The organism is Winogradskyella maritima (assembly GCF_042650215.1).
Lineage (GTDB): Bacteria > Bacteroidota > Bacteroidia > Flavobacteriales > Flavobacteriaceae > Winogradskyella > Winogradskyella maritima.
In genome coordinates, this window is sequence record NZ_JBHSAT010000004.1 from 1,845,268 (window position 1) to 1,902,938 (window position 57,671).

At 38.3% G+C, this 57,671-nt stretch carries 46 protein-coding genes (2 of these 46 only partly in view); 30 read left to right on the top strand and 16 right to left on the bottom strand.

All coding sequences use genetic code 11. The annotated features are described in order from the left end of the window. Positions 1 to 763, top strand: partial view of a cytochrome-c peroxidase gene (locus tag ACFOSX_RS09500; RefSeq protein WP_386099808.1) — the 3' portion only. It extends 419 nt beyond the left edge of the window; 763 of the gene's 1,182 nt are visible here — the last part of the coding sequence; the start codon falls outside the window, past its left edge; the stop codon is at positions 761 to 763. 161 nt (positions 764 to 924) lie between these two features. On the opposite strand, the gene ACFOSX_RS09505 is transcribed toward ACFOSX_RS09500, so the two are convergent. Together ACFOSX_RS09505 and ACFOSX_RS09510 are read right to left on the bottom strand one after the other, a co-directional pair. Then, on the bottom strand, positions 925 to 1,662 hold the full coding sequence (locus ACFOSX_RS09505) for a LytR/AlgR family response regulator transcription factor (RefSeq protein WP_386099811.1): 738 nt from the start codon (positions 1,660 to 1,662) through the stop codon (positions 925 to 927). Next, positions 1,655 to 2,725 (bottom strand): sensor histidine kinase, encoded by a 1,071-nt coding sequence (locus tag ACFOSX_RS09510; protein ID WP_386099814.1) that lies wholly within the window; start codon positions 2,723 to 2,725, stop codon positions 1,655 to 1,657. Before ACFOSX_RS09510 ends, ACFOSX_RS09505 begins: the two co-directional genes overlap by 8 nt. A 189-nt stretch (positions 2,726 to 2,914) precedes the next feature. Here ACFOSX_RS09510 and ACFOSX_RS09515 point away from each other — a divergent pair, with 189 nt between their 5' ends. From ACFOSX_RS09515 to ACFOSX_RS09525, 3 genes are all read left to right on the top strand, one after another. Beyond that, on the top strand, positions 2,915 to 3,313 hold the full coding sequence (locus tag ACFOSX_RS09515) for a MotA/TolQ/ExbB proton channel family protein (RefSeq protein ID WP_386099817.1): 399 nt from the start codon (positions 2,915 to 2,917) through the stop codon (positions 3,311 to 3,313). Positions 3,314 to 3,342: 29 nt separating this feature from the next. After that, positions 3,343 to 3,975, top strand: coding sequence for a hypothetical protein (locus tag ACFOSX_RS09520; RefSeq protein WP_386099820.1), 633 nt, complete (start codon positions 3,343 to 3,345; stop codon positions 3,973 to 3,975). A gap of 153 nt (positions 3,976 to 4,128) precedes the next feature. Then, complete coding sequence (locus tag ACFOSX_RS09525; protein WP_386099823.1) at positions 4,129 to 5,451, top strand: serine hydrolase domain-containing protein; 1,323 nt, start codon at positions 4,129 to 4,131, stop codon at positions 5,449 to 5,451. Between the two features lie 164 nt (positions 5,452 to 5,615). Here the strand turns inward: ACFOSX_RS09525 and ACFOSX_RS09530 are convergent, their stop codons facing one another. Next, a complete protein-coding gene (locus ACFOSX_RS09530) occupies positions 5,616 to 6,974 on the bottom strand; it encodes a DEAD/DEAH box helicase (RefSeq protein ID WP_386099826.1) in 1,359 nt (452 codons plus the stop codon). A gap of 4 nt (positions 6,975 to 6,978) precedes the next feature. Next, on the bottom strand, positions 6,979 to 10,485 hold the full coding sequence (locus ACFOSX_RS09535; RefSeq protein ID WP_386099829.1) for a TraB/GumN family protein: 3,507 nt from the start codon (positions 10,483 to 10,485) through the stop codon (positions 6,979 to 6,981). Between the two features lie 135 nt (positions 10,486 to 10,620). Here ACFOSX_RS09535 and pabB point away from each other — a divergent pair, with 135 nt between their 5' ends. From pabB to ACFOSX_RS09560, 5 genes are all read left to right on the top strand, one after another. After that, positions 10,621 to 11,913 (top strand): aminodeoxychorismate synthase component I, encoded by a 1,293-nt coding sequence (gene pabB / locus ACFOSX_RS09540; protein WP_386099832.1) that lies wholly within the window; start codon positions 10,621 to 10,623, stop codon positions 11,911 to 11,913. Between the two features lie 3 nt (positions 11,914 to 11,916). Next, positions 11,917 to 12,741, top strand: a complete 825-nt coding sequence (locus tag ACFOSX_RS09545) for an alpha/beta hydrolase (RefSeq protein ID WP_386099835.1) — start codon at positions 11,917 to 11,919, stop codon at positions 12,739 to 12,741. Between the two features lie 18 nt (positions 12,742 to 12,759). Next, positions 12,760 to 14,166 carry a tRNA lysidine(34) synthetase TilS gene (tilS, locus tag ACFOSX_RS09550; RefSeq protein WP_386099838.1) on the top strand — a complete coding sequence of 469 codons (1,407 nt, stop codon included), beginning with the start codon at positions 12,760 to 12,762 and terminating at the stop codon, positions 14,164 to 14,166. A gap of 203 nt (positions 14,167 to 14,369) precedes the next feature. Further along, positions 14,370 to 15,992 carry an adenine deaminase gene (gene ade, locus ACFOSX_RS09555; protein ID WP_386099841.1) on the top strand — a complete coding sequence of 541 codons (1,623 nt, stop codon included), beginning with the start codon at positions 14,370 to 14,372 and terminating at the stop codon, positions 15,990 to 15,992. A 2-nt stretch (positions 15,993 to 15,994) separates the two neighbouring features. Further along, positions 15,995 to 16,963 carry a YheT family hydrolase gene (locus ACFOSX_RS09560; protein ID WP_386099844.1) on the top strand — a complete coding sequence of 323 codons (969 nt, stop codon included), beginning with the start codon at positions 15,995 to 15,997 and terminating at the stop codon, positions 16,961 to 16,963. A 7-nt stretch (positions 16,964 to 16,970) separates the two neighbouring features. On the opposite strand, the gene ACFOSX_RS09565 is transcribed toward ACFOSX_RS09560, so the two are convergent. The 6 genes from ACFOSX_RS09565 to ACFOSX_RS09590 form a co-directional block, all read right to left on the bottom strand. Beyond that, positions 16,971 to 17,171, bottom strand: coding sequence for a hypothetical protein (locus ACFOSX_RS09565; RefSeq protein ID WP_386099847.1), 201 nt, complete (start codon positions 17,169 to 17,171; stop codon positions 16,971 to 16,973). 81 nt (positions 17,172 to 17,252) lie between these two features. After that, positions 17,253 to 18,386 (bottom strand): cytochrome-c peroxidase, encoded by a 1,134-nt coding sequence (locus tag ACFOSX_RS09570; RefSeq protein ID WP_386099850.1) that lies wholly within the window; start codon positions 18,384 to 18,386, stop codon positions 17,253 to 17,255. A 2-nt stretch (positions 18,387 to 18,388) separates the two neighbouring features. Then, positions 18,389 to 19,867 (bottom strand): hypothetical protein, encoded by a 1,479-nt coding sequence (locus tag ACFOSX_RS09575; RefSeq protein WP_386099853.1) that lies wholly within the window; start codon positions 19,865 to 19,867, stop codon positions 18,389 to 18,391. Further along, positions 19,854 to 21,296, bottom strand: coding sequence for a RagB/SusD family nutrient uptake outer membrane protein (locus tag ACFOSX_RS09580; protein ID WP_386099856.1), 1,443 nt, complete (start codon positions 21,294 to 21,296; stop codon positions 19,854 to 19,856). The genes ACFOSX_RS09575 and ACFOSX_RS09580 overlap by 14 nt, the downstream gene beginning before the upstream one ends. Before the next feature lie 3 nt (positions 21,297 to 21,299). Next, positions 21,300 to 24,344 (bottom strand): SusC/RagA family TonB-linked outer membrane protein, encoded by a 3,045-nt coding sequence (locus tag ACFOSX_RS09585; RefSeq protein WP_386099859.1) that lies wholly within the window; start codon positions 24,342 to 24,344, stop codon positions 21,300 to 21,302. 56 nt (positions 24,345 to 24,400) lie between these two features. Beyond that, positions 24,401 to 25,822 (bottom strand): T9SS type A sorting domain-containing protein, encoded by a 1,422-nt coding sequence (locus ACFOSX_RS09590; protein WP_386099862.1) that lies wholly within the window; start codon positions 25,820 to 25,822, stop codon positions 24,401 to 24,403. 160 nt (positions 25,823 to 25,982) lie between these two features. Between ACFOSX_RS09590 and ACFOSX_RS09595 the strand changes: the two genes are divergently transcribed. The 8 genes from ACFOSX_RS09595 to ACFOSX_RS09630 all read left to right on the top strand — a co-directional run bounded on the left by ACFOSX_RS09595 (position 25,983) and on the right by ACFOSX_RS09630 (position 34,103). After that, positions 25,983 to 27,521, top strand: a complete 1,539-nt coding sequence (locus ACFOSX_RS09595; protein ID WP_386099865.1) for a YifB family Mg chelatase-like AAA ATPase — start codon at positions 25,983 to 25,985, stop codon at positions 27,519 to 27,521. 15 nt (positions 27,522 to 27,536) lie between these two features. After that, positions 27,537 to 28,763, top strand: coding sequence for an Nramp family divalent metal transporter (locus tag ACFOSX_RS09600; protein WP_386099868.1), 1,227 nt, complete (start codon positions 27,537 to 27,539; stop codon positions 28,761 to 28,763). A 9-nt stretch (positions 28,764 to 28,772) separates the two neighbouring features. After that, a complete protein-coding gene (pxpA, locus tag ACFOSX_RS09605; protein WP_386099871.1) occupies positions 28,773 to 29,516 on the top strand; it encodes a 5-oxoprolinase subunit PxpA in 744 nt (247 codons plus the stop codon). Positions 29,517 to 29,518: 2 nt separating this feature from the next. Continuing rightward, positions 29,519 to 30,253, top strand: coding sequence for a 5-oxoprolinase subunit PxpB (gene pxpB, locus ACFOSX_RS09610; RefSeq protein ID WP_386099874.1), 735 nt, complete (start codon positions 29,519 to 29,521; stop codon positions 30,251 to 30,253). Continuing rightward, complete coding sequence (locus ACFOSX_RS09615; RefSeq protein WP_386099877.1) at positions 30,246 to 31,094, top strand: 5-oxoprolinase subunit C family protein; 849 nt, start codon at positions 30,246 to 30,248, stop codon at positions 31,092 to 31,094. The genes pxpB and ACFOSX_RS09615 overlap by 8 nt, the downstream gene beginning before the upstream one ends. An 86-nt stretch (positions 31,095 to 31,180) precedes the next feature. Next, positions 31,181 to 31,717: a hypothetical protein gene (locus ACFOSX_RS09620; protein WP_386099880.1), complete on the top strand. Its 537-nt coding sequence runs from the start codon at positions 31,181 to 31,183 to the stop codon at positions 31,715 to 31,717. Between the two features lie 834 nt (positions 31,718 to 32,551). Then, a complete protein-coding gene (locus ACFOSX_RS09625) occupies positions 32,552 to 33,271 on the top strand; it encodes a hypothetical protein (RefSeq protein WP_386099883.1) in 720 nt (239 codons plus the stop codon). Continuing rightward, the gene (locus ACFOSX_RS09630) at positions 33,261 to 34,103 is read left to right on the top strand and encodes a sensor histidine kinase (RefSeq protein WP_386099886.1); all 843 of its coding nucleotides are present in this window, start codon (positions 33,261 to 33,263) and stop codon (positions 34,101 to 34,103) included. The genes ACFOSX_RS09625 and ACFOSX_RS09630 overlap by 11 nt, the downstream gene beginning before the upstream one ends. A gap of 242 nt (positions 34,104 to 34,345) precedes the next feature. On the opposite strand, the gene ACFOSX_RS09635 is transcribed toward ACFOSX_RS09630, so the two are convergent. Then, the gene (locus ACFOSX_RS09635) at positions 34,346 to 35,044 is read right to left on the bottom strand and encodes an RluA family pseudouridine synthase (protein WP_386099889.1); all 699 of its coding nucleotides are present in this window, start codon (positions 35,042 to 35,044) and stop codon (positions 34,346 to 34,348) included. 142 nt (positions 35,045 to 35,186) lie between these two features. Then, on the bottom strand, positions 35,187 to 36,005 hold the full coding sequence (gene panB / locus ACFOSX_RS09640; RefSeq protein ID WP_386099892.1) for a 3-methyl-2-oxobutanoate hydroxymethyltransferase: 819 nt from the start codon (positions 36,003 to 36,005) through the stop codon (positions 35,187 to 35,189). A 53-nt stretch (positions 36,006 to 36,058) separates the two neighbouring features. Here panB and ACFOSX_RS09645 point away from each other — a divergent pair, with 53 nt between their 5' ends. After that, positions 36,059 to 36,574, top strand: coding sequence for a nuclear transport factor 2 family protein (locus tag ACFOSX_RS09645; RefSeq protein WP_386099895.1), 516 nt, complete (start codon positions 36,059 to 36,061; stop codon positions 36,572 to 36,574). 83 nt (positions 36,575 to 36,657) lie between these two features. Here ACFOSX_RS09645 and ACFOSX_RS09650 read toward each other — a convergent pair whose 3' ends face one another. Then, positions 36,658 to 38,082, bottom strand: a complete 1,425-nt coding sequence (locus ACFOSX_RS09650; protein ID WP_386099898.1) for an L-serine ammonia-lyase — start codon at positions 38,080 to 38,082, stop codon at positions 36,658 to 36,660. A gap of 537 nt (positions 38,083 to 38,619) precedes the next feature. Next, the gene (locus ACFOSX_RS09655) at positions 38,620 to 39,099 is read right to left on the bottom strand and encodes a dihydrolipoamide dehydrogenase (RefSeq protein WP_386099901.1); all 480 of its coding nucleotides are present in this window, start codon (positions 39,097 to 39,099) and stop codon (positions 38,620 to 38,622) included. Positions 39,100 to 39,297: 198 nt separating this feature from the next. On the opposite strand from ACFOSX_RS09655, the gene dnaK reads away from it, so the two are divergent. From dnaK to ACFOSX_RS09700, 9 genes are all read left to right on the top strand, one after another. Continuing rightward, complete coding sequence (gene dnaK / locus ACFOSX_RS09660; protein ID WP_386099904.1) at positions 39,298 to 41,202, top strand: molecular chaperone DnaK; 1,905 nt, start codon at positions 39,298 to 39,300, stop codon at positions 41,200 to 41,202. 214 nt (positions 41,203 to 41,416) lie between these two features. Continuing rightward, a complete protein-coding gene (ahr, locus tag ACFOSX_RS09665) occupies positions 41,417 to 42,421 on the top strand; it encodes an NADPH-dependent aldehyde reductase Ahr (protein ID WP_386099907.1) in 1,005 nt (334 codons plus the stop codon). Between the two features lie 148 nt (positions 42,422 to 42,569). After that, positions 42,570 to 45,452, top strand: coding sequence for a sensor histidine kinase (locus tag ACFOSX_RS09670; protein WP_386099910.1), 2,883 nt, complete (start codon positions 42,570 to 42,572; stop codon positions 45,450 to 45,452). Further along, positions 45,449 to 46,189, top strand: a complete 741-nt coding sequence (locus tag ACFOSX_RS09675) for a LytR/AlgR family response regulator transcription factor (protein ID WP_386099913.1) — start codon at positions 45,449 to 45,451, stop codon at positions 46,187 to 46,189. Before ACFOSX_RS09670 ends, ACFOSX_RS09675 begins: the two co-directional genes overlap by 4 nt. A gap of 96 nt (positions 46,190 to 46,285) precedes the next feature. Beyond that, positions 46,286 to 48,580, top strand: a complete 2,295-nt coding sequence (locus ACFOSX_RS09680; RefSeq protein WP_386099916.1) for a T9SS type A sorting domain-containing protein — start codon at positions 46,286 to 46,288, stop codon at positions 48,578 to 48,580. A gap of 188 nt (positions 48,581 to 48,768) precedes the next feature. Then, positions 48,769 to 49,998 carry a class I SAM-dependent rRNA methyltransferase gene (locus ACFOSX_RS09685; protein WP_386099919.1) on the top strand — a complete coding sequence of 410 codons (1,230 nt, stop codon included), beginning with the start codon at positions 48,769 to 48,771 and terminating at the stop codon, positions 49,996 to 49,998. Positions 49,999 to 50,317: 319 nt separating this feature from the next. Continuing rightward, on the top strand, positions 50,318 to 51,265 hold the full coding sequence (locus ACFOSX_RS09690; protein WP_386099922.1) for an NAD(P)H-dependent flavin oxidoreductase: 948 nt from the start codon (positions 50,318 to 50,320) through the stop codon (positions 51,263 to 51,265). Between the two features lie 139 nt (positions 51,266 to 51,404). After that, positions 51,405 to 52,685 (top strand): hypothetical protein, encoded by a 1,281-nt coding sequence (locus ACFOSX_RS09695; RefSeq protein WP_386099925.1) that lies wholly within the window; start codon positions 51,405 to 51,407, stop codon positions 52,683 to 52,685. An 86-nt stretch (positions 52,686 to 52,771) separates the two neighbouring features. Next, positions 52,772 to 53,095, top strand: a complete 324-nt coding sequence (locus tag ACFOSX_RS09700) for a YtxH domain-containing protein (protein ID WP_386099928.1) — start codon at positions 52,772 to 52,774, stop codon at positions 53,093 to 53,095. On the opposite strand, the gene ACFOSX_RS09705 is transcribed toward ACFOSX_RS09700, so the two are convergent. Continuing rightward, positions 53,092 to 53,670 (bottom strand): GNAT family N-acetyltransferase, encoded by a 579-nt coding sequence (locus ACFOSX_RS09705; RefSeq protein ID WP_386099931.1) that lies wholly within the window; start codon positions 53,668 to 53,670, stop codon positions 53,092 to 53,094. The two genes, ACFOSX_RS09700 and ACFOSX_RS09705, sit on opposite strands and share 4 nt — an antisense overlap. Next, the gene (locus ACFOSX_RS09710) at positions 53,667 to 54,305 is read right to left on the bottom strand and encodes an alpha/beta hydrolase (protein WP_386099934.1); all 639 of its coding nucleotides are present in this window, start codon (positions 54,303 to 54,305) and stop codon (positions 53,667 to 53,669) included. Before ACFOSX_RS09710 ends, ACFOSX_RS09705 begins: the two co-directional genes overlap by 4 nt. A 50-nt stretch (positions 54,306 to 54,355) precedes the next feature. Here ACFOSX_RS09710 and ACFOSX_RS09715 point away from each other — a divergent pair, with 50 nt between their 5' ends. The 3 genes from ACFOSX_RS09715 to menD form a co-directional block, all read left to right on the top strand. Next, positions 54,356 to 54,781 carry a PaaI family thioesterase gene (locus ACFOSX_RS09715; protein ID WP_386099937.1) on the top strand — a complete coding sequence of 142 codons (426 nt, stop codon included), beginning with the start codon at positions 54,356 to 54,358 and terminating at the stop codon, positions 54,779 to 54,781. Positions 54,782 to 54,783: 2 nt separating this feature from the next. Beyond that, positions 54,784 to 55,899, top strand: a complete 1,116-nt coding sequence (locus ACFOSX_RS09720) for a chorismate-binding protein (protein ID WP_386099940.1) — start codon at positions 54,784 to 54,786, stop codon at positions 55,897 to 55,899. Positions 55,900 to 55,981: 82 nt separating this feature from the next. Further along, positions 55,982 to 57,671 carry the 5' portion of a 2-succinyl-5-enolpyruvyl-6-hydroxy-3-cyclohexene-1-carboxylic-acid synthase gene (menD, locus tag ACFOSX_RS09725; RefSeq protein ID WP_386099943.1) on the top strand. 71 nt of this gene lie beyond the right edge of the window, so 1,690 of the gene's 1,761 nt are visible here — the first part of the coding sequence; its start codon is at positions 55,982 to 55,984; its stop codon lies off the right edge, out of view.

Genomic DNA, 57,671 nt, shown 5'->3' on the forward strand with positions numbered 1-57,671 from the left:
ATATTACCAGCGCGGTCGTTTCTTTTGGGATGAAAGAGCAAGTACTTTAGAAGAGCAGGTGCTGATGCCATTTCAAGACCCCGTGGAAATGGGTATGACGCTAGAGCAAGTGGTAAGCACGGTTCAAAATCAAGAGTATTATCAGCCATTGTTTGAAGAGGCCTTTGGTACAGCTGATATAGACAGTGATAAAATCTCAAAAGCCTTGGCCCAATTTGTACGAAGCATTGTAAGCTATAGTAGCAAATATGACGAAGGCAGGGCGAGTGCGCCGTCTCCAGGTGCCAATTTCGCTAATTTTACGGCAGAGGAGAATTTGGGTAAGAATTTGTTTTTTCAAACCATTCCCAATGGTGGTGGTGCCTGTTTTGGGTGCCATACTACGGAAGCCTTTGTAAGTGCTAATCCTGGGCCACAGAATAACGGATTGGATGTTGCCTCCGATACAGACCAGGGTGCCGGGTCAGTATTTACGAATCCAATTTTTGTAGGCCGATTTAAAACAACGAGCTTAAGAAACATTGAATTAACCGGTCCCTACATGCACGATGGCCGTTTTACTTCTTTAGAAGAGGTAGTGGAGCATTACAATAGCGGTATCCAGGCGCACCCTACATTGTCGCCAGCATTAACCGATGAAAACGGAAATCCTGTTCGGTTGAATTTTACTGAAGCCGAAAAAAACGCTTTGGTCGCCTTTCTTAAAACCATGACGGACAACAGTGTAAGTGCTGAAGAGAAATGGAGCGACCCATTTAATTAGAGCGTAAATTATTGACCGATTCCAACGAGGTAAGTTAATCTGAAAGGCGAAAGTTTCGTTTTTTGTCATTTCGAACGCAGAGAGAAATCACACATCAAACAGAATAATGAGATTCCTAATCGTTTAGATAGCCATCGGAACTCTATCGGAATGACACAGTTCTAAAAATCTTCTAACCGTTCCAAAACCCCAACCTTATAACTCCGACTAATCGTTAATTCAACATCACCCAAAGTCACAGACTCATTGGTAAAGGAACTGATATGCGACAAGGCTACAATATATGAGCGGTGGATGCGTAAAAACTGCTGTTTGGGGAGTTTAGCTTCAATGGCACTAATGGTTTCTCGGGTAACTATGGTTTCACTTGTCACACTGAGCGCAGTCGAAGTGCTTTTTAAATGAAGTTTCACATAATCGCTATAACTTTCCACGTAACGAATGTCTTCAAAATTCGCTTTTACCATACGTCGGTCAGAACGCACGAAAATAAAATCGTTATATTCTGAAGATGTTTCGGTCTTTAGTTCTGGAGTCGTATGAATCTCAATATACCGATTGACGGCTTTAGACAAGCGTTCAAACGAAATAGGTTTCATGAGATAGTCCACGGCTTGCAAATCAAATCCCTCAACGGCATAATCGCGATAAGCGGTTGTAAAAATGATTTTAATATCGGAGTTGATGGACCTGGCAAAAGCAATCCCAGAGACTTCGGGCATGTTGATGTCCAAAAAGACAAGGTCAATGGCTTGGTTTCGGATGAAGTTGAAAGCTTCAAATGCATTTTTGCATTGACCAACCACCGTGATGCCTTCCATCTTAGACAAGTGCGTTTCAATGATGTCGCGCGCTATAGATTCATCGTCGACAATTAAGCAGTTGATGGATTTAGGCATCGGTTAATTTCGGTTTAAGTTGAAGGCTTAAATTAACGCAAAATTCTGATGCGGTTTCAGAAATAACCAACTCATGCTGATTCTTATACAACAGATTTAAACGCTTTTTGATATTCTCAAGACCGATACCTGATGTTGTATTTTCAGACGGAGCGTGCGAATTAACGATGCTAAAATTGATGTGATTTTCCGTGCATTCAAACTGAATATGAATCATCAATGTCCCGTTAACAATTGTACCGTGTTTAAAACTGTTTTCTACAAATGGGAGAAAGAGCATCGGCGCCACATATAAGGATTTTGAGCAGTTTGATTTTTTCAAATTCACTTTAAGCGTGTCCGAAAAACGCATCTGTTCTAAACTTACGTAATCTTCAATATGGTTGATTTCTTCAGACAAATCTACCGTTGGTTTATCGACTTGATACAGGAGATAATCCAGAAGATTGGAGAGTTTTAAAATCATGTTTGGCGTGTCTTCAGACTGCTTCAACGCTGAACCATATAAAGTGTTTAGCGTATTGAATAAAAAATGCGGATGTATCTGCATTTTCAGGTATTTCAATTCCTGGTCTTTCAGTTTAAGTTGGGCCTCTAGGATTTTTGCTTCGAGTTCAGCGTTGTATTTAGACTGTTTTAGATTCAATTTTAAGAGCTTAAAGGCGCTTATGATAATAGCCACTAAATAGATGCATGCCATAATAAATATGGCGTTTCTTGAAATCCCAAGAATTTTGGTAAACCGAAAATCAGTTAGGTAGGCAATGGCGAAAAATACAGAAATTACCACGCCAAACGTTGATATGATGACCGTATAAACGCTGTAAAGACTGAATAAAAAGTAGCGTTTTGTGATAAGGTAATCTGGTATTAGTTTGTAAATGCAAACATAGGTCGTCCCAATGGTAACGGGCATTAGAAAGAGCGAAAAATAAAAGACATCGCTGTCCACGGTATTATCTGCGTCAAAAACCAATACAAAAAAAGCGAGCACACTTAGCCAAAGCAAAAGGTGCAGACCAATGCGTTTCAAGTGTTTTATATTGAATTGAAATTGTGCCAAACGTGTAAATTAGACTACAATAATAGTTTATTTATTATTGCGTTGGGCGCTTTAGAGACGAACGACGGAATTAAGACCCGATTCAACATTTTGGTTAAATCGCGCTTAAAATCGGTCATTGGTCGCATTATAAAACTTCACTTGGTTTTTGATATTATGTTTGTGCTTTAACTAACAAAATTCATTGATATGACACTATTTACAATTGCTACCAACGAAATTGCCAAGCGCATGAGCGAAGGTGGCCCTTTTATGTACATCATTCTTATCTTTTTACTATTATCCATCTTCTTTGCAGTCATGGCCTTTGTTAAACGTGGCAAAGACGAAACAGCCTCCAAAAAGATGATTGGTTTGGCTGGGGACACCTGCTTATTGGCTTTGGTATTGGGTTGTTTGGGTTCAGTTGTTGGGATTATTGTACTGTTTGATATGGTAGAGGCAGTAGGTGAGCCAAATCCGGCTTTATTTTCTGGTGGTTTGAAGGTATCAATGTTGACCATCGTTTTTGGTATTTTTGCTTTTACAATCGGGCGCCTTTTCATATTAGCTTACAAATGGAGTGCGCCTTCTGAAACAGCATCCTAAGTTTTTAAATCATTCAATAACTATTCAGTATGAAATATCCATTTTACCGTCTAACATTTCTTGTTCTAATCGTATTATATATCTCTTGTGGGCAGAATTCCAAATCTCAAAATTCGTCCGAAAGCGAACTCATAAACCGTGTGAACGCCGTACAAGAGCAAATTATGGTTCAAGGCAATATGTCTGAAGAAGAGGAACAAGCCTTGTTAAGTCTGTGTAACATTATATCAAAAGATGACGGTTTATCAAATGTCAGTACTGAAAACCAGATGGTATTGAGAGATGTGGAAACTGCACCTATTTATGAGGGCTGTGAAGAGCTGACCAACGAAGAAACCGAGGAATGCTTTAAGACTAAAGTAGCATCATTCGTAAAGAGAGAGTTTAATTTGAATTTATTAAGAGATTTAAACCTATCTGAACCAAAGCAGGTAGATGCATTTTTTGTCATTGATCAAAGCGGTAACGTTGCGGGTTTTAAAGTAAGGGAGTCGGAAGTAACCATTCAGGGAGAAATCTTGAGAGTACTCAGAAAATTACCTGTAATGAAACCAGCCATTCACAATGGGAAACCTGTTTCTGTATTATGCTCAATAATCGTAACCTATGGAGATGATATAGACATTGAAGTTGTTTATGTTCCGGAAAGGCTAGATGATTAGACGTTGTAATCAATTGATGTAAATCAAATAAAGCGGTTGTTGTCTTGACCTGCTTTACCTGACACCATTCAAAAAATCATCAATCTAAACACAGTTTGTCAGCATTTAAGTTGATGAACAGGAAATAAACACGCTAATCTTAAAAATTAAAACATGAAAAAAATACTATTAAGTTGCTTAATGCTTTTTGCCGTAAGTACAATCAAAGCACAAGATTTTAGTCAGCTAGATGACCTTTTACATCTTTTGGAAGACAACAATAAACTCATGGCAACCATGACTATTACACAAGGTGGAAATGAGGTTTATGCCAAAGCTGTAGGCTTCGCTGATGTTGAAAACAAGGTGGCCAATACGCAAGACACTAAATTTAGAATTGGTTCCATAACCAAAGCATTTACGGCAGTAATGATTTTTCAATTGATAGATGAAGGTCGGCTGACTCTAGATACTACACTGTCTAAGTTCTATCCTGATGTGCCAGGTGCTTCAAATATAACTATCGCCCAAATGTTAAGTCATAAAAGTGGCTTATTCAATATTACCAATGACCCTAAGTTTGGGGAATGGATGTTGAAAAAATCCACAAAAGTTCAGATGCTTAAACGCATAAAACCCTATGATTTAGATTTTCAACCTGGTGAAAAAACAGAATACAGCAATACCAATTATATTTTGTTAGGATATATCGCTGAAGACTTGGATAAGAAAAACTATTCAGATATTCTGAAAGCTAGAATTACTGATAAAATAGGATTGAAAAACACCTATTACGGCGGGAAAATTGATGTCACTTCCAACGAAAGTCAATCCTACGCCATTGCTCTTGAGTATTGGGCAAAGCAACTAGAAACGGACATGTCTAACCCAGGCGGTGCAGGTGCTATTGTGTCAACATCCAAAGACTTAACGCTGTTTATGAACGCTTTATTTTCAGGGAAATTAATATCTGCTTCTAGTTTAGAGGCCATGAAGAAAACGGACAACAATGATGTCTGTCATGGTTTGTTTTACGCCAATCTCAATGGTATGGATATTTACGCCAGTGAAGGTGGTATCGATGGGTTTCAGTCGGTTTTGGTTCACGTTCCAGCCATGCAAACCACCATTGCTTTGGTGGCCAACGGTTTGGACTATCGCAAAATAGATATTATGATGTCTGCCTTTATGGTATCAGCAGGACAGCCGATTAAGCTTCCAACATTTACAAGTATTCAATTAACCGAAGCTCAAGTGAAACAGTACGAAGGCGAATACGCCTGCGACGCCGTACCATATAAACTTATTTTTAAGGCCGATGGCACCATATTAATGGGCGCTCCTGAGCAGAGTAATCTTAAAGAACTCACACCAACTAAAGCGCATCAATTTACGTTTGACACTTTGGGTATCGTCGTTGATTTTAATCCAGAGGACCAAACCTTGGTGTTTACTAGAGGAGAGGAAGCACCTTTAAAATTCAAGCGCTTAGAGTAAGCAAGTTCTAAGAAAAAGGACAATCCGTCCAAAATCAGTTCATAGTGACTAGTTGGTTAGGCGAACCGTTTTAAGTTAATTCTTTGCGGTTCGCTTTTTTCCATTTAGAACATCAAGATCCATTTTGAAGTTCTTTAGCTTTGAATGTTTAAAAAAAAAAAGCCTTAACGCTTCTTATTCTTATTGCGACGGTTGTAGTTTTTATCGCCTCGGGTCTTCGGCTTTTTGTATTTCTTGGCGATTTCCCTTCTGTAAGACCCTCCTAAATTTTCCTTTTTGTTTTTGTCTTTCTTTTCATGGAAGGCGGGGCCAGGGGCATCTTCATCGCCGTGCTTCAAAGGATTATAATGCTCTTTTATTTTTGGCTGTTCTTCGGGCAGAAGTTCTTTTGAAATCTCAACGTCTTCGGGAATATCTGCTACTTCAATACTCATGTTCATCAACCTTTCAAGACCTTCTTTAGCCTCTTGTTCGGCCTCAGTGGAAAATAGAATGGCGTTCCCTTTTTGCTCTGCACGCCCAGTTCTACCGATACGGTGCATGTAGTTTTCGGGATAATCTGGTGTGTCAAAATTTATGACATGGGACACGTTTTCAATATCTAATCCACGCGCCATAACATCCGTGGCTATGAGTAAGCGTTTTTCACCAGCCCTAAAATCCTCAATGCTTCGCAGTCTGTAATTCTGCGTTTTGTTGGAATGGATGACACAACTCTCATCATTAAAACGCTCTTCTAAAGCATAGAATAAACGGTCAGCCATCTTCTTATAAGCGACAAAAATCAGGACTTTATGAAATGTCTCTTTATCTTTTAAAAGGTGCGTGAGTAGGTTGAGTTTGCTATAGTAATTGGGAATATTATAGCTAAGCTGAGAAATATTTTCAAGTGGTGTCCCCGAAACGGCAATGGAAATTTTTTCGGGATTCCTAAAGAAGTCGGTAATTAATTCATCAACATCTTTTGTCATAGTGGCCGAAAACATGATGTTTTGTCGACGTTCGGGCAGGATATCGAAAATATTCAAAAGCTGATGTCTAAAGCCAAGGTCGAGCATAATATCCACCTCGTCAATAACTAATTTCTGAAGACTCTTCAATTGTAATACACGGCTAACAGCCAAATCGTAAAGTCGACCAGGGGTTGCTACAATAATATCCTGACCTTGAGCCACGGCTTGTTTTTGTGTGTTGATATTCGTTCCGCCATAAACGCCTAAAACACGGTTGTTAATGTATTTTGAAAGCTTTTCAATCTCAGAAACCACTTGAACGACTAATTCACGAGTAGGTACCAAAATCAGAACTCGTGGATTCTCTTGTTGTGAATACTTTAAATTCTTCAAAATAGGTAACATGTAGGCGAAGGTTTTTCCCGTACCCGTTTGTGCAATCCCCACCACATCACGACCCGATGCCACAACATTAAACGCCTCGGCCTGTATGGGCGTCGGCGCCACAAAGCCCAAGTCGTCTATTGCGTTGTAAAGCGGTGTGTTAAGATTAAGGTCGTGAAAAGTCATTCTTCTAATTATATTTTAAGTAACTCTTGATGTAAGTTTTGGCTTGTGATTTCCAATCCTCTTCAATTAAATCCCAATCGCTATAACAGTCGAACTGTGCAAATTCACCTTCATTGAGTTTTATGTCACTGATTTCAACGATTCCTATGTAATCTTCATCGCCTTCGTCCGTACTATACGTGATTTTTATGGAGGCAAAGTTACGGTCTCCGTCTTTGATAGTCCCTAAATGTGTTAAGTTTTTTGGTTCGCCATATTCATTAACACCGTAATTGAACATGGAAAGCATGCTGAATTCTTTTGTTTTGTAATACGATTTAGGTACTTTATTAAACGCGTCGGTCTTTAATATAGCTTCCATAAATTCAAATCGTGTATAATAATCATCAATGTAGCGCTTAAACGTTTTGTCATCAATCTTAAGATCTGCATTGAGTCTTGCAAGCAGTGTTCGCAAACGTAGCCAGCTATCACTATCGCTATCTAAAATGTTTTGTGTAATTGTATCGATTTGGTTCGAGTCGTAGCTATGACTGTTTAAAATATTCAAATAAGCGTGCATCAAATCACTCTTGGCATTTGCAAGGGAATCTGAGGATGAGTAGACCTTCCAATCTTCAGAAAAATGAGTCATAGCGACTTCAGTTACTATTCTTTTATCTGCTGGAGTTAATTTATCGCTCTGTACCATATCGTCAATGATATTTAAGACAGATGGTCTAAGTGATTCATCATTAAGTGTATTTTTTAGTCTGTTAAACTCACGAAATGCAAAGGGAATAGAATCTTTAAACGTCCGTAACATGCCATATTTATAGCTCTTTGCCTCGGTTGGTAAACCTTGATCCATAAGTTTAATAAAGCTGGCGGTACGTTTATCATCTTCAATATCTGGGAGTGTCGCCAAAATCAACGCTCTGGTTTCGTCAGTAGTCTCTGTATTAGCATAGGCTTCTTCCAATACACCTAGGGTATTTTCATTATGTATCAGTGAAAATTCATCCACTATTTCTTGTCTGATGCGCTCGGTTTTTCCATTCGGAAAATCATCAGACAAGGCTTTGTGAAGTTGAGGGAGTTCGTCTTTTTGAAACTCGTAATAATCAAAAGCATAAAGCGCTTTTTGCTGTATCAGCGTGTCATTAGATTTTAAATCATTAAGAATAAGGTCAACTTTAGAACTGTAGACATCAGTTTTCTTAGGATTAGGTTTTGGGCTTAGTGACGAAATAATCCTATACGGTGTGCCTGTCGCTACTTCTTCATCATTAATATATGAGGCAAGAAGAAACACGCGGCCTTCATCCAACCTAATATTGTATTGGGTTAAGTTAGGCGCAGCAACACTATTTTTTTGCTTTACACTGATTTGTAAGGTGGAATCTTGATTCTTTAAGATGTAACGTGAGTCTACGATAGTATCTTTCCAATTTAATAAGCCTTCTTTGTATTCTTCGAGAAATTTAGTTTTTGATTTTAATCTAAAATAAGGTCTAAGATCACTGTAGGCCATATGGTAAACACCACCCGTTATTGGGTTTTTGGAATAGAAATCGTTAGAGTTTTTAATATAAATATCGTCATAGCCTGTACTATCAATATCGATTTTAAGTTCCTCAAAAAAATCCATTGTTAAGGCTTTGTTTTCTAAGGGCTTGAATTTGAAATCTTTGTTATCGTAAGGCAAAAATTCAAGCTCATTAAAGAAGATATCATCCGTATCAATGCTGTCGCCCAACTTTAAATTCTGCTTCATCATTAAATAGGTGCGATTACCTCGTAAGTACACCCTGATGAATGTGTGGTATTTGTTTTGAAGCATCACTTCGTATTCTCTTCCTTCATAACCCTGCAACTCAATTTTTCTGATGTTGAGCATTTCGCCCTGATTTTCGTAGAGTTGTTTACTTTCCTCAAACATGTCGTTACTGCTTGTGGTAAAATAGCCAAGTGGATGGTCATTATAGCGGTAAAGGTAATTGGTGTTTTGTTCCGCATCAGGGCTAATAAATAAGTTCAAAACATAAGGGTCAGAGGTCGGGGCTAAAGGGTTGGGGAGCTCCCGTCTCATAGGTTTTGGTGGTGTTGGGACAGAGATTTTGAATCCTGCTTCAGTATATACCTGGGCCTTCCAATTCGTTTTTAGCGATTCTTTCTTTTCATGGCCAACGACATCAATGGATTTGAAGAATCTTTCGATAGATGTTGATGTTTTTGTTTTGGAGTTCGTCTGAAAATAGTATACGTAATTGTTCTTAAAAATAAGTCGTCCATTGATAAAGACCCCATTTTTGTCGCTAGCTTTGATGGCGTATATGAGACGGTCTTTTAGACTGTCCTTAGTCTGCGACTTTATGGTGCCACCACGTTTTGTAATTACATTCTCCAAAAATTGATTGCTGATTACGTCTTCCTGGCCTTCAGGCACTTGGTAGGGAATTTCCATGCCCAAAAACATAAATACATCTTTGGTATACATATTACCATAACCATGTATTTTAAACAGTCCAAAATCCTCTTCGTAATTTGGGACTTTCGGAATTTGAACACTGAAGTTTGTAGTACTGTCTCTGAACGTATGCCAGCGCGTTTTGGAGTCATCTATTTTATAGGTATCGGCAACCCCCGTAAATGTTGCTGGCATGCGAGTAACCGTATAACCTTCATTTCTCAACAAACTAATAAGGCCATTGTCTCCAGGAAGATGCGCAGCACCTACAGCTGCAAAAATACTGCCTTTGGCCATGTATGAAATAATGCTGTTCTTCATCACTATATTACGATCTATGAATTTAGGGTCGTCTAGCATGCTAGAGGATGCGTATTCTGATATTTTTTCTAGATTACCAGTACTGTAGATGTCCGCAACCTCCTCTCTCACAGCACCAAATTCCTTAATACTCTGGTTGAGATAGCTCTTAACGGATTTTATTTTTTCCTCTCTAGTTAAATTTTTAAAATGGTCGATTTGTGTTAATGGGTCTTCAAGCCCTACAAGTTCCTTTTGTAGTGTTGATGCAATACCGTAGAGGTACATATCAACAAAGGTTGATTTGTCATCGCTCTTTTCAGGATCTGGTGTAATTGCCGAGAGTACGGCATAAGGGTCTTTAATGCCAGAGTCAAAAAGCGAAACGTTGTTCATGGTTTCGTAGCGTTTCAGAAGTGCTTTAAAGTCTCTTTCGTCCAACAATTCTTTATAAAACTCATAGGCAGAAACCTCATAAGTTTTTTTAGAATAAATGTCTATCATGTCATCTGGATCAATTTCCAAAGCAAAATATTTGGAAGATGCAATAGCAGGCATAACTGCATCACTAAAGTTAAAGACCTTGGCATCGTCAACGTGCATAGTGCCGAAGAGATATGAAACTTCTTCGGATTCTTTCGCTTCAATCTTCCATAGAAGTGCGTACTCTTGATTGTCTTGGGCGAACAAGTATAGCGTTGAAATGATAAAAAAGGAAAATGATAATATGACGTTAAGACCTCTGTTAAAATGTAAGCGCATTCCTTGATTGGTTTAGTTTAGAATTATAAATATAGCCGTCAAAGATGATGAATGTTTTAATAATCTGAAAAAGTTTTAGTTTTTTGAAATCTAAAATCGACACAAAGGTCAAAGATTCTATTTATTTTTGAAGTGTTGAGAACATCAAGGACATACAGCTTAGCCAACTTAAAAACACTCAAATCCCAACTCCTGCAGTGGGCACAATCTTACGATGATATAGTTTGGTTAGATTCCAATAATCATGACGACAAATATGTGTCGTACGAAGCCATTTTGGCAGTGGATGCCTTAACCGCAATCCGCTGTGATTTTTCAGACGCTTTTGCACGTTTAAAGGAGTTTCAAGAATCCACGAACGACTGGATTTTCGGTTATCTAACGTACGATTTAAAAAACGACATTGAGGATTTAACCTCTTCGAATTTTGATGGTTTGAAGTTTTCGGACCTGTATTTTTTTCAACCAAAGAAACTGATTCTGATTTCAAAAGAGCATATTGAATTTAGATATATGAACGCTGTTTCAGACGAGGTAGAGATGGATTTTAATGCTATTCAAACTATTGAAACGCTGAAGTTCGAAACCCAAAACGACCCCATCAAAATTAAATTGAGGACTTCAAAAGATTCGTATTTCGAAAAAGTAGGGCGGGTCCTAAAACACATCCATCGTGGTGATGTTTACGAAACCAATTTTTGCATGGAATGCTATGCTGAAAACGTAACCCTTCAACCTTGTGACATCTTTGAAAATCTGAATACCATTTCAAAACCGCCATTTGCCACCTTCCTAAAAATGGAAGACAAATATATTATGTCTGCATCGCCAGAACGGTTTATCAAAAAGATGGGGTCTAAAGTCATTTCGCAACCTATCAAGGGTACAGCGCCACGTTCAAAAGATGGAGAAGAAGACAAAAGACTAAAAATTGAGCTTCAAAATGACCCAAAAGAGCGAAGCGAGAATATTATGATTGTTGATTTGGTGCGAAACGACTTGTCCCAAACCGCCGAGAAAGGTTCGGTAAAGGTTGAGGAACTTTGTGGCGTGTATTCCTTTCTTCAGGTGCATCAAATGATTTCAACTATCAGTTCTCACGCTAAACCTGAATTTTCGCCTGTAGACATCATAAAATCCATGTTTCCCATGGGCAGTATGACGGGCGCTCCTAAGATTTCGGCGATGCAAATTATTGAGGATTTAGAAGATGCCAAACGCGGTGTTTATTCGGGTTCGGTGGGTTATATTGACCCCGATGGTAATTTTGACTTTAATGTCATCATCCGGAGTATTTTGTACAACCAGAGTTTAAAGTACGTATCTTATTCCGTCGGAAGTGCCATCACGGCAAAAAGCGACCCATTGAAAGAATATGAAGAATGTCTCACGAAGGCAAAAGCCATGCGAACCGTTTTAGAATCTTAAACCATGCAAGAACAATTTAAATTCAATCTACATCATCACGATTTAAATGCATCAGCTTGGTTGCCTGTCGACCCAAAAGCTGTGGTGGTCTTAGTACACGGGCTTGGTGGCCATAAACAGCGTTTTGAGGATTCAGTCGTCAAATACCTAAATCAAGCTCAGATTGCAGTTGTGGCTTGCGACCTTTACGGCCATGGAAAAAGCGACGGTAAGCGAGGTGATAACCCAGGATACAATACCTTGATGGATTTAATTTCCCGAGTCGTTGTAGAGGCTAAAAAGCGAGTAGGGAATGTGCCCTTGTTTCTATATGGTCATAGTCTGGGTGGCAATTTGGTGCTCAATTACAGCTTACGGAAACCTAAAGGCATCGCAGGGACAATTGCTACAAGTCCTTTTTTGAGAACAGCTTTTGAGCCACCTGCTTTTAAATTGAAACTAGGGCGCTTTCTTAAAACCGTGTATCCATCCATGACCTTGGATTCGGAGTTGGATGTAGAAGCTATTTCCAGAGACCCAGCGGAAGTAATGCGCTATAAAAAGGATAAACTTATTCATTCCAAAGTCAGCCCACGCTACGTCTTTCCTATTTTGGATGCTGGGAAATATGCCTTAAAGCATGCCAAAAACCTGAAAGTACCAACGCTGATTTGTCATGGTACTAAAGACCGACTGACCGATTATAGTGCCAGTGAGGAGTTTGCCTCACAAACGGAGTTGGCTACCCTCATCCCTTTTAATGGTGCGTATCACGAATTGCATCATGATTATTGCAAATCCGAACTAATCGAAAAAGTGTTGGGCTGGTTGGCCGAGCAAATCGCTTAAAACCGCTATTTTTGAAGCGTGCTAGAACAATTTCAAAATCATATTGAAACCAATTTTCCTTTTCTGAAAAACACCCGATTGTTATTGGCGATTTCGGGTGGTGTGGATAGTGTGGTTTTGGCCGATTTATGCCATCAGTTAAAGTTGAATATGGCTTTTGCGCATTGTAATTTTAATCTGCGAGGTGCCGAGAGCGATGCTGACGAAGCCTTTATTGAAAACCTTGGCGAAGCATTAGAGACTGAAGTATTTATCCAGCATTTTGATACGAAAGCTTATGCTGAGACAAATAAGTGTTCCATCCAAATGTCAGCGCGAGAGTTGCGTTACGATTGGTTTAAGGATTTAGCGCAACAACTGCATTTCGATTATATCCTAACCGCACACCATGCCGATGACAATCTGGAAACCTTTCTGATTAATTTTATGCGAGGCACTGGGCTGAACGGCCTAACGGGAATTCCCATTTTGAATGAAAATATAGCCCGTCCGTTATTGCCTTTTTCTAGAGAAGCTATTGAAGCCTATGCAAAATCACAAAGCATTCAATGGCGAGAAGACAGCTCTAACGTCTCTGTAAAATACCTTCGAAATAAATTACGGCATGATGTCATTCCAATTCTGAAAGAGATTAATCCTCAAGTGTTGGACACCTTTCAAAAAACCTTGAAGAACCTGAATGATACTGCTGACATTGTCACAGAAAGTACGCGAGCAGTCACGAAACGCGCCCTGGTAAAAGATACCACGCAAGAAAAACAGTACGCCATTTCAGAATTCAAAAAAGTGAATAACCCAAAGGCATATCTTTTTCAGGTGTTTAAAGAATATGGCTTTTTTGAATGGGATGATGTTTTGCATTTACTCGATGCCGAATCAGGAAAACAAGTACTGTCCCGAACGCATCGTTTGCTAAAGCATCGGGATGTTTTGATATTATCTGAATTAGATGAGGCTAGCCCAAATGTAGAAGCCATAACAATTGAAAATATAGATTCAGATATTGAATTCCCTTTAGGGAAATTAAGGTTTAGAACTTCAAATTCTGAAGCGGAAACCGATAACAATAGTATCCTTTTAGACTTAGAAACCCTCAAATTCCCCTTAGAACTTAGGCCTTGGCAAGAAGGTGACCGATTCCGGCCTGCAGGCATGAAAGGCACAAAAACCATCAGTAAATATTTGAAAGATGAGAAGCTCTCACCACAGGAAAAAGAAAACGTGTGGGTGTTGACCTCAGATGAAGAGATTTTTTGGGTCGTAGGGATGCGACGGAGTGGGAAATACGAGCCCAAAGCCCCTCCTCCCGAAGCGTCGGGACTACCCGAAGGGGAGGAACGCTTACTCGGTCGTAAAATTCTCTGTGTAGACTTTGAGCCTATTGGTGAATCCCGACGCTTCGGGAGTGAAATTACTATTAAATAAAATGAATTGTATAAAATTAGAATAAGTATGTCAGGCTGAGCGCAGTCGAAGCCTAGTTTAATATGGTTCTTTATTTTTCACTTCGACTATGCTCAGTGTGACATAAAGCTTTGATTTGTATGATGTGGTTGGCCTCCAATGACCTGTATTGTATGGTTTTGAGAAAATAAATAATAAATAATAGAAATAGAAAATACCAAAATTTGAAAATAAAAGGAAACATCGTCGACATAACTAAGCGTCGCATCTATAAAGGCGAAGTCACCGTAGATAATGGTATTATTACAGCCATTGAAAAAAAAGACTGTGACGAAACGCAATACATTTTGCCTGGCTTTGTCGATGCACATATTCATATTGAAAGTTCTATGTTGGTGCCTTCAGAATTTGCGAAGGTTGCCTTAAAACACGGTACAGTTGCCACAGTTTCCGACCCACACGAAATCGCCAACGTCCTTGGTGTAAAAGGTGTGGACTTCATGATTGAAAATGGTAAGCAAGTCCCGCTAAAATTCAATTTTGGAGCGCCATCTTGTGTGCCTGCAACCTCGTTCGAATCTGCTGGGGCCGTGATTGATTCCGAAGCCATAAAACATCTCATGGTCAATCAGGATATCAACTATTTAGCGGAGATGATGAATTATCCTGGCGTTATATATGATGAAGCCGAAGTCTTAAAAAAAATAGAATGGGCCAAACATTACAATAAGCCTATTGACGGCCATGCCCCTGGATTACGAGGGGATGATTTAACCAAATATATTAGCGCAGGAATATCAACAGACCATGAGTGTTTTACGTATGAAGAAGGTCTAGAAAAACTGCAAAAGGGTATGAAGGTCATCATTCGTGAAGGCAGTGCCGCCAAAAATTTTGACGCCCTTATCGATTTGGTACCAGACCATTTTAAAAATATGATGTTCTGTAGCGATGATAAGCATCCAGATGATTTGCTCATTGGCCATATCAATGAACTCTGTGCAAGAGCGGTTGCAAAAGGTGTTGATGTATTTACAGTCCTTCAAATGGCCTGTATCAATCCGGTGAAGCACTACAATTTGGATGTCGGTTTGCTTCAGGTAGGCGATGTAGCAGATTTTATTGTTGTTGAAGATTTAAAGGACTTCAAGACGCTTCAAACAATTATCGATGGCGAGGTGGTTTTCGATGGTAAAACGGTACACTGTCCTAAAATTGACTTTGAAACCCTAAATAATTTCAATACAGAGCCAAAATCCATTTCAGATTTTAGAGTGGAAGCGACTTCAGATAAAATTCGCGTGATTGAAGCCAAGGATGGTGAATTGGTCACGCAAGAGCTAGTCTCAAAACCCAAATCGGAAAATGGTCACATCGTTTCGGATGTTAAACATGATATCCTTAAAATGACCGTCGTCAATCGCTATAAAGACGATATTCCAGCTATGGCTTTCATCAAAAACTTTGAATTGAAAGAAGGTGCTATTGCTTCCTCGGTAGGCCATGATTCTCACAACATTATTGCTATTGGTGTTTCGGATGACGCTATTTGCAAAGCGGTAAACGCCATAATTGAACATAAAGGTGGAATTTGCACAGTAGATAATGACGGTATTGATGTGGTGCCACTTCCAATAGCTGGAATCATGAGCGACCAAGATGCCGAAACTATTGGGAAAGCTTATGCCAGATTGGATGCTAAAGCCAAAGCGCTAGGAAGCACGCTTAAAGCGCCATTTATGACCTTGTCGTTTATGGCATTATTGGTTATTCCTTCGCTAAAACTCAGTGATAAAGGACTGTTTGATGGAAATGCCTTCAAATTCACTCCGCTTCAAATTAATTAGGAATGCCAGTAATAAAATCGACTTATACACCACCGACTTGGGCTAAAAATGGCTATGTATCCACGGTCTATTCGGGATTATATAGAAAAGTCACAGGTGTGGGACAAAAGCGTGAACGCATCACCTTAAGCGATGGTGATTTTTTAGACTTGGATTGGAGCTATTCTGAAACCAAAGCAAAAGGTGTTATTATATTATTACATGGCTTGGAAGGTAATGGACAGCGTCCATACATGTTGGGGACGGCCAAATTGTTCAATCAAAATGGCTTTGATGCGGTTGCAGTAAACTTTAGAGGATGCAGTGGCGAGGATAATTTAATGTATCGAAGTTATCATTCTGGCGCTACAGAAGATTTAATCGATGTCATTTCACATATTAATAAAAACTATGTGTACGAAGAACTCTATATCAAAGGCATCAGTTTGGGTGCGAATCTTGCTTTAAAATATGTAGGCGAAGGCAATGTAATTCCAGAAAAATTGAAGGCTATAATCGCAGTTTCTGTGCCTTGCGATTTGAATGGCTCTTGCGAGATGCTACATCATTTTAAGAACAAACCTTACGCGATTAATTTTCTAAGTTACTTAAAACGAAAATTAAAAATAAAACAACTTCAATATCCTGAAAAATTGAGTATTAAGGATTTTAATTCAATAAAAACTTTAAGACAATTTGATGATGTTTATACCTCTAAAGCTCATGGATTTAAAGACTCTTTCGATTATTATGAACAATGTAGCTCCCTTCAATTTTTGAAGAATATTAAAGTGCCGAGCCTAATCATCAATGCAACTAATGATTCGTTTTTGTCGGAGTCATGCTTCCCAATAAAAGAGGCAGAAAACAACCCGAAATTATATTTGGAAATGCCCAAACACGGTGGGCATGTTGGCTTTATAGATAATGATAATGTATACTACAACGAGCGCCGTGCATTGGAGTTTGTGCAACAGCGTTCAGAACTTTAGTAAGTGTTTAGTCTCTAAGAATGCGTTGTTCTAATGTATTTAATGTCTCAAGAATATCATCATAACCCGAATGTTCTAGCGTATTACCGTTGACAGTTTGTTTTATAACATCATACTTGAGCCTATCGGCTTCTTCTAGCTTGTTGTAATGAGGTTCAATACGATCGATTAAGGCTTTGGTCTGTAATTCTTCTTGGTAGTGTTCCATGACTGAGTTTTTTGGTAAAAGTAGAACGTCGTTACACTTTCTCTTGCTTCAAAAACACTTTAGGTTGATGCTAAAGACACCTCATTCGGGCATTTTTACCAAATTAACACGTTGGGTGCGTGTTGAAAGCGTTTCCATGAAAGCGATAAGTGCATTGACTTCTTCTTTCGTAAGTTCTAGTTTTTTCAATAACGGCGATGTTGTTGGAATTAAAGAGTCTCGACCAACACCGAGATATTTTTTTTGTATTGGTGCTGGGTTACCCAGATTGTAAAATTCTACCACATCTAATAAAGTCGGAAAATGCCCATGATGCATCCAAGGCCCAGTTTTTCCTATTTCGCGTAAGGTAGGTGTTCTAAACTTTCCAAGATCGTCCTTGTCTTTAGTATGGTTGTATCGTCCAAAATCTTCATCTTTTGTTCCAAACAATGCCTGTCCATCATTGTGGAATTGATTATCGCTGAAATAAGGCGTATTATGGCAATTGATGCATCTGGCTTTTGTTCTGAATATGTGTAATCCTAAAACTTCTTCATCTGTAAAAAGATCTTTCTTGCCGGAGATAAAGCGATCAAACTTACTATTTCTGCTGACAATGCTTCGTTCGTAGGTAGCAATAGCTTTTAAGATCCGGTCTAATGTTGCGGTACTGTCTCCGTAAGCTTCTTCAAAGAATGGTTTATAACCTTCGACCTTTGAAATACGCTCTACAGCCACGCTATATTCGGTGTTCATCTCTTTGGGATCAAGAATGGGAAACGATGATTGATGTTCCAAACTTTCAGCTCTTCCATCCCAAAATAATGATGTAGCAAAGGCCACATTTTTAATTGTCATTGAATTACGCTTATTGGTTTGCCGATCGTGACCAAAAGAACGAGTAATGTTGTCCGTCCATGCTAATTCTGGATTATGACAGCTAGCACATGCTATTTGTCCAGACTGAGACAGGCGAGCATCAAAAAACAACAACTTTCCTAAGTCTTGTTTCTGTTTAGAATATGGATTGTTTTGCGGATAACTGGGCTTACCTAAAACGCCTAAATCTTCAAATTTGGTTTTGTCAATTAAAGAATCAAGGGTAGGCGTAGGCCATTTTGAAACATCTGGCTGTGAATATAGTGTTCTTAATTCATCAATACTTTGATAGTCGTTTTTATCATTACAATTGAAAAGGGCTAAAGCAAAACAAAATAAGAGAATTTTTTTCATGTTTAAAGCGTTATTGGATCATTGCAATTTTCCGTAAGATCTAGAGGCTCAGGATAGCTATTTGAATTGTAAATTCTATAGAGGTCGGTTCGAGTTCCGCCAAATAGATCACTATTTGCAGTGGTAAGTTCAAGAATAATCTCGAAAAGACCAGGTGAGATCTCACTGTATGTACCACCGCCACTAATAGACAGGATAAATTGCTCACCATTGGTGTTGCTGATTAACAGATCTTGCTCAATAACTTGGACAAAGCCATCTGTTGTACTTGTGCCATCTGTTGGAAAGAACTCAATGGCCTCTGTAATATTGAAACCTGGAGAATTGTCTTGAGAAGAGGATTCATTATCAAACCACCGTCGCATATCGAAAGAATTGGTGGTTCCTGTAGTATTTGGAGAATCAAATCCAATCCTGAAGGCGTGGTGATAAATATCATCTTCGGGCTCTGTGGTCCCCATATTGTCAAATAAAACGGCATTAGGATGATCCGCATCAACTACAACTGGAAAGGTAAAGGCGAAGAACGTTTGCCAAGAGCATATCGCATCCTCATTAAAATCAAACCAATGTTCGCCAAAGGTTCTATAAAACGGATCAGAAAGATTATAGAAGTTATTGGCGGTATTAGTGGCGTTATCCCGAAATGCGACGAAAGGCTTGATAAAAGTATAGTTTGGATTGCCGGCAAGATTATAACCGTCGATATCATTGAGTGTAAAGCGCGTTCTAAACTGCAATTCGTCTGTTTGTATGTCTTCGTTAACTGTAAACGTGTAATCAATTCTATTGAGGTTATTAAGCGGTAATTGACTAATACTATAGGCAAAATCACTTGTGGTTTCTTCAAAAAGGGATAAACCCGAAATCTCTGAAGCAATATAACCGTTTGGGAATTCAACGCTAAACGTCTTGCTTTCTCCAACTTCGCCGATGATTTCTTGCTGATTATCAGCAGGAAAGCGATAATTAAGTGTAAAATCATTGAAATTCACAATAAGTTCGTCGTTCGGTAAATTTGTATTCGGCATCCCGATAGTGATATTACTATCGCTGGCACTTATTAAATTGAATTTTAATTGTCCATTGGCTGATGGATCCCAGCGTTCTGTGATAGACACACGGATAGTATCCACCAATCGCTCTGGTGTAAATGTCACTGCGTTTTGAGGCGAAATAGATATTCCTGAAAGGTTTGTCTGTTCAGTTTCGAAATTGACCGTCACATTCCCAGAAACAGAACTCGCCGTTAATGCCACAGGAATTTTTAAGGTCAGTACCGATTGGTGATCGTAGGAGGTTACCGGAACCAGACCTCCATTAAACTGCGGATATTCTAATGGATTTCCATCATTATCTACCAAAAGAAAAAACCGAACAAAGGCAGGGTCTTGAGGTGTCAATGTTTTATCATCGTCATCCGAACAACCCATTGAAAATAAGAGTATCCCTAATAGAATTATATGTTTAGTAGCCTTCATTTTGTTGCATATTTTGGTTAAGCTCTACGGTATCATTTGGAATCGGTAGAATAAAAAAGTTTGATGGATAGCCAAGGTCACAAACTTGTGCAATACAACCGTCTTGACGCTCCACGTCTTTATTGAATCGGGCTAAATCAAATAAGAGAAAGCCTTCAAAGGCTAATTCTCGCCGTCGTTCCAAGAAAATATCATCTAAAAGTGTATTAATATCGGTCAACTCAGTTAGGTTTGCTCTCGTTCGTATTGAATTCAAATCCGCCAAAGCTTCAGATGTATTACCGAGACGGGCATTTGCTTCTGATCGAATAAGATAGAGTTCAGAAAGTCGCATAAATGTTGTTCCCGCATCATCTTGAAACTTTTTGGTAAAATAATAGGTCTGGGGTTGTAAGATGCTATTGTTTAATGTATTTAAATTTTGGACTATAAACAGATCGCCTCTAATGTCGTCTTCGGCATATAGATTTAATAAATCACCAGAGGCTACATAATCGCCGTAATTTGAAGAAGAATTAAACTGAAAATAAGCAGATATGGAAGAAGAGACATCACCTTCAGAAGTTCTGGGAGATGTAAATTCAAGGATAATTTCTGATACCGGGTCTATGGGCTTTTCCCATTCTGAAATGTAATTCTCCTGAGTCATTAAAGATTGGCCAGATTGGGCAATGCTGATGGAAGAATAATCTAAAGCCTTCTGCCAATCACTCATCTGTAAAGCTATACGCGCATAAATTGCAGAGGTTGTCAATGTGTTAAAAAGCGAGTAACTTGGTCCCTCTTGCAATTGCTGATTGGTAAATAGCGCTAATGCTAAGTCCAGATCTTCTTGAATTAAACGATACGTTTCTGCCATCGTCTCCCTAGAGGGGAAATCTTCCCCAGCAATGATAATGTCTGTATTATAAACCACACCTAGGTGTGAAGCGTCTGTACTAAATCCATAGTGTTGTGCAAACAACAAACTGATTTGATAATGCGACAGTGCCCTAGTGACAAGCATTTCAGCACGTAGTTGATTTTTTTCGTCTTCGGTAAAGAATTCAAAGTTTTCAATGTTGCTTAATAATAAATTGGCTTGATTGATTATATCGTACCAGTTTTCGTAATAAGAGTTAAAAGTTGTGTTTTGAGGCGTAGAGGAAAAGTTATATTCAAATTGTATTTCATCGGGAACTGTAACCACATTTTGTGTTACAGAAGGTGTAAAAGTGAGATTTCCACCTAAGGCATCTGCGTAAACAAAATTGAATGCAGAAAAACTGGCTTCAATATCTCTGTAAACGCCATTATAAGCTTGCAAAACACCTTCTCTTGTAGAAAGTTGCTCATCTATAGAAATTTGTAACTCGGGCTCCGTTTCTAAAAAGTCACTACAAGCCATAGTAAAATTTAAAAGCATTATGAGTAGAAAAATGCGCTTCATAATTTAAAAATTTGTGTTTAGGCCAAAGGAAATAGTCATCATCTCTGGGTAAATACTTCTCAATTCTGCAATGCTATTGCCAAAATTACTTCCTTCATTAAAAAACCAATAGCCTATGTTGGATGCGTTTGCAAAGACGCTTAGATTTTTAAGTGGTAATTTTAAAGCTTTAGTGTCTAAATTATAGCTCAGGTTAATTGACTTTAGTTTAATGTGTGATTCGTCAAATACATATTTTGAAGAATTTGAAACAATCGGTGTGGTCCTAGAAATTGCTGGATATATGGCTATATCACCTTGTTCTTGCCAAGCCTGTTGCCAAATATTGACACCTAAATTTCTATTGACAAGAATATTGTAATTGTCTAGCACATCTCTATCCAATAAGGTTTCTTGACCAGCTGTGAACGATAAAATCACATTTAGGTCAAATCCCTTATAGCTTATAGAATTTCTTAAACCCCCAAAAAATTCAGGTTGTGAGTCCCCAAGTGGTTCCCAATCATTATTTGTAAAATTCTGTCTTACGTAACTTGCATCATAAATATCGCCGCCAACATTATATAGCTCACGTCCGGTAGCTGGATCTATTCCAACAAACTGAAATCCCCAAATTGTAGAATTCGAAAAACCAACCTGTCTTGATCTTGCACGCTCTGCTGCTGAAAATTCTGAGCCAAGCCCACTTAAAGACGTAATTTCGTTTGTGATTCTAGATATGTTAAAGCTGGTATTCCATTTAAAGGTATCGGTATTTATCCAATCTGCTTGAATTGAAAATTCAACACCTTGATTGATCATAGAAGCTCCGTTGATTTGTGCGCTAGTAAATCCTGATTCGGAAATCACATCACGGCTGGTAATAATGTCTTGAATGTTATCCCTGAAATAATCGACGGTCATCTTGTACTTTCCGAAGATATTAAAATCCACACCAAGATTAAATTTGTTGTTACGCTCCCAACCTAAATTGGGGTTAGGTGCAGAGCTTGGATTACCATAAATAGGACTTCCATTATAACCATTGAACCCTAAAATATATAGACCTCGGGCTCTGTAAGAGCCTATTCGCGAATTTCCAGTACTTCCGTAACTTATTCTAAGCCTTAGAAAATCAACAAAGCTAAAACCGTTAGGATCAAAAAACTCTTCTGAACTAATATTCCATGACGCTCCAATGCCTGCATTAAGTGCGGTATTTCGGTCACTACCAAAAGCTGAACTTTGATCTATCCGGGCATTGACTAATAAGAAATAGAGTTTCTTGTAATTGTAATTGAGTTGGGAGAACAATGAGCGCCCTGTATTCTCTATGCTATCTTCTTCGTAATCTTGTTCAAAAGCTTCAGATATGGGCTGAGGCGTTGCAAAATTGATAAAGTCGTCACCTTTCGCAAAAGACTGGTCGGAGAAGTCCCGCCGTGTTTCAATTCCTACAAGAGCATCAAACGTATGCTTTTTGTCGAATACGGTATCATAAAATAAGTTGGCACTCCAGTTCCATCTATTGGTGTTTCGCTCTCTTTGAATACGTCGACCTAGTTGCCCCTGAAATTGATCTAGAGGACGATCAAAGCCGTCGCCATTGAGCTGACCTGAACCATTTAGACCTGAAAAAAAGCGATCTTCGTCTTTAAACGATAAATCCATCCCAAAAAGGGTAGTGAATTTTAAATTTGGCAAAATGGAATAGTTAAGATTCAGACTCGTTAAAAATGCTAATGTTTTGCTTTCACGGATATTTTGATTGGCAACTGCCACAGGATTTCCAAACGTAGGTATGGCGGTAAGTTCACCATTATCATCAAAAAGCGGGATGTTCGGTGCAACAGCAAAATTATACAGCGTGTTGGGGTCATTCTTTTCTGCAATTGAAGGCGAGAAGCGAAGAGATGCCGAAAGCTTGTTGTGGTTGTAATCTAAGGCAAAGGATGTATTCAACTTTTTAAAATCATTATTCACTTGTGCCTCATTGTTGATCTGGTAGGTAGCATTTGCTCTGTATCTCCAACGCTCGCTGCCACCATTAACACCAAAATTAATACGATTGAAGGTGCCTGTCTCGTTCAACAGATCGAACCAATCAGTATTAACGCCGTTCCATTCGGTGACACTTTCAAAATTACCATTGTTAATGTTATACTGGTTTAGGATGTTTTGGTATTGAAAGCCATCAAGGTATTTGTATTCGTTGATTGCTGTACTGAATCCAGACTGAATACCAAAACTGAACGAAGGTTTACCTTGTTTACCGCTCTTTGTTGTAATTATAATTACACCATTGGCCGCATCCGCCCCGTAAAGACCCACTGCTGCTGCATCCTTCAAAACATTAAAACTTTCAATATCTTGAATGCCAACTCTTGCCAAAGGATTTAGGATGTTTTCTGAAATATTCCCTGTTCCTGCATCAAAAAAATTACTTCCATCTATGCCCAACTCCTCAGAAAGAATTATACCGTCTACAATTATTAGGGGCTGCGTGGATGTCCCGACAATATTCTGGCCTAGTGGCGTCAATGATCCTTGTCCTCTTATATTTATACTGGTTTCTTCTCCTAGCCTGTTGTTAGTATCGATGAAGACTCCAGCGATTTGGCCTTCCAGTAAATCATCAAAGGTTACGGCCGGCTGCTCAGAAATTATTTCGGAAGGTTTTATTTTTGCGACGCTACCAACTACTTCCTGTTTTATCTTTTTTGTACCATAAGATGAGGTTACTACAACTTCTCCTAATGACTCTGCATCTTCCTGTAAAAGGATTTCAAAATAAGAACGATCCCCAACAGTCACACGTTGCGTTTTGAAACCGAGGTAGGAAACAGTTAATACCATTTCATTTACAGATTTACTTGAGGTTATAGTGTAATTGAATTTTCCATCAATATCTGTTGAAGCACCTTTAGCAGTGCCTTGAACCAAAATAGTAGCGCCAGGCAATGGGAGTCGAGTTGCATCATCCAATACAATTCCAGATATGGTCCGACTGTTTTGGGAATGAAGCATAAAACTGCTTGAGAGCAGTATATATAATAGTAATTGTCTCATTAAATGTAAAAACACCCTCATCAGACTTAGTCTGATGAGGGGTTATTTAATATTTATTAATCTACGATAAGCTTTCTACTGACATTAATCGTTTGTCCCTTTAATTTAAGGATATAAATGCCTGTAGCCAAAGTGTGGTTTATAGTGTTGTCAATTAGTTGTCCTGATGACACTACTTGGCCATTAAGGGTCACGATCTCATAATTAAGATCTTCCGAAAAATCACCTTCAATAGTTACTATTCCCTGAGATGGGTTAGGATAAATTTTAAATGGCGTGGCAGTTACAGTCTCCACGCTTAATGTAGCAACATCTAAAGTGTAAAGCTCGTTGCCAATGACACCATCATCACCCTCAAAATACAGGTCACCATCATAAACAATAATATCATCGATGTCAAAAACAGCATCATTGATGCGTTCGGCGGTGACTCCGTCAGTTCTAAATAACCATTGCCTAGTGTCGTCAGAAACTTCACCAGCGTAATATAGAAAGCCACCTAGTGGTGCAAAGTCTGAAGGGTCGTGGTTGTTACCTCCAGTCGCTGTACTTCCTGTAATATTACTGAGATTGGTCACTGTATCTAAGGTAGGATTGTACATCCATAATTGATCATTAGATGAGCCATCATCACCTTCAAAAAACAGCATTCCGTTCCATGCATATAAGTTGTTTACGCCACCGATACCAGCCGTAGTTGCCACTCCGACATCTTCTGTTCCTAGTTCTGTGCCATCCGTAACCCATAAAGCACCAAGTGCTTCAAAATAAAGATCTGTACCAAGTATTGTAAAGTTGCTTATCCCAGAATCCCCAGCGTCTCCAGTAACATCTTTAATGAGTGTGAATCCATCAGTTGCAGGATCATAAGCATAAAGCTCTCTCCCAATGGTAGGCTCATCAGTTGCTTCGTCCATATAGCAGAAAATTTTGTCTTGGTATGCAATGAGATTTCCACCAATCAAGGCGCCAACGGATCCACCTGTAACTTGTGTTTGCGTGGTGCCATTAAATTCATATAAAGAATTTGCATCAACTGTATTGACATAATAGATTAAACCACCTAGAAGTGTTGGATTAAAAACAAAGCCACCTCCTGTTGGAGCGGTTCCAGAATTAGTTCCATCAGAAGAGAATAAAACATTTCCACCTCCAGAATTTGCGGAAAAATACATGGTGCCACCCAATTCAAAGAAATTGCCAGGGCTTGAGCTATCTGATCCTGTTCTTAAGTCCGAAACGAACGTTGTACCTACTGCAGTCCCATCTGTGGTCCATAATTCACGGCCAAGGTCTACACCGCCGGGAGTATTAGTACCACCGCTATCATCCGCAGAAAAATAGAGACTGCCATTATAAACGAAAAAGTTTGTTGGAGAGCTACTACCAGAACCATCGTTGATATCCAATAATGGCTGTACTTGCGAAAAAGCAACAACGCTTAAGAACGATAAAATTAGAGTGTAAAGTTTTTTCATGTGTTTTAATTTTAGAGTTAATAAGGCTAGTTCGAGAAAAGGGACTTAAATATATCCATATATAACCGTCAAAACAAAATGTTTACGTTAAAATGTATTGCAAAGCGATAAAGCTTTTAAATCTCTATAGCTTTATATACTTTTAAGCAAACAAAATTTTATGCTAAAAAAGGTTTTCGCTAGTGCGGTTTTCGGTGTTGAAGCGTCCACAATAACTGTCGAAGTCAATGTGGATAAAGGTATCGGCTATCACTTAGTTGGTTTGCCAGATAATGCCATTAAGGAAAGTAATTATCGAATAGCAGCGGCACTTCAGAATAACAACTATAAAATCCCTGGAAAAAAAATCACCATAAATATGGCGCCAGCCGATTTGCGGAAAGAAGGTTCGGCCTACGATTTAACCTTGGCGATTGGGATTTTGGCGGCTTCCAATCAAATTGAAGCAGAACATCTAGAGGATTATTTAATTATGGGCGAATTGTCGCTCGACGGAAGTCTACAGCCCATCAAAGGAGCCTTGCCGATTGCGGTGAAAGCAAGAGAGGAAGGCTTTAAAGGTTTTATTCTTCCTAAGCAAAACGCCAAAGAGGCAGCCATTGTGGATGATTTAAAAGTATACGGCGTCGACAACATTTCACAAGTCATCAATCATTTTGATAAAGGCGAAGCCTTAGAACAAACGATTATCAATACACGCGAAGAATTCTATAAAAGTCTCGAATTCCCCGAATTTGATTTTGCCGACGTCAAAGGCCAGGAAAGCATTAAGCGTTGTATGGAAATTGCTGCGGCTGGCGGTCACAATATCATATTGATTGGGCCTCCAGGATCAGGGAAAACTATGTTGGCCAAGCGTCTACCTAGTATTCTGCCACCAATGACTTTGCATGAGGCCTTGGAAACGACTAAGATTCATTCTGTGGTTGGTCGGGTGAAAGCGGATTCTGGTTTAATGTCTCAACGGCCGTTTCGCAGTCCGCATCACACCATCTCAAATGTAGCTTTGGTCGGTGGCGGAAGTTATCCGCAACCTGGTGAGATTTCCTTGTCGCACAACGGTGTATTGTTTCTGGACGAATTACCTGAATTTAAACGCGAAGTTTTGGAAGTGATGCGACAGCCTCTTGAAGATCGGGAAGTCACAATTTCGCGAGCAAAGTTCACCGTAACTTATCCTTCTTCATTTATGTTGGTAGCAAGCATGAATCCAAGCCCAAGCGGTTATTTTAATGATCCCGATGCGCCATTGACCTCTTCGCCAGCTGAGATGCAACGCTATATGGGTAAGATTTCAGGACCTTTGTTGGATCGGATTGATATTCATATAGAAGTGACTCCAGTACCGTTTGAAAAATTGTCCGAAGAACGGAAAGGTGAGTCGTCAGTTGATATTAGAAAGCGCGTGACCAAGGCTAGGGAATTTCAAACCAAACGTTTTTCAGAATTGGAGAATGTACATTACAATGCGCAGATGGGCGTGAAGCAGATTCGAGAATATTGCAAGTTGGATGAAGCGTCACTTGGACTCTTAAAATCCGCCATGGAGCGTTTAAATCTATCTGCGAGAGCATACGATAGAATTCTGAAAGTTTCAAGAACAATCGCAGATTTAGAAGGTTCAGAAACCGTTCAAGGATCACATATCAGCGAGGCCATCCAATACCGTAGTTTGGATAGAGAAGGTTGGTTGGGTTAACATGGATCAAATCATATGATTAAATCATTTTTTAAAAAAATAGGCCCTGGCCCTTTAGTGGCAGCAGCATTCATTGGTCCAGGAACCGTGACCTTGTGTACGATTGCTGGCGTTGAATTTGGCTACGTATTACTTTGGGCGCTTTTACTATCCATATTCGCCACAATTATTCTGCAGGAAATGGCCGCGCGGTTAGGCATTGTCACTCAAAAATCCCTCTCAGAAACGATTAGTGCTGAGATAAAACAGCCCTTGGTTAGAAAATTAGTGCTATTTCTCATTTTATCGGCCATAGTTGTAGGAAATACCGCTTACGAAGCAGGGAATATCAGTGGTGGCATTTTGGGATTGGAAACCGTTTTCGGCAATTTTAAAACCAGTATTGGTGCAACAAGCTTTAATTTATGGAGCTTGGTTGTTGGTTTTTTTGCTTTTATTATTCTTTTTATTGGCAACTATAAAGTTTTAGAACGTCTGCTCGTTGGCTTAGTCATAATTATGAGTTTGGCCTTTTTATTTACGGCTGTCATGGTCGGCCCAGATATCGCAGGAATCTTCAAAGGAATGGTTTTGCCGTCATTGCCAGATGGTAGCCTATTGACCGTGATAGGGCTTATCGGGACGACTGTAGTACCTTATAATATCTTTCTGCATGCTTCCTTAGCTAAAGAGAAATGGCAATCTACGTCTGATATTAGCACGGCAAGAACCGATACAGTGGTAGCAGTAGTTGTTGGTGGTATTGTATCTATGTGTATTATGATCTGCGCGGCATCTATAGATATTGCATCCGTTAATAATGCTTCTGATTTGGCTTTGGCTTTAGAGCCACTCTTTGGCGTTAAAGCAAAATACGTACTGTCCATTGGATTATTCGCTGCCGGATTAACGAGCGCGATCACGGCACCATTAGCCGCAGCTTATGTGGCAGTAGGTTGCATGGGATGGCCTCAAGATTTAAAATCGCGTCATTTTAGATCCGTTTGGATAGCAATTCTTATAATTGGTGTGCTTTCAGCAGCGTCGGGCGTTAGTTCTATTGAAATTATAAAGTTTGCGCAAATTGCTAATGGTCTTGTTTTACCCCTTGTTGCGATTATATTGGTAAGATTGGTCAGTCAGCCTCATATTATGGGGCGCTATGTGAACTCACCATTGCAACGAATTTTGGCCTGGACTATTGTTGGCGTGAGTCTGTTTTTAGGCTTGAAGGGTATTTTTAAGGTATTCGGACTCATATAATTGTTTGGTATGCAGAAATTATTTGTGGATATAAATGCGGATGTAGGCGAAGGCATTGGCAATGAAGCTTTGCTAATACCTTATTTGGGGTCCTGCAATATAGCTTGTGGCGGTCATGCCGGAACGGAATCCAGTATGAAACCTGTGCTAGAGCTTGCAAAAGCCTACAGTGTAAAGGTTGGGGCGCATCCTTCGTTCCCGGATAAAATCAACTTTGGAAGACAGCCTATGAAAATGGGTCAGCTTGACTTTTCAAAAAGCATCACCCAACAGATTTTAAGTTTGAAACATTTGGCCGAACAAGAAGGATTATCACTAAACCATGTAAAACCGCATGGTGCATTGTATAACCAATGTGCGAAAGATGAAAACCTTTCAGCTTGGCTAGTGGATGTCGTTTTGCAAATAGATAATAGTTTGAAGATTTATACACCCTACAATTCTGCATTGTCCAGGGTTGCAAAGCAGTCTGGATTGGAAGTTGTTGAGGAAGCATTTGCAGACCGAAATTACAATGACGATTTATCCTTGGTTTCGCGTCAAAAAAGCAATGCTATAATTGATGAAAAAGAAGCGGTTTTGGAGCATGTTCTGTACATGTTGAAACACGAAAAAGTGAGGCCCATAAATGGAGTAGGGGTGCCACTAAAATTTCAAACATTGTGTGTTCATGGCGACCATAAAAATAGTGTCGATATTTTGAAGTATTTACATGATAATTTAAAGACGCTAAACACCAATTTTGAGACTTGATTTTGGGACATTTTAAATTGAAATATTCGCGCTATGGAGACCATTCAATTTTAATTGAATGGCCTAAGAAAATCGATGAAACTATCCTTGAAGACCGGCTGAATTTTGAAGAATCCATAAAACTAAAATATACTAAACAAAAACTTGAAATAATATCTGCATATAATTCGATATTAGTAATTTATGATTTTACTATTGATAATTTCAATGATAAAAAAAACGCCTTAAATCAGTTGTATTTGGCGTCTAAGGATAGTTCAAAACAAAATTCTAGACTTTGGAAAATTCCGGTATGCTATGATACAACATTCGGGACGGATTTAATGACGTTTTCAGAAGTAAAAAAGATGCCAATTGAAACGGTAATTGAACGTCATTCTTCATCAATTTACACTGTTTTTTTTAAAGGCTTTTTGCCAGGCTTTTTATACCTCGGTGGTTTGGATAAATCATTACACTTAGACCGAAAATCAACACCGAATTTAAACGTACAAAAAGGGTCGGTTGCCATAGGTGGAAATCAGACGGGAATCTATCCTCAAAATAGTCCGGGTGGTTGGCACATTATCGGGCGTACACCAGTGTCTTTTTTTGACGTTGGAACCAAACCAATTTACTTTGCTTCGGATGGTGACCGCATACAGTTTCAAGCCGTAAGTCTTTCAGAATATAATGCGATTGAAAAGGAAATGGAAAACGGAAACTATAAACTACAATCCGAACCGTATCATGGTTGAGATAGTAAAAGCGGGTTTGTATAGTTCCATTCAGGATTTGGGACGCTATGGGCATCGGCACTTGGGTGTGCCAGTATCTGGCGTTATGGATAGCATTTCCGCTAAACGTGCCAATCTTATTTTGGGTAATGCTGAAAACAATGCAGTGCTTGAAATGACCTTGGTAGGGCCGACTTTACATTTTCATACTGATACGTTGATTGCTTTTGCTGGAGCTGATTTTGAAGTTTTTCTGAATAATGAGTCCGTTGACCTGAGTCGACCGACATCAATCCATTCTGACGATGTTTTGATTTTTAAATCATCAACGTCAGGCTCACGAGGCTATTTGGCAGTAAGAGGAGGCTTTCAAACTAAAGATGTTTTGGGAAGTCGTAGTTTCTATGCACCGATTACTGCATTCGGAGTTTTGAAGAAAGGCGATAGGCTTCCTGTTTTAAACTATGGATTTCAAGCGTCGGATAAGTATTCAAAAGTAAAAAGGGCCGATAAATTTTGGACTAATCCCGAATTGGAGGTCTACAAAGGCCCAGAATTCGATAGGCTTTCAGAAGATCTTCAAAGAAAAATAATTGATTCAGAATTTAAAGTTTCAAACTTAAACAACCGTATGGCCTATCGATTAGAGCCTCTGATTCCAAATGATTTGGTATCAATCATTACAGGACCTTTACTGCCTGGAACGGTTCAGTTAACACCTAAAGGTCAATTGATTGTTTTAATGCGAGATGCACAGACTACGGGCGGTTATCCGAGAGTATTGCAGTTGACCGAATTGGCTATTGACCAATTGGCACAAAAGACCACCGACGATACTGTTTCATTTAAATTGAAGGAATAAGACTGTTAATAAGTTCTGGCTTTGCGGTTTGATTTACCAACTTATGCCTTTAAATTTATGGCACTATTAACCATAACTAAATAAATATGAAAAAATTATTGCCGTTACTCCTAGGCTTTATTTTAGGTCTTGGAGCCATGTATCTCTATTGTGCGGATACGTTAACTGTGTCCGACGAGGAACCACCGAAAGTCATTAAACCAAAAGGCGTTATTACACCTGCACAGGCCAGAGTTTTGAATGACAACTGGACCAAAAAGGGACAAGTCTTTTTAGATTCTGTGGAAACAAGACCAGATAACCGCTCCTCTTGGTGGTCTATTGATGATATTAATAGCTACATCACCTATGCAGATAAACAGACCGATAGCTTAGGCTTTGACCTAACGGGTTTGCGTATGTATTATGGGCGCTATTCTAACAACGCGCCAAACGGAAATGCAGACTATGCAACCATTTTTATTGTCCCAACAGGGAAGAAAAAGAATACCACGTCTGAAGGTTCGTTTGTACCAATTAAAATCAACTATCAAGGCGGTGGTAATGATGATGACGTGGATGGCGCAGACCCATTGAATAGAGGGGGCAATGGTCATCCCCCAGGGACAGGTTACGGAGGATAAATATAATTTACGAAATGGGCACTTTTTACAAAGTGTCCATTTTGCATTACAGCTTACTCTATGAAAGACTTTTTTCTCGAAAATTATACTTATTTCACCAGGGCTGTAGAAATTTCACCCGTTATTGCTGGTTTGATTGTGTTTAGAAAATTTAAATCATCAAAAATCAGATTTTTTATATTTTTTCTGATTTATGTTTTATTCATAGAGATTGTATCAGTCTATCCGAGGTTAATGTATGATGGTTATCTCCAGGATTTGGGTGACCTAGTCAAAGGGACCGTATTTGAAAGAAATTATTGGTGGTATACCATTATGTGGGATGTTGCTGGAGGTCTGTTTTATAGTTTATATTTCTCTTGGCAAATAACTAATTCCATATTTAGATATATTTTAAGATGGTTGAGTATAATTTTCATCATTACTACTATCTTAAGTCTTAGCCTAAATTGGCAAAATCTTTATAATCAAGGGTCGGATTATGTTATGTTTTATTCGATGGGGTTGATTATCATATCAGTAATCTTCTACTTTATTGAAATATTGTCTAATGAAAGTTTAATTTCATTTCATAAATCCATAAATTTTTATATCGCCTGCATTCTACTAATATGGTTTGTTATAGTTACCCCTCTGAGTTTCTACAATAATTACTTTAGAGTTGCTGATTGGGATTATGTTTTTCTTCAGTACGCTATTTATTTCATTGCTAATTTTATGATGTATATCGGATATACTTTATTATTGATACTCTGTAAACCACAACCTCATGATGCCTAGTTGTATTAAAAATATAACTCACGACCTTTTTTTGAGAATAATCGGCAATTATCAATGAGAGATTTTTTTCTAGACAATTATTCTTTTTTTACTAAAGTTGTGGAGATTATCCCAGCGCTTGTAGGATTATTTGTATTTAAGAAATTCAAAGCATATAAAATAAAATATCTTATATATTTTTTATTTTTTGTGTTGTTTGTTGAGTTTGTTTCCATGTATCCACAATTAATTTATGATGGACATCTTAAAACGTTAGGGAATTTGGTTAAAGGAACCGTATTTCAAAGAAATTACTGGTGGTATACAATTATGTGGAATAGTATTGGAGGTCTGTTTTATAGTTTATATTTCTCTTGGCAATTAAATAATACCACGTTTAAATCTATTTTAAAGTGGTTGCAACTAATTTTTGTGGTGACAACTGTGGTCGACCTTAGCCTAAATTGGCAAGACCTTTTTAATCAAGGCTCTGATTATGCTATTTTCTTCTCGGCGATATTAATAATAATTTCAGTAGTCTTTTATTTTATTGAAATTTTGACTAATGAAAAATTAATTTCATTCCACAAATCTATTAACTTTTATATAGCTTGTATTTTATTGATTTGGTTTGTTATTACAACCCCCCTAAAATTTTATAATGGATACTACAGAGTATCTGATTGGGACTACATATTTCTTCAATATGCTATCTATTTCATTGCTAATTTTATGATGTATATTGGTTATGCCTTATTATTGATACTTTGTAAACCGCAACCTCATGATGCTTAGTTTATTTTTCCTTTTATTTCAAAATAAGCCAGTCACAACAGAAGCTGAACGCTACCTGCTTGTCTATTTTATATTAGTAATTGGTATTGTTTTCGGATTGTTTATACTGTTTTTTGTGGTATTTCAAAAACGTAAGAATAAGCTACTACGGGAAAAATTTGAACAACAACGCCGTTTTGATGAAGCGATATCCACAGCTCAACAGGAAATTCAGGATGAAACTCTAAAAAGTGTTGGACGTGATTTACATGATAATGTGGGGCAATTACTCGCATTAGCGAACATGCAAATGAATTCCGTACTAAAAAATGCAGATGAAGCTATAAAGCCAAAAGTGGAAAATGCCTCAAAAGCCTTAAAAGATAGCCTTTCTGAAGTGAGAGCTTTGTCTAAATCTTTGAATAGCGATGTTATTTTCAATCAGGGCTTTGCTAAATCCATCGCTAATGAATTGCAACGTATAGAACGCTCGGGACGTTTATCCACGGAGTTTCATATCGAAGGCGAGCGTATTCATTTTGAAAACAAAAAAGACGAGGTCATTTTGTTTCGTATTCTTCAGGAATTCTTTTCAAACACCATTAAATATGCTGAAGCGGAAAAGCTAAGCGTTGATTTGACGTATGCTCAAGACGCTATTAAAATCGAAGTTTCGGATAATGGAAAAGGGTTTAATATAGCAGACATTGAGCAAGGTGCCGGACTAATTAATATGAAAGAGCGGGCCAAGTTGATTGGAGCTGATTATGAGTTGAATTCTAGACTTAACATGGGGACAACCCTTAAAATTAATTTCCCTTTAAACGTCATTATAGGGAATAGAGCTACTTAAACGTCATTACGAGAAGCGCAATGACCTGGTAATCTCATGTCCTTTAGATTTAATTAATAAGATTACCACAATCTACATTAAATGTCGGTTTCGCAATGACGTACTTAATTATATATAGAAATATGAAACATAATGTCATTACGAGGAGCGTAGTGACGTGGTAATCTCTTGATAGTTTAGTATGGATTAAAAACGATTGCCACAACCGACTTTAAATATCGGTTCCCCAATGACCTGAGTATCTACTCTAAACACCCCTGCCACAGGGCATCATCTGGCAAGGGTGCTTCAATAGAAACCGGTTCATTTTTTACGGGATGCACAAAACTAAGATATCGGGAGTGTAAATGAATACCACCATCTTTATTGCTTCGGTCAAAGCCGTATTTTAAATCGCCTTTAATGGGGCAACCAATACTAGCCAACTGACACCTGATTTGATGGTGTCGACCAGTTTCCAAATTGATCTCTAATAGGTTAAAGTTATCAAGTTTCTTAAGTAGTTTATAATGCAAAACCGCTCGTTTGCTATCCTTGACTTCTTTTGTATATGCTGTGGATTTATTGTTCTTAGGATTCTTTTTTAGATAGTGCGTCAAGGTATCAGCTTCCGTTGGCGGTGCATTTTTCACCAAGGCCCAATAGGTTTTTTCAATATTTTTTTCAGCGAAAAGTTTGTTAAGTCGTGGTAAGGCCTTACTCGTTTTTGAAAATAGGACAATACCTGTTGTCGGCCGGTCTAATCGATGCACCACACCTAAGTAGACATTGCCAGGCTTATTGTATTTGTGGGCGATGTAATCCTTGACAACATCACTTAACGGTTTATCGCCAGTCTTGTCACCCTGAACAATATCTCCAACACGTTTGTTAACCACGATGATATGGTTGTCTTCATGAAGTACTTGGAGGTTGTTCTTGTTAGATAGGGTTTTGGACATGGGTCAAGATGCAAATTCATTCCCGAAACGTCGGGTTTCATTTATCATTTGTTAAAGATACACAGGGTATATGAAGAATTTTGATTAAAGGTATTCAATTTGAGTAAGCGTTCCTCCCCTTGGGGGAGGCTAGGTGGGGCACTTAATACTGCTCCCCATCATTAGGAAAACCACCTGACTTCACATCCTTGCCATACTGTTCAAAAGCATTGGTCATTTCCTCATAAAGATTCATGTAACGTCTTAAAAATCGTGGATTGAATTCGTGGGTCATGCCAACCATATCGTGAGTTACCAACACTTGACCGTCAACGCCCGAGCCTGCTCCAATTCCGATAACAGGAATACTCACGCTTTCAGCAACTTCTTGAGCTAGTTTCGCAGGAATCTTCTCCAAAACGATACCAAAACAACCAGCTCTTTCGAGCATTAAGGCATCCTGCTTCAGTTGCTCAGCTTCTTGTTCTTCCTTGGCTCTTACAGTATATGTTCCGAATTTATATATGGACTGCGGTGTTAATCCTAAGTGGCCCATTACTGGGATTCCGGCGTTAATAATTCTCTTTATAGATTCTTTCACTTCCTTGCCACCTTCCATTTTAACAGCGTGGCCACCACTTTCTTTCATAATTCTAATGGCAGAACGAAGTGCTTCTTTAGGGTCACTTTGATAGCTTCCAAAGGGCAAATCAACCACAACTAAAGCTCTATTAATAGCACGAACAACAGACGAAGCATGATAAATCATTTGGTCTAAAGTTATTGGCAAAGTGGTTTCATGACCAGCCATAACGTTACTTGCAGAATCACCTACGAGTATAACATCGATGCCTGCGCCATCTACGATTTTTGCCATAGTAAAATCATAGGCAGTTAGCATGGATATTTTCTCACCTCGAGATTTCATGTCTACCAACGACTTTACCGTAATTCTTTTATATTCTTTCTTAGCTACTGACATAGTTGATTGTTATAAGACTGTAAAAATAATGAGATTTGTTAAACTTTGATTCAATGCCAATCAATATTGCTAACTTTCAGAATGAATCAAACAATAATTATACTAGAATGAAATCTATAGCTACGCTTTTTATTTGCCTTTTTTCAATTGGGATATTTGCGCAAACCTCTGAAGAAGACGCCGTAAAAAATACCATCGATACGTTTTTTGAAGCATTTCATAAACAAGATACCGTTGCTCTAAAGTCAATGGTGACCAAAGAGGTTATCTTACAGAGTATTGGAAAAGGTAGGGAAGGTGATGTCCGATTAAACACCAGCGAATTTCATCAGTTTATAACATCCATAGCATCTATTCCTAAGGATAAAGGTTTTAAGGAAAAATTATTAGGCTACGAGATTAAGATTGATGGCGATATGGCCAACGCATGGACACCCTACGAATTTTGGTTTGATGGAAATTTCAGCCATTGCGGTGTCAATTCCTTTCAGCTTATTAAACTGAATGGCGATTGGAAAATCTTTTACCTAGTGGATACACGACGCCGAGAAGGTTGTCAAACTAATTAGCGGGACTAGTAAAAGCTATATTTTCCGTCTGAGTAATAGTTCCTCCCCTTGGGGAGTCCCGACTCTTCGGGAAGGTGGGGCTTCTAACAATCACTCATATTCACCTGCACCGCCAATCCACCAGTGCTGGTTTCCTTATATTTTGTAGTCATATCCTTTGCCGTTTCCCACATGGTGGCGATAACTTTATCTAACGGAATCTTCACATTCTTAGGGTCGGTATCTAAAGCCATTTCACAAGCATTGATGGCTTTAATAGCACCCATAGCATTACGCTCTATGCAAGGAATTTGCACCAAACCTGCAATAGGATCACAAGTTAATCCGAGGTGATGTTCCATAGCGATTTCAGCGGCGATTAAAACTTGCTCTGGACTTCCACCCATAAGTTCCGTTAAAGCACCTGCGGCCATAGCGGATGAGACACCAATCTCTGCTTGGCAACCACCCATTGCGGCAGAAATGGTTGCTCCTTTTTTGAAGAGGCTTCCAATTTCGCCAGAAACTAAAAGGAACTTTTTAATATCGTCGAAATTGCCATCATGGTTTTCAATGACTAAATAATACATCAAAACGGCTGGAATCACTCCAGCACTGCCATTGGTAGGCGCTGTCACTACACGACCTAATGATGCATTTACTTCATTAACCGCCAAGGCAAAGCACGATACCCATTTTAAGATTTGACGAAACTTCACTTCCGTATTTCTAATCGCAAAAATCCATTCAACTGCATTGGTGTATCTAATCTCGCCTTTTAGTTTTTCATGGGTTTCATATGCGCGTCGGGTTACATTGAGTCCGCCGGGAAGAATACCTTTGGTATGGCAACCGGTGTACATACTATCCAACATCACATCCCAAATGGCTTGTATTTTGGCATCAATTCTATCAGGTGAGCGCAGGGATAATTCATTTTTAAGCACTAATTCACTAATGGTACAGTTTTGTGAGGCACAATGCTCCAAAAGCTCTGTGGCTTTTTCTGTAGGAAATGGAAAAGCACTAAAACGTTCTATTTGTCGCTTGGCGCGTTTTCGTTCTTTTTGTACAACGAAGCCACCTCCAATGGAATAATAGGTGTCACTTACTGTTTTACCATTTCTTAATGTAGCCCTAAACGTAATTCCGTTGGGATGAAATTCTAGAAATTTCCGATTGAACTTTATGTCTTCTTCAAGATGAAAAGGAATTGGCTTCTCAAGATTGAGCATTAAGGTTTTTGAAGTTTTAACCTTTTCAAGCTGTGCTTCAATTTCATCAATAGGGAAGCTAACCGGGTCAGTTCCCAACAAACCCATAACTACGGCAATATCCGTGGCATGACCTTTCCCTGTTAGAGATAGTGAGCCGTAAAGGTCAACAGATACCGATGCCACCATGGTAAATTGCTCAACACGCTGTAATTTCTCAATCCAGGTTTTGGCGGCGCGCCAAGGGCCAAGCGTGTGCGAACTCGATGGTCCCACACCAATACTCAGCATATCAAAAACGGAAATACTTTCCATCCACAAATCTATTTAGTTGGTAAAGCAAATATACAGTTTGTTAGATATAAAGAAGCCTGAAAACTTCCTTTCAGGCTTTTAGATAATTACTTAATAATCATTTCGACTGGGCAAGAAAAACCTCATCATATAAGGTCAACGATTTATAAGATTTGAAGAACCAGTTTATTCCCGATTAACTGTACGACTTTATCAGTCGTTTTCTGTTCACGTCCTCAAAATTTTGAGATTGTTGTTAAAATATTCTCGTCGCTACTCCAATTCCAAGATTTGTTCTGTTTTTTCCAAAGACGCGAGTCATTTCCACACCTAATGCGTTGGACGTAAAACCCATTGAAAAATTCCCCAGACTCTTTAAAATAAAAGTATTGCTCATATTTATTATTGTCATAGCGATTATTTTTCTTGAGTGTTATTTTACGATCAGGAGACCGCAAAACCACATCCCATTTACCAATAAATTGGCTTTGGGATTGTGCTCCGGAGATTGCGAATAGTAATGCGGAAACTACGACTAGTATGAGTTTCAATATTCTGTTATTTTACGTAACTCATTACTTCGGAAAAATTGGTGGCATCAATATTGTTACTGTTTATAAAGTCTACAGGCAATATTACGATTCTGAACGTTTGGTCTAAGGTGTCACCTTGTAATAAAGAATTAAAATCAAATGTTGAAGGAGCATCAATAAAAAGAGTGATTAAATCAAAACTGTGCTCAAAGTTATACTGAAATTGCTCGCCTGTAGACGTAAAAACGGTATCAGGAAGCAATCTCCAAATGTCAAATCCATCAGCATCAACACCAACTAAATGGTAAGCTAGTACCATATCGGTTTCAAATAGTTCAATGTTTGTGGGTATAGAAAAAGTCTGTTCATAGTTTGGTGCTACGAGATCTACAGTTCGTTCAAAAGACTGTGCAGCAATAAAATTGTTTTGAACCTCTACGACTTCTTCGGTTGTACAAGCTGTGAATAAGGAAATGATGGTAATAAATGTAAGTATGCGTTTCATAATAGGATAGTTTTTTCAGAAAGGTATCAAGAAGCGTTCCATACTCTTGATGCAATAGAATAAAATGTGAATTCCAATTCTGACAGCTTGTCATATTTTTTGTCATGGCACAAAACTTGACTTATACTATGCGAATTAAAAACAAACATTTTAAGAGTTTCGTCTCGGCGAAATTCATTTAAAACACAACTATATATTATGAGTAAGATAATTGGAATTGATTTAGGTACAACCAACTCTTGCGTCTCTGTAATGGAGGGTAACGAGCCAGTTGTAATTCCTAATGCTGAGGGTAAGCGCACCACACCTTCGGTAATCGCTTTTGTTGAAGGCGGCGAAATTAAAGTGGGCGATCCTGCAAAACGTCAGGCAGTTACAAACCCAACTAAAACGGTTTATTCTATTAAGCGTTTTATGGGGAACAAATATTCTGAATCTAAGAAGGAGGCAGAACGTGTACCCTATAAAGTGGTAAAAGGTGATAATGATACGCCACGAGTAGACATCGACGGTCGTCTATACACACCACAAGAATTATCAGCAATGATTCTTCAAAAAATGAAGAAAACGGCTGAAGACTATTTAGGTCAAGATGTTACAGAAGCAGTAATTACTGTACCGGCGTATTTTAACGATTCGCAACGCCAGGCTACTAAAGAGGCTGGTGAAATTGCAGGTCTTAAAGTAAGACGTATCATTAATGAGCCAACTGCAGCAGCTTTGGCTTACGGAATGGATAAAAAAGGTGTTGACCAGAAAATCGTGGTATTCGATTTTGGTGGTGGTACGCATGATGTTTCCATTCTAGAATTAGGTGATGGCGTATTTGAAGTATTGGCAACAGACGGCGATACGCACTTAGGTGGAGATGATGTTGATGAGAGAATCATCGACTGGTTGGCTGAAGAGTTTAAGGCTGATGAAGATATCGATTTACGTAAAGACCCAATGGCTTTGCAACGTTTAAAAGAAGCGGCTGAAAAAGCAAAGATTGAATTATCATCTTCTGCACAGACCGAAATTAACTTGCCTTACGTAACGGCTACAGCAAGTGGTCCAAAGCACTTAGTTCGCACATTGACACGTTCAAAGTTTGAACAGCTGATCGATGATTTAATCAAACGTACAATTGAGCCATGTGAGTCTGCATTAAAGGCGGCTGGTTTATCAAAATCAGATATCGATGAAATCATCTTGGTTGGTGGTTCCACACGTATCCCAGCGGTACAAGCAGCTGTAGAGAAGTTCTTCGGAAAAGCACCAAGTAAAGGTGTAAACCCTGATGAGGTAGTGTCTCTAGGAGCAGGTATCCAAGGTGGTGTATTGACAGGTGATGTTAAAGACGTTCTTCTATTGGATGTTACGCCATTATCATTAGGTATTGAAACTATGGGTAATGTGATGACTAAGTTGATTGAGGCTAATACTACGATTCCGACAAAGAAATCACAGGTATTCTCAACAGCGGCGGATAATCAGCCATCGGTAGAAATTCACGTACTACAAGGTGAACGTCCAATGGCGGCAGATAATAAAACGATTGGTCGTTTCCATTTAGATGGTATTCCACCAGCACGTCGAGGAACACCGCAGATTGAAGTAACTTTTGACATCGATGCCAATGGTATCATTAAAGTATCGGCTGAAGATAAAGCCACTGGTAAGAAACAAGATATTCGAATTGAAGCGTCATCTGGATTAACCGAAGAGGAAATCCAAAAGATGAAAGCAGAAGCGGAAGCTAATGCTGAAGCAGATGCTAAAGCGAAAGAAACAGCGGATAAATTGAATCAGGCAGATGCTATGATTTTCCAGACTGAAAGTCAATTGACGGAGTTCGGTGATAAGCTATCGGATGATAAAAAGAAGCCAATCGAAGATGCATTGGAAGAATTGAAGAAAGCTTACGAAACTAAAGATGTGGCTGTTATTGAGCCAGCTTTAGAAAAAATCAACGAAGCTTGGAAAGTTGCTAGTGAGGAAATGTACAAAGCCCAAGCTGAAGCACAGCAAGGCGGTGCAGGTCCAGATGCAGGCGCACAAGGTGCTCCAGCGGATGAAACTAGTGATGTAGAAGACGTAGACTTCGAAGAAGTGAAATAAGTGAAATAGCATTTTATTTTTAAAATGCGTTATTGAACTTATCCCGAATTTACTTCGGGATCTCATGAAAATAGAAAAAACGCAATCGTTAATTCGGTTGCGTTTTTTTATGATTTGAAGTGTATTCTTTTTTAAATTTTATTCAAAACTTAAGAAGAAACCAACATTGGATAATAATATTCATGTCGTATATTTAACACAAAACCAATACATTATGAAAGTCAATGCATATGCCGCTAAAGAGGCAAAGTCAGAATTAGAAAAATTTGAATACGAGATAGGCGACATCGGAAACGAGCAGGTGGATATTAAAGTCCATTATTGTGGTTTATGCCATAGTGATATTAGTATGATTAATAATGACTGGGGCATGTCTGAGTACCCTTTAGTCCCTGGACACGAAATTGTTGGTGAGGTTCTCGATGTCGGAAGCGAAGTCAAAGGCATCAAAAAAGGTGACAAAGTTGGAATGGGTTGGTATAGCGCGTCCTGCATGCATTGTAATCAGTGTATGGATGGTAAACAACATTTGTGCAGTACTGCCGAAGGCACCATCATAGGTCGTCATGGTGGCTTTGCGGATGTTGTCCGCGTTCACTGGTCTTGGGCTACATTGCTACCCGAAGGTATCGACATGTCTAAGGCAGGACCATTATTCTGCGGAGGTATTACAGTTTTCAACCCCATCGTATTGTCGGGAGTTCAACCAACAGACAAGGTTGGTGTCATCGGTATTGGCGGATTGGGGCACATGGCGCTTAAGTTTCTAAAAGCTTGGGGTTGTGAAGTCACGGCATTTACATCGAGCAAAGATAAATCTGATGCACTTAAAAAAATGGGAGCTCACAATGTTGTTGATTCTACCGATTCTAAGGAATTGGAAAGCATCGCAGGCACTTTAGATTTCATTTTGAATACTACAAATGTAAAATTAGACTGGGATGCCTTTTTAACAACTTTGGCACCTCAAGGAAAATTACACACGGTTGGTGCCGTTCTAGAGCCGATGGAAATTCCTGCCTTTAGTATGATTTCAGGCGAAAAATCAGTGGGAGGAAGCCCATTGGGAAGTATAGCCTTAACTCGAAAAATGTTAGAGTTCTGCGTACGCCACGATATTTATCCGACGGTAGAGGAATTTAAAATGGAAGATGTCAATGAGGCTATTGAGCATCTAGAAGCAGGTAAAGCCCGATTTAGAATTGTACTAAAAGCATAGGAGCATCCTAAAATTTATAATAAAAGCGCAATCGTTAATTCGGTTGCGTTTTTTTTGTTTTAAAATTCATTCTCTCTTCGGAAAGTATTTTCTTTAGCCTGGAAATAATTTTAATCGGTTAAAGGTTTTAAAAGGTTCTTGCATTATCTTGAAGTATTCAATTATCTTATTCCTCTATTTAGCTTTTCTCATACCTCAATTTGCAGAAGCGCAACATCCTGTGTTTTATCATTTAACGGAAGATACTGGACTACCCGATGAGGAATTTTATCAGGTTTTAGAAGATCTTGATGGATTTATATGGCTAGCGGCGAACAAGGGGCTTTTTAAATATGATGGCAAGACTTTTGAGCTGTATTCGCATCCAGAACAAAAAGGTCTTTCCGTATTTAATCTGAGATTAGATAACGCTGGCCGATTATGGTATAATAACATTTCAGGTCAATTTTTTTATATTGAAAACCAACAGATCCATTTGTTCAAGGACTTGGAAGAATCTACAAATGGTCAATTATCAGATTTTTATGTAAGCGATTCGGATATAATCCTTAACACAGTTAATGGGTTATTAGCGATTGACAGAAAAAGTAAATCGCCACAAAAACTGTTTGATTCAAAAATTATTCCTCGGGCTATATTTCATCAAAATGATAGTTTGTTTTTTATTAAAAATCAAGCTTTAAATCTTACAACCAATCTCAAAGATGTCAGCTCGCGCACCGTTTTGGATGTACTTTTAGACAGGAAATTCACGCATGTAAAGATTATCAATATTCCAAAAGGAAAGTTAGTATATGCATTGAATTCTGAAGTCAGAAAAGCGCCTATTGAGGTCTTGTGGTACAAGAATGATGAATTGCTACATTTAGATGTACAAGATTATTTGAAAGATAGATTCATTCAAAATGCAAAGTTTTTAGATGGTAAGCTTTGGTTTTGTACAGACCGTGGTTTAATCGCATTCGATTATATATCTGATAGCTTTGTATATAACCGAGGTTTCTTTGAATCTAAATCCATTACGGATATTATTGTGGATAAGTTTGGCAATTATTGGGTAACGACCTTAGAGGATGGTATTTATCTTATGCCAAATCTAGATGTCTTGTCTTACAATATAAATGAAGCCGTTACTGCATTTGAGGTCATCGGAGAAAGCGAACTTATTTACGGTACTAAAAGTGGCTCCTTAAAACGATTAGATATCAATAATGGAAGCGAGAGTGAAATTTTAGTAGAGTCTGGAAATAGAATTGTGGATGTATCTGCTTCTAATGCTAATGTTTTTGTTGCTTCGGGACCAGTTTCATTTCTCTATGATAAGTATGAAAAAAGAATCAGTAAAATTCCACATTATAATTTTGCAAAAGAGATAACAGCTATCAATGATTCTGCCGTGATTTACACCTTAAGCAATGGGGCCAATATAACCACTCTGAATAATCCGAAGATAATTACGCTAAGAAACAAACGCGCGTACACCAGTTTTTTTGATTCAAAGTTTAAAACCTTTTATGTTGGTTTTGTAGATGGATTAAAACAGTTTTATACAAATAATGAAAGTATTGACATTCTTTATAATGGCACGCCCATTTTTGCCATTGACATGACGCAAACTGACGATGGCATTGTTTGGGTTTCCACATTTAGTGATGGCGTGTTGGGTATTGATGATGGAAAGGTAATTCAAGTGTATAACACAGAAAATGGCCTTCTAAGTAATAGAATCATGAAAATCAATTCGGACGGAAATGATTTGTGGATCGTTTCTGATCAAGGGATTCAAGGCTTGGACATCGGCTCAAAAACTATGCAAAATTTAACCAAACGAGACGGTATTGTAACATTTAACATATCAGATATAGCAATTTCTGAAACCTCGATTTTGGTAAGTACCAATCAAGGCATTCTAAAGATTTTGAAAGACAGAAATTTTAAACCTAAAGTAACTTCCGATTTCTATTTTTCAGATATCAAAATTGAAAATAAATTCGTCCCTTCTAAAACAGAGTATGTTCTAAATTCTGATGAAAATAAAATTCAATTTAAATTGTCTACCAATGGTTTTCTTGCAGAAGAGAATCTTAAGTATTTTTATAAACTCGAAAAAAAGGGGATCGAAGAGTCTTGGAGTGAAGTCACAAACACCTCCTCCGAAATTATTTTTGACAACCTTGCCTCAGGAAAGTACCTTTTTAGCGCTAAGTCTGTTGACTTAGCTACAGATTTCGAATCTGAAATTAAGACGACAATCATCTCCATCTTGAAGCCTTTTTATCTTAGATGGTGGTTCTTAATGTTAAGCAGTTTATTGATTTTGCTTAGTTTTTATATATATTTTTTAAAACGGATTTCCAAAATCAAAACCAAGCAAAAAGCCAATTTAGAGAAAGAACGTTTAGAACGTCAGTTGGCATCTTCAAAATTAGAGAGCCTGCAGGCGCAGATGAATCCACATTTTACATTCAATGCACTTAATTCCATTCAAAACTTGGTGTTGAAAGGGGATAGGGAACAAGCATACAGCTATCTAACCACTTACGCCGACCTTATTAGAAGAAATTTAAATCACAGCAAAAAGACCTTCATTGACTTTCATGATGAAGTGGAAACCATTAAACGCTATTTGGAACTTGAAAAATTAAGATTCCGAGAGAATTTTGAATATTCAATTTTGGTAGATACGACTATTGGTGCTATTGAGATTCCTGCTATGATCATTCAGCCGTTTATTGAAAATGCTATTAAACATGGATTGTTGCACAAGACCGACGGTCTAAGGCTCTTAAATATTGAGTTTAGAATTGCTGGGGTTTTAGAATGCATCATCTTGGACAATGGCGTTGGTTTTCAAATATCAAAAGAAATAAACTTAAAGAATAACCGACCAAGTTCGTTTTCTACCCAGTCCATAAGAGAGAAATTAGAAATTATCCGGAAGATTTACAAAATGGATATTGGTTTTGAATATGAAGACCTAGAGCAGGGCACAAAGGTTACGCTCAAAATACCATTTAATAGAACCTTATGACAATACTTAAGACGCTTATTGTTGATGATGAAGTAAATGCTAGGGAAAACCTCAGATTTCTCCTTGATTTTTATTGTAAAAATGTTGAGGTAGTTGCAGAAGCTTCCAATGTCGATGAGGCTGTGGAAGCTATTAATAAACTTCAGCCACAACTTGTTTTTCTTGATATTGAAATGCCCAAGAAAAACGGGTTTCACCTTTTTGAAACGTTCAGGGAGCCAGACTTTCAGGTAATTTTTGTTACGGCTTATGACACTTATGCGCTAAAGGCGTTTAAAGTTTCTGCTTTAGATTATCTTCTAAAACCTATAAACACAGAGGCGCTAAAGTCCGCTATATCTAAGGCAGTACGGCAAGTGGATATTAAACTATCCCTTAAAAAGCATCTCGATATATTAAAAGAGAATACCAAAAGCATAGAGCGAATAGCTATACCTTATAAAAGCGATTATGTCATTCTTAACCTAAAGGATGTCAGTTGTATTGAGGCTAACAGAATGTACTCAAAGCTCTACGTTGCCGAGAGGACCTCTTACTTAGCGTCTAAAAAATTGAGTTATTATGAAGATTTGTTGGCTGATCAATCAAGGTTCGTAAGGGTGCACCGATCATGGTTAATTAATTTAGATCATGTTGAGACCTATTCAAAAAGAGAGAAATGTCTTACTCTAAAATATGGAAGAATCGTTCCTTTAAGTAAATCGTACAAACTTCAATTCGAATCGGTTTTTATTTAATCTTCGAAGGGAAATTAAATAATACCATCCGGAAACAATTTCAAACCTAAGGTACTTTAGCACCCTTTTTTTGTTCAAAAATTAAACCCAATTATTATGAACAAAATTTTACACTTTACATTTAATTTGATTTTGGCCCTCTCTTTTGGATTTCTGAGTGCGCCTTTAAATGCCCAAATCCCGAACGACTATTTGGCAAGGTATGATTTTACTGCCGGCTCTGTAGTGAATGAAGCAGATCCAGGAAACGGTAATTTAACCGGGGCAAGTTTTACATTTACTGCTGATCGTTTTGGAAACACCAACAACGCTTTATTTTGTAATAACGTTAGGGCTAACGGATATGTAATCCAGGGACCTTTAAATGAATTTGCCATAGGATTTTGGGTAAGAATGGCTGGTCCCATTGACCCAAATGAAGAACGTGTTATTGATATAGCAGACTCCAATGGTAACGGTATTTATATAAGTAGGTCTGCAAATGCCAGTAATAATTTTAGAATTCAATTTCGTGTTGGCAATGTAGTAACCTCCAAAAATTTTGCGTCTACGGCACTGGCAAATGGCAACTGGTCTTACATCGTTTTGCAGTCTAATAAGTCTGGTAGCCTGCATGATGTTGATTTTTATTTTAATGGTAATTATGAAGTTGGTATCTCTAATGATCTTAAACTGACGTCAAACTCTACTGCGTTTCCAAACAGTGCAGAATTAATTATAAACAGAGCAAGCAACTTTGCAGGTAATGTAGATGATATTCAGTTTTTTGATAGAAAGTTATCAGCCACGGAGATAAGTGATATTTACAATAACGTGAGTTCTGGAAACATTATTTACGTTGATGCAAGTAATGGTGTGAGAAATACGTTCGATGGTATGTCTTGGGCAACAGCTTATCCAGATATACAGACTGCTCTATCTGTAGCCAATTCAGGCAGTGAAGTATGGGTAACGTCTAATGGAACCTATTTTCCATCAAGTAACCTAGATAGGAATGAAAGATTTACTATAACTAGTGATATTTCCATTTATGGGGGCTTCAATGGTACAGAGACTTTACGCTCTGAGAGAGATTTAGCATTGAATGGAAGGACTGTGGTATCTGGAGACCTCTTACAAGATGATTCTAACCCAGCGCCCATTACTGCACCAGGCCCAAATAATGCCTCTAGGGCTGATAACTCTCGCACATTATTTCGTATTTCGTCTCCTAACGTAACAATCGATGGGTTTGAACTTAGGGATGCATATGGAGACGCAACAGCGAATGCCGTGGATATTAGTGGCCACGGTGGGGGCATTTATGTTGATATTACAGCGACTGGTGGTACCATTGAAATTGCCAATTGTAGATTTACGCAGAATTATGTTGTTGGTTCTGGTGCAGGCATATATTTTAGACCAGCAAATTCATTGAATTCGCCCAATCAGAATAATTCATTTAATGTTTCCAATTGCATTTTTGACTATAATTATTCGAGACATGGCTCAGGTATTTTTATTCAAGCAGATATTTCAAATATTTCATCTAGCATTCAAAATTCATTATTTCATGATAATGTCTCTGGTCTAACAGTTGGTCAGGGTGCTGGCCAGGGAGAATTCGCAAGTTCTATATGGGTGATTAACGGAGATAGTACGTCAGAAATATTCGTAGATATTTTAAATAATACTTTTGTGAACAATAAGGAAACGGATAATGCAAATGTCTCCGTTGCAGATAATGAGCGTAGCACTGTTGTAATTACTCATTTTGGCGCTGTTGGAACAGGCATAAGAACGCATGCAAATATTCATAACAACCTGTTCTCCGATAATCTGTACACGTTGAGTTCATCACAACCGAGTCCAGTGTCCTATGGTAGAACGACTACAGATCCAGATATAGTTGTTTCCTATTGTGCAGATATCAACGGATTTTCAGCTATTGATCCTTTTTTCAAATCAAATATTATAACGGCACCTATATCATTTGTTAATGCTGCTAACAAAGATTACAGATTGGATACCGCTTCCAATCCAGCAGTCGATTCAGGCGACAATAGTCTTGTAGACTCAACAGAAGATTTATTAGGCAACCAAAGGATTTTCAATACTATCGTAGATTTAGGGGCTTACGAGTTCAATTCCACATTGAGCACAAATGATTTTGATGGCGGTATAGAACTTAGGCTATATCCAAATCCATTTAGCGATATGCTGTATATTGATTTGCCATCCGCAACAGAATTAAAGTCGTTAATTGTATTTGATATTTTGGGTAAGTCAGTCATCAAGTTTGAAGAGCCAAAACAACGAGTTGATTTGTCTGAACTCACATCCGGAATGTATCTTTTAAAGATAGAAATTGTTGACGGAACTTCCTTCACTAGACGAATCCTTAAAAAATGAGACTGACCATAAAAAAATATAGATTAGAACTTTTTATAATTATCTTTTACGGAATATTGTTTTATGTATTGTTCTAGCATTTTGAGTAACTAAATATTAAAGACCACTGTAAAGTGGTCTTTTCTGCTTTAAGCGTTATGGCCATTTAAAAGGCATAAATACATTACTTTTGAAGCTTAATTCAACCCATGACATTTTCATCAAAAATAAAGTCAGAACGTCAACCCAATCGTCTCGCCACAAAGCTCAATGCCAAAGGCGAACGCTCAGTGTTGCAGGGCCATCCATGGGTGTTTTCCAATAGTATAGTTAAGATAAACGACGATGCAGAGACAGGAGATTTAGCGATTATATTTAGTAAGAATAAAAACAAGGTTATCGGTTTTGGCTTGTACGATGCCAACTCTCCGATTCGAATAAAGATGCTATATTCAGACGTTGAGAAAGTTCAGATTAATTCTGAATTTTTCAAGTCGCAAATCGACAAAGCGTTTCAAAAGCGAGAGGCTCTTTTTCAAACGGAGACGAATAGTTATCGCTTGCTATTTGGTGAAAACGACGGTTTTCCAAGTCTTATTGCTGATGTGTATGCTACCGTTTTGGTCATCAAACTTTATTCTGAAATTTGGTTACCGTATTTAGAAGACATTGTAAAACATCTTCAAACTATTTCAAATGCCGAAACGATTGTATTAAGATTGAGCCGTGGACTACAAAACTCGAAACGACACCAGTTCAAAGATGGAGAAGTCATTTTTGGAGAATTGGATGATGAGGTTGTGGAATTCAAAGAACATAGTATTGATTTTTCAGCTAACGTCATTAAAGGTCACAAGACAGGATATTTTTTAGACCATCGTGAAAACCGAAGACGTGTAGGAGAGCTGAGCCAGGGAAAAACGGTGTTGGATGTATTTTCCTATGCTGGTGGATTCTCGGTTCATGCTTTAGCCAATGGCGCTTCGGAAGTCACGAGTTTGGATATCAGCAAGCAGGCCCTGGAGATTGCAGAAGAAAATGGGAAGCGAAATGAGTACAATGGTATTCATAAGACCATTGCTGGAGATGCCTTTGTAGAACTACGTAAACTGATTCAACTAAAAAAGCGTTTTGATGTCGTAGTAATCGACCCGCCAAGCTTTGCGAAACAAGCGTCTGAAATTGATTTAGCAAAAAAGAAATACGCTGAGTTAGCAACATTAGGAAGTCAGTTAACGGCCAAGAATGGTTTATTGGTTTTGGCCTCTTGCTCAAGCAGGGTTATTGCCCAATCGTTTTTCGATTTAAACAACCGTATATTATCCCAACAAGAGAGGCACTTCGAACTGATTGATAAAACCCAACACGATATTGATCATCCCATTAGTTTCCCAGAAGGCGCTTATCTAAAATGTGGCTATTATCAATTTTTTGATTAACCTTAATTGCGAATACCTTCACCCAGATTGGTTCTAATTCCGACAAAGTCGGAAGCAACGATTTTCAGAAATAGCGAGCTCTAAATAATGTTCAATTTTATTTTCTAGGATTGAAAGTTCAATACTTTTTATGGTCTTTCTTTTTCAATTATTGGCGAGCGTTACGCAGTAATTTCCTAATAAATCGTTTTGAATTTTTGTTTCGTTTTGTTTCAAGACAAAATGAAAAGAAGTTATAGTTGAATTTTGTTATGCTTGCATAATAAAATTTAAATTATATTTGTACATATAGTTAGTCTCTTCTATACCACAATTTACCATGCAAACAGAACTTACCAAACAACTCAATATAACGTATCCTATTATTCAAGCGCCAATGTTTCTGGTATCTAACGTTGCTATGGTAACTGAAGCGATGAAGGCAGGTATTGCAGGTTGTATTCCCGCATTGAATTACAGAACCTTAGACGAATTAAGAGAGGCGTTACAACAATTGAAAGCAAACAAAGTTGAAGGTGGTGCTTTCGGATTCAATTTAATTGTCAACAAATCGAATTTAAAATATAAAGGGCAGCTCGAGGTAATTTGCGAAGAAGGTTGTGATTTCATCATCACGTCTTTGGGCAGTCCAGAAGAGACAATCAGACAGGCAAAAAAAGCAGGAATACGTGTGTACTGTGATGTTGTCGATTTAAAATTTGCTAAAAAAGTGGAAGGTCTTGGAGCAGATGCGGCCATTGCTGTAAACAATGAAGCAGGCGGACATCGTGGTAATTTAACACCAGAGGAATTAATAAAATCGCTTTCAGAAAACTTGTCTATTCCAGTCATTTCTGCCGGAGGTGTTGGTTGTAAAGCTGACATTGATAAAATGTTGGGTTATGGCGCTGAAGGTGTTTCTGTAGGTAGTCCATTTATTGCATCGATTGAAGCTGGTGTTACAGATGAATACAAGCAAGCTTGTGTAGACTATGGCGCAGATGACATTATAATGACAGAACGTATTTCTGGAACGCCATGTACAGTCATCAATACACCTTATGTTCAGAAAATAGGAACCAAAGCCACTTGGATAGAAAACCTTTTGAATAAAAACAGGAAGCTGAAGAAATGGGTGAAGATGATCCGGTTTTCTATTGGAATGAAAGCCACAGAAAAGGCGGCCAAAAAAGCGACTTATAAAACCGTTTGGGTGGCAGGCCCTAGTATTGAGCATACTAAAGAAATTCTTCCGGTAAAAGCTATTGTACAAAAATTGATTAGTTAACAGTCTGTGTTGCGCAACAACTCAATAACTCAACAATAAAAAAACAAACAACAAACAACATTCGTAATGAGTTAGTTTGAAATGGTATAGCGTTACCCCATTTGTCTTCTAGAATTTATTTTTGCAAAAACCGCTAATCATGCTAAAAAAAATAGGGATTACCATTCTGATATTAGTATTGGTCACTATAGGCCTTATTTATTGGTCGGTAAGCGGTAGCCCTAAATCCTTCGGGAGAGCTGTATTGGTTGATTTTGATTCAGTAGAAGATATCAATTTCAAAGATTATGATTCGGTACTTATCTCTGCAAGTAATGCGTTTAACGCTGATGGATTAAAACGATTTATGCAAGGGCATCAATATAGAGATGCTTGGGCCGCTAAAGTAAAAGTTCCTATTCTTTATTTGGATTCACTTAACGGTGGTATGACCATAGTCAAAGAAGGCGGAGGCAAGCAAACTCACTCTTTACGTTTATTGGGAGGAGATAGTATTACCTATACAATTAGAAGCGTCAATAAAGACCCAAAGCCCTTAATTCCTGAATTTGCTAAGACCTTAGGCTTGGAGAATATTATTGAAGACGGTATCTCTGCACAGCACCCATATGCAGCAATCTTAGCAGCAGCATTATCCAAACCAGCGAATGTTATAAGTACCTATCCAAAAATGTTTTTTGTTCCCGAACAAAATGCACTAGGAAAATATAACGAAGAGTATGGCAACCGCCTGTTTCTGCTAGAATTTGAAACTAAGAGCAAAAAAAACTGGACGCCTCTAGATAGTATTTCAGAAATCATTGATACGGATAATCTCCAGAAAATGCGTAAAAAGATTGGGCAACGAATTCAAGTTGATAAACGTGCTTTGATTAGAAGTCGTTTGTTCGATATCATTATTGGCGATTGGGACCGACATGCGAAGCAGTGGGGATGGGCTATTCAAAAAGTGGATAGTCTCAATTTTAAAGCTATTCCTGTTGCTGGTGATAGGGACAACGCCTTTTTTATGGTTGATGGTATTATTCCAACGATGTTGTCTAATAAAAATGCTGTTAAAGAATTACGTCCTTTTACTTCTGAAGTGGATTATATGGAAGGTTTAGTCTATCCGTTCGACCGTTATTTTCTTTTGAATACGCCTCCAGAAATGTTTAAGTCTGAAGCTAAATTTCTTCAAAATAATTTGAATAATGAAGCCATTGAAGAAGCTCTTCAAAAATGGCCAAAAACCATAAGAGAATTGAATGGTGAGGATATCGCCCGAAAATTAAAAAGCCGAAGAGATAGTATAAATGTCTATGCGCTAGAATTCAAAAAAATTATCGACCGACAAGGCCCGCTGGCAAACCATCTTAAAGGGTCCAAGAAACTAGAACTCAATCACGGTCTGCAAAGTTGTTTTGAGTGCGATAATTAAGAATAAAACATTTAAACGCTTAATCTGTAACAATTTGAAGGTTTTACAGACCTATAAAGTAAACACAATAATTTAAAAGAAAAATTATGATTCAGTTTAAAGGCGCCCTCGTTTTGGGCACATTGATAGGAGCAGGCATTGGCGTTTTAATGGCGCCAGATAAAGGAAGTGTCACAAGAGACAAACTCACAAAGGAAGGTGTTGCTGTAAAAGACCAATTGGTTTCAGATTTAAAAGAAGTCAAGGAAGATTTATCTAAAGCTACGGCTTCTAGAAAGGAAAAAATCAACCATGAAGCAGGAGAATTTAAAGTAAAAGCAAGTCAAAAAGCAGAAAAAGCGATTACCTTTTTAGAAAAGCAATTAGCCATCCTTAAAGAGAAGAACAAGACGCTTCAGCATACAACTTAAAAGTTTTTAAAAATGGTCGATTTAATAGTCGGCCATTCCTCTTTCAATATTCCATAGCAACAGGTACTTCGCCTAAAACCATCTTTCATCACGGTATCTTTTCGTAAAATTCCTTCAAGCGTAGCGCCTAATTTTTCTACTGCGCGACGTGATTTGCCATTGCGTTCATCAATTCGGAACTCAACCTTTTCAAATTGCATATCTTCAAAGGCATGGGTTAGCATCAGTGTTTTTATGGCGGTATTGAGCCCAGTGCCTTGAAATTTTTTACCCATCCAAGTCCAACCAATATGCAATGTTTTGTTTTTGTTACTTATTAATCCAAAACGTGTACTTCCGGCGTAGTCCTTCAATTGCTTGTCATAAATTATGAATGGTAGGATGGTTTTCTCAACGTACCCTTTAACCGCAGTTTCTACATAATTCTTGAAAAGTGTAGGAGTTGAAATATTTGATGGGGAATAATAAATAAGGTCTTTTTCAGAAGCAATGGTATTCAAAAGTTCATAGTTTTCCATTGTGAGAAGTTCAAGTCTTGCTCTTGAATTCTCTAAGATGATATTTTCAGTATTCATATTAAATTGTTTATATAATCCACATTCACCTCATGTTTGCCTTCAAATAGAACAATCTCCAAGCGTTCTCCAAATAGGTCTTTTGCCCGTTGGGATTCTAAGTCAATCCGTTCTGTTGTAAGATATTGGTCTTGCTTCCCGCAAATTAATTTTACCTTGGTTTCTATAGGTAAGAATTCAAAATCTTCATTGGTCAATTCAACAGGAATCCCGCCAGAATGCAACACCAAAATATCACATTTAAGTTGCCGTTTTGCCACTAGTCTCGAGATAATACTCACACCTTGTGAATACCCGAATAGAATAATGTTTTTATCATCTGATATATTTTCAAAAGCTAAAATCTCATCCAGATAATTCATGATATTTTCCACCCCAGCTTCCGTATTATCTCGCGTCAGCCAATTGGCACCAACGTGCATTTTAGGCTGAATGTAATATTTGCTCGGGGCTTGTGGTGCAATGATGTAATTGTCTACGGGAGGTAAACCTTTAAAATATTTTAAGAAGTATTTGCTGAGGTAACCCATCCCGTGAAAGACGAACCAAACGTTTTTTGTCTTGGACGTGTTTTGATTTAAGGTGCTGTAGGAATTCTTTGTGCTGTATTGAACTTCCTTCTCTTGTAAATTCATATTTAGTTGTGGGTTCAGTATCTTTGTGAAACACTAAAAGTACTGCATTTATGCAAATGTCTAAAGACGAATTACTAAGAAGAGCCAATTTGGCAAGTAAGAATACACTGATGGAAACCTTGGATATAGAAATCATTGATTTTACCGATGAAACCCTTACGGCACGTATGCCTGTGACGCCAAGAGTACATCAGCCAGACGGTGTTCTGCACGGCGGTGCAACCGCCGCATTGGCGGAAAGTGTAGGTAGTTTTGCATCGCATATTTTTATAAATACCGAGGAGTTTTTTGTTAGAGGTTTAGAGATAACAGCAAATCACTTAAAGAGTGTCAAGGAAGGCTATATCTATGCCAAGGCCTCTTTTTTGCATCGTGGAAGAACGACTCAACTGTTAGATATTCGTGTGACGGATGAAGCGGACAATTTAATCTCTATCTGTAGATTATCAACCATTACACTACCGAAAAAGAAATAGTTTTGGACAGCAATTCTTTTTTCGAAAAAATACAAGAACAGTATAAGGCAGAATTGCCCTTTGTGGTGTTTAGTCGTTCCATAAACAATACCATTAAATGTTGGTTGCAAAAGGATGACGAGTTACGATTGACGGACACGTTTTCAGAATCGGGCTATGTATTTTCTCCGTTTGATTTGAATCAGTCTTCGGTTGTTTTTCCTGCGGAACATTCAGAACAACTGATTATTAAAGCCGACTTTGGAGTACCTTCCAATTTACCTGAGGACAAAATGGCTTTAGAGGATTCTGAAACATACATGCAATTGATTGAAAAGGCAATCCATAGCATGAAAACTTCTGAAATGACAAAAGTGGTCTTGTCGCGTTCAGAAGATATTGAACGTCCAAAAACAAGCATTTTCAGACTTTATAAACGATTGTTGGCCAAATATAAAAATGCCATGGTTTATTGCTGGTACCATCCTAAAGTAGGGTTGTGGATGGGAGCCACGCCAGAATTATTATTTAAAGTTGAAGGTGCGCAACTAACCACAATTTCTTTGGCCGGAACACGTAAGTCTGATGTTGAGACTTCAATCGACTGGACGCCAAAAGAGCTAGAAGAACAACAAATTGTAACGGACTATATTTCTGAGCAAATTGCGTCGTTTACGAGTTCCAAATCCATTTCCAAAACAGAAACAGTTAAAGCGGGTCATTTACTGCATCTTAAAACACGTATTTTGGCAAGGGTACAATCCAACAGAGCAGAACTAAAACCGATTATTGAAGCTTTGCATCCAACACCGGCAGTATGCGGATTCCCTAGAGAATTAGCTCAGGAATTCATACTTAAAAACGAAAATTACAAGCGTGAGTATTACACAGGCTTCTTGGGCGAAATGAACATTAAAACCCGTTCCGAGCGGAATAGAAATCGCCGAAATGTGGAAAATAGCGCCTATGCCAGTTATGGTTTAAACAGTTATCTCTATGTGAACCTGCGTTGTATGAAAATAGATGATAACCATATTAAAATCTATGTAGGTGGAGGTATTACAGAAGCCTCTGAACCTCTAGCCGAATGGGAAGAAACTGTCAACAAATCCCAAACCCTAAAGTCTGTTATTTATTGAAAACGGTTCTAAAGTAATTGCGTTAATTATTGCTGGCCTTCATTTTTTTTAGGGAGCTAAAAGCGGTAAATTTGTGGATTGTATGAAGCATTCAAAAATCCCTTTATCGCAAACTGTTGTTGGCCTTTGTAAAACCTTGTGCGTTAGGCAAATCGTCATTTCCCCTGGCAGTAGAAATGCACCATTAACCATCGGTTTTACGCATAATGAGTTTTTTAAATGTTATAGCATTGTGGATGAGCGATGCGCCGGATTTTTTGCGCTTGGTATTGCACAACGTTTGCAAGAACCGGTCGCTTTAGTCTGTACATCGGGTAGTGCATTGTTGAATTATTATCCTGCCATTTCCGAAGCCTATTACAGTCATATTTCGCTAATCGTCTTATCTGCCGACCGACCTAAACACATGGTTGATATTGGTGACGGGCAGACCATAAAACAGAAACAAGTCTATGGCGAGCATGTGGTGTACAGCGCCAATTTAAAGCTCGATTTAAAAGACGACTACCAGCAGACTAAGGACGATGAATTACCGATTTTCAAGAATCTCGAAAATAAATTAGAGCGCTTTTTAGGTCTTCAGAAGGACATTCAGACTTATAATGAAATTGAAATTCAATCGGCCATCCAAATGGCGAAAGGGCAGTCGAGACCTGTACATCTCAATATTCCGTTTGAAGAGCCTTTGTATGAGACTACTGAGGTTTCCGAATTAAAATTCAATCTAAAGACAAGACCAAGAGTAGATGCTGAGATTGATAGTTTTGAGCTAGAAGATGCTTTGCAATTATGGCATAAAGCCAAGCGAAAGTTAGTATTGGTCGGTGTGTTGCAACCCAATAGTATTGAGGCACAATGGCTAGAAGAATTGGCGAGAGATGAGAGTGTTGTGGTCTTTACCGAAACGACCTCTAACCTTCATCATAAAATATTCTTTCCAAGTATTGACCAAATCATTGCACCTCTTGATATGGTAGGGTTTGAACACTTAAAGCCCGATATTGTCCTGACCTTAGGCGGAATGGTGGTTTCAAAAAAAATAAAAGCATTTTTAAGGACCTACAAACCTTCAGAACATTGGCATGTTGGGCCGTTTGAAGCCAATGATACTTTTTTCTTATTGACAAAGCATTTTAAGGTGTCCTTAAATGCCTTCTTTTCAAACTTTTTTGAAGCGCTGACACATACCATTAAAAGTGATTACAGGTCGCATTGGTTAAACGTGAAACGCCATAGACTCCATCAGCATAAGGCCTATATCAAGGATATTCCTTTTAGTGATTTTAAAGTGTTTAGTGATGTTATTAAATCCCTTCCGAAAAATAGTCAATTGCATATCGGGAATAGTTCAGCGATTAGATATGCCCAATTGTTTAACAGCCCAGAATCCATCGAAGTATTTTGTAACAGAGGGACGAGTGGTATCGACGGAAGTACAAGTACTGCAATTGGTTCAGCTTCCGTGGCTAATCAACGCACAACGTTTATAACGGGGGATTTAAGTTTCTTCTATGACAGCAATGCGCTTTGGAATAACTATACGCCAAATGACTTCAGAGTCATTATCATCAACAACCAAGGTGGAGGTATCTTCAGGATTTTGCCAGGTCATAAGAATACCGAAAATTTCGATATCTATTTTGAAACCAAACATAAGCTTACCGCAGAGCATCTTTGTAAGATGTACGGATTCGATTATGCCAGTGCAAAGAATCAGGCGATTTTAGAGCGTGAACTAAATACATTTTACGAGGATTCGGACCGCCCGAAAG

Coding starts and splice junctions, on each gene's coding strand:
- ACFOSX_RS09505 (WP_386099811.1), bottom strand. CDS start 1,662: ATGCCTAAATCCATCAACTGCTTAATTGTCGACGATGAATCTATAGCG.
- ACFOSX_RS09515 (WP_386099817.1), top strand. CDS start 2,915: ATGACACTATTTACAATTGCTACCAACGAAATTGCCAAGCGCATGAGC.
- ACFOSX_RS09520 (WP_386099820.1), top strand. CDS start 3,343: ATGAAATATCCATTTTACCGTCTAACATTTCTTGTTCTAATCGTATTA.
- ACFOSX_RS09525 (WP_386099823.1), top strand. CDS start 4,129: ATGAAAAAAATACTATTAAGTTGCTTAATGCTTTTTGCCGTAAGTACA.
- ACFOSX_RS09530 (WP_386099826.1), bottom strand. CDS start 6,974: ATGACTTTTCACGACCTTAATCTTAACACACCGCTTTACAACGCAATA.
- ACFOSX_RS09535 (WP_386099829.1), bottom strand. CDS start 10,485: ATGCGCTTACATTTTAACAGAGGTCTTAACGTCATATTATCATTTTCC.
- ACFOSX_RS09545 (WP_386099835.1), top strand. CDS start 11,917: ATGCAAGAACAATTTAAATTCAATCTACATCATCACGATTTAAATGCA.
- ACFOSX_RS09560 (WP_386099844.1), top strand. CDS start 15,995: ATGCCAGTAATAAAATCGACTTATACACCACCGACTTGGGCTAAAAAT.
- ACFOSX_RS09565 (WP_386099847.1), bottom strand. CDS start 17,171: ATGGAACACTACCAAGAAGAATTACAGACCAAAGCCTTAATCGATCGT.
- ACFOSX_RS09570 (WP_386099850.1), bottom strand. CDS start 18,386: ATGAAAAAAATTCTCTTATTTTGTTTTGCTTTAGCCCTTTTCAATTGT.
- ACFOSX_RS09575 (WP_386099853.1), bottom strand. CDS start 19,867: ATGAAGGCTACTAAACATATAATTCTATTAGGGATACTCTTATTTTCA.
- ACFOSX_RS09580 (WP_386099856.1), bottom strand. CDS start 21,296: ATGAAGCGCATTTTTCTACTCATAATGCTTTTAAATTTTACTATGGCT.
- ACFOSX_RS09585 (WP_386099859.1), bottom strand. CDS start 24,344: ATGAGACAATTACTATTATATATACTGCTCTCAAGCAGTTTTATGCTT.
- ACFOSX_RS09590 (WP_386099862.1), bottom strand. CDS start 25,822: ATGAAAAAACTTTACACTCTAATTTTATCGTTCTTAAGCGTTGTTGCT.
- ACFOSX_RS09595 (WP_386099865.1), top strand. CDS start 25,983: ATGCTAAAAAAGGTTTTCGCTAGTGCGGTTTTCGGTGTTGAAGCGTCC.
- ACFOSX_RS09600 (WP_386099868.1), top strand. CDS start 27,537: ATGATTAAATCATTTTTTAAAAAAATAGGCCCTGGCCCTTTAGTGGCA.
- pxpA (WP_386099871.1), top strand. CDS start 28,773: ATGCAGAAATTATTTGTGGATATAAATGCGGATGTAGGCGAAGGCATT.
- ACFOSX_RS09615 (WP_386099877.1), top strand. CDS start 30,246: ATGGTTGAGATAGTAAAAGCGGGTTTGTATAGTTCCATTCAGGATTTG.
- ACFOSX_RS09620 (WP_386099880.1), top strand. CDS start 31,181: ATGAAAAAATTATTGCCGTTACTCCTAGGCTTTATTTTAGGTCTTGGA.
- ACFOSX_RS09625 (WP_386099883.1), top strand. CDS start 32,552: ATGAGAGATTTTTTTCTAGACAATTATTCTTTTTTTACTAAAGTTGTG.
- ACFOSX_RS09630 (WP_386099886.1), top strand. CDS start 33,261: ATGATGCTTAGTTTATTTTTCCTTTTATTTCAAAATAAGCCAGTCACA.
- ACFOSX_RS09635 (WP_386099889.1), bottom strand. CDS start 35,044: ATGTCCAAAACCCTATCTAACAAGAACAACCTCCAAGTACTTCATGAA.
- panB (WP_386099892.1), bottom strand. CDS start 36,005: ATGTCAGTAGCTAAGAAAGAATATAAAAGAATTACGGTAAAGTCGTTG.
- ACFOSX_RS09645 (WP_386099895.1), top strand. CDS start 36,059: ATGCCAATCAATATTGCTAACTTTCAGAATGAATCAAACAATAATTAT.
- ACFOSX_RS09650 (WP_386099898.1), bottom strand. CDS start 38,082: ATGGAAAGTATTTCCGTTTTTGATATGCTGAGTATTGGTGTGGGACCA.
- ACFOSX_RS09655 (WP_386099901.1), bottom strand. CDS start 39,099: ATGAAACGCATACTTACATTTATTACCATCATTTCCTTATTCACAGCT.
- dnaK (WP_386099904.1), top strand. CDS start 39,298: ATGAGTAAGATAATTGGAATTGATTTAGGTACAACCAACTCTTGCGTC.
- ahr (WP_386099907.1), top strand. CDS start 41,417: ATGAAAGTCAATGCATATGCCGCTAAAGAGGCAAAGTCAGAATTAGAA.
- ACFOSX_RS09675 (WP_386099913.1), top strand. CDS start 45,449: ATGACAATACTTAAGACGCTTATTGTTGATGATGAAGTAAATGCTAGG.
- ACFOSX_RS09680 (WP_386099916.1), top strand. CDS start 46,286: ATGAACAAAATTTTACACTTTACATTTAATTTGATTTTGGCCCTCTCT.
- ACFOSX_RS09685 (WP_386099919.1), top strand. CDS start 48,769: ATGACATTTTCATCAAAAATAAAGTCAGAACGTCAACCCAATCGTCTC.
- ACFOSX_RS09690 (WP_386099922.1), top strand. CDS start 50,318: ATGCAAACAGAACTTACCAAACAACTCAATATAACGTATCCTATTATT.
- ACFOSX_RS09695 (WP_386099925.1), top strand. CDS start 51,405: ATGCTAAAAAAAATAGGGATTACCATTCTGATATTAGTATTGGTCACT.
- ACFOSX_RS09700 (WP_386099928.1), top strand. CDS start 52,772: ATGATTCAGTTTAAAGGCGCCCTCGTTTTGGGCACATTGATAGGAGCA.
- ACFOSX_RS09705 (WP_386099931.1), bottom strand. CDS start 53,670: ATGAATACTGAAAATATCATCTTAGAGAATTCAAGAGCAAGACTTGAA.
- ACFOSX_RS09710 (WP_386099934.1), bottom strand. CDS start 54,305: ATGAATTTACAAGAGAAGGAAGTTCAATACAGCACAAAGAATTCCTAC.
- ACFOSX_RS09715 (WP_386099937.1), top strand. CDS start 54,356: ATGCAAATGTCTAAAGACGAATTACTAAGAAGAGCCAATTTGGCAAGT.